Below are 52,404 nucleotides of genomic sequence, written 5' to 3'. Positions count from 1 at the left end.
GAATTAGACCAGTGGAAACCAGGTCAACACAGTGGCACCTTCAGAGGACCTAACCTAGCCTTTGTTACCGCCAAAGCAGCCTTGGAAATCTATTGGCAAGACGACAGTTTGTCAGCCTCCGTTAAACAAAAAGGAAGCAGAATGCAGCTTCGATTGGAACAGATCGCAAAAAATAACCCGGAGGCCGGTTTTTCCGTTAGAGGCAGGGGCATGATTCAGGGCTTAGACTGCAAAGATGGCAACCTAGCTAATCAAATCATCCGGACAGCCTTTGCTAATGGGCTAATCATGGAAACAGCTGGCGCACAGGGGCAGGTGATTCGATGTCTCCCGCCTTTAACAATTTCCGAAGAAGTATTAGAGAAAGGGCTAGACCTGCTCGAAAATAGTGTCAACCAAGTCATCCAGGAGACAGTTTCTAAAAAGTTAGTTGATTTAGGAGCATCTGTTTAATTGCTTATGACTGCTGCATTTGGAAATTCTCCAGAAGTCAAAACCCGGATAGAAAAAATTGAAAACATCTGTGGACGGGATATAGGTAATGGTATAGAGCCCCTTGTGGAGGCTGCCAAGGGGGGGCTGCTTGGTGCAGCTCGCTCCATCGCGGAACATCCATACCCCCATGTGGCTATTATTACAGGCTTTTTTATTCCCCACGGCACTCCTCCAGCGGCGGAAAATGATGGCCCCATCGGTTGCGCTCACCTAGCAGCGGGATTACTTAGAGTTGGAATCCCTGTCCGTCTAGTTACCGATCCTTTATGTCTTAATGCTGTCAAGGTTGCTGCTCGGGCAGCAGGAATACCAGCTCAAGTTCCTTTTGATGTTGTTCCTGTCGATGCAGGGAGTGCAGAAGATCCCTCCGTTTCTTCGATTGTGAATTCATGGCAAAGTGCTGAACCACCAGTTTCCCATGTTATCTCTATTGAAAGAGCAGGCCCGAGTTACGATGATGGTACTGTCCGAAACATAAATGGGGATGATATCACCGCTTATACCGCTCCTTTACATTTTCTATTTACCCTCAGTGAAATCATCTCCATCGGCATTGGTGATTTGGGCAATGAACTTGGTATGGGAACACTCTCTCAAGAGCTAATTGCCAAAACCATCAAGCATGGAGAACGAATCGCCTGTTATATTCCTTGCCATCACCCGATCGTTTGCGGTGTATCAAATTGGGGAGCAATGGGGTTACTCACTGCTATTGCTTTACTCCGACCGGACTTGAAATCTAAGTTAACTGAGGGATTAACCTTAGAGACCGATAAACAGATTTTGACAACTCTGGTTAATGAGGGAGCAGCGATAGATGGAGATACGGGATTGCAAGCTCTCACAATTGAGACTTTACCCTGGGAATATCATGGTAAAGTGTTGACAGAAATTTTAGAAACTGCTGGTTTGACAAAGTCAGTTTGAGAGAGCAGCTCCAATGCTTTCCTCCAAAATATCTAGCCCTTGGGTCAAAGTGTCGGGATCAATCGTTAATGTAGACTGAAGATTAATCACTTCTTTGTTCACTCCCATGGGTTCAAAGATTAAACCCCGCTTGAAAGCTTCATTACTAACTTTTTTAGCCAGCCCCTTTTGTTCACAGGCGATTCCTTGAATCAAACCAAGTCCTCGATGTTCGCCGCCGACTTCTGGATAACGAGTGATCATGTCTTTGAGTCGGCTCTTCATGACCTCACCTTTGTCCGCGATTTCCTGGGCAAAAGTATCTGTCTCCCAGTACTCGTCGAGAGCAGCTGTGGCAGTCACAAAAGCTAGATTATTGCCTCGGAAAGTCCCACTGTGTTCCCCTGGTTTCCAACAGTCTAAATCAGGTCGAATCAGCACTACAGCCATCGGGTTTCCATAGGCGCTTAAAGATTTAGCCAGACAAACTAAATCAGGTTTTAACCCTGCCCGCTCAAAGCTAAAGAAAGGACCAGTTCGACCACATCCCACTTTAATATCATCAACAATTAGCAAAATTTCTCGCTCTTGAGTGATCTGGGCAAGGCGTTGCAGCCAAGGAACACTAGCCACATTAATTCCTCCCTCAGATTGAACAGTTTCTAGGATAACTGCTGCGGGTTTTTCCTGATTTATGCTCAGGTCATCAACCAGTTTTTCTAAGTAATCAAGACTGTCGTCTTTGGTGCCATTTTTATCCTCGAACGGCACCGTTAAGACATTACCGAGGGGAATGCCCGCAGCCTTTTGATAGGTCGGATTAGGTGTAACAGCTAGGGCACCTAAAGTATGACCGTGGTAGCCTTTGGTAAAACAGATCACTGTTTTTCGACCAGTCACTTTACGGGCTAGCTTCAAAGCAGCCTCCGCAGAATTAGTCCCTGTAGGACCGGTAAACATAACTTTATAGTTTAGTCCTCGCGGTATTAAGATTACTTCCTCGAAACGTTCTAGAAACTGCTGCTTGGCAGAGGTGAACATATCCAGGCTGTGGGTGATGGCATCTGACTCAATGTATTCGAGGAGACGCTTTTTGAGCTTGGGGTTATTATGTCCGTAGTTGAGGGCACCAGCACCTGCCAAGAAATCTATATAAGTACGCCCACTCTCATCTATCAAGGTATCTCCCACTGCCTTGGTAAAGACTGTTGGAAACAATCGACAGTAGCTTCGGACTTCTGACTCAAGCTTGGTGAAAATGTTCATATGCTAAACCTGCCTATTGTTATTATTTTCAAGTAGGTGATACAATTATGTGTGGTGTACCAAACGCGAAGCGATTCCATTTTATTCACTTTACTTTACGAACACCGGAACCTATAAAACTATATACTATTTAGGGGGACTATAGCAATCCTAAGTCATTTGTGAAAACCAAAATTATCCTTAAAAATCTTATAAGGCACAACAACTGGTATACCCTGATAAAAGAGCAAGTTGAACAATTCAAATAGGATTGCTATAGTCTAAATTTTGATCAGTATCAGAAACCAACAAGAGCGTGGAATTAACTGGGATTAACTATGCAAAAAAGTAGATTTACCGAAGCTCAGACCGAGGCATTGTTTGATGATCGCGAACGAGACCAACGTTTCCGCAGTTTCTGGGATCCAGAAGGCAGTCTCCACTGGGGTTATTTCGAAAACTTAGCCAAGGCTCGGCCTGAGGACTTTGTGCCAGCCTGCAAGCGCTGGGATGAATATATGCTGGAACAGAGCGGTATTACTGCCGACTCCCGGGTACTAGAAGTTGCTTGTGGAAATGGCAACGCTGCCGTTTGGCTGGCTCAGCAAACGGGATGTGAGGTAGTAGGAATCGATATTAGTAGCAGTTATATCGAGAATGCTCGAGCTAAGGCTAGTAATTTCCCCTCTTTGCGGGTGAGCTTCCAAAAGGAATCAGCCCTTAACCTACCTTTTCCAGATGGCTCCTTTACCCATGCCTGGAGTCAAGGCGCTCTTTACCACATCCACGAGCTTGATAAAGCTCTGGCGGAGGTTCACCGTGTCCTAGGGGTAGGAGGAATCTTCCTGTTTGATGACTTGGTAACACCAATTGAGGAAGTTAGTGAGGCAGCCCGCAAGCACGTTTACAACCGACTGCTGTTTGAGCCGACATTTAGCCCCGAAGTCTATGCAGAAAAACTCACTGAGATCGGATTTAACGTTTTGCAGGTAAAGGACTTGAGCGCACACCTGAACAAGAGTTACGAACTGGTGTCTGAGCTGGCTCGGGAGGGCTATCCAGATTTGAGCGCTGCCTTTAAGAAAACCCAGGAGGCAATTGCCGCTGGTGAGTTAGGCTGGTGCTTTTGTCTGTGTGAAAAGGTTAGCGATCACTAATCCGTAACAAGTTAAGACAGCTACGCCATATATTGAGTGTAGATTGAGTGTATATTAAGTGTAGCTTGAGTGGATGCGATTGACCTTGGCCTTTTGGCCACGCTACGCGAATGGTCACGCTTTGCGATGCTCGGTACGAGCCGCTACGCGATCGCATCCAGAGACTGGGCTATACACCCAATCACTCCTCAGCAGTTTTGGTTAAAAACAATACATCTTACCCCTAACCAGGGCAACCGGCTAAAATAACAAGTGTTGAGATTTGTGTATCCCTGACCGGCATAGGGAAAGCTTATGGCTGCCGCTGTATTAATCCAGAACCTCCAAAAACGCTATGGAGATGTCCAAGCTGTCAAAGACATCTCCTTACAAGTCGAACCGGGTCAAATTTTTGGCTTACTCGGTCCTAATGGTGCCGGTAAAACCACCACCATTCGTTGCCTATGCACTCTCACGGCACCGGACGCTGGAAAAATTGAGGTATCTGGCATTTCAGTACTACACAATCCTAGGGCAGCACGCCGCCGCCTAGGCTATGTAGCCCAAGAAGTTGCCCTAGATAAGGTACTCACTGGTAAAGAACTACTCCAATTGCAAGCTGACCTCTATCACCTCCCCAAAGCAGTTGCCAAAGAACGCATCAATAAACTGCTTGACATTTTGCAGCTCAAGGAGTATGCCAATAAAAAAACGGGCGTTTACTCTGGTGGTCTGCGTCGGCGGCTGGACTTAGCCGCTGGCTTACTCCACCAACCCGATGTTTTAGTACTAGACGAACCCACAGTAGGTCTTGACATTGAGAGCAGATTTGTGGTATGGAAACTGTTGCAAAAGTTGCGAGACTCAGGAACCACATTACTAATCACCAGCCACTACCTCGAAGAAATAGACGCATTAGCTGACCAAGTCGCAATTATTGACAAAGGCTTGATCATAGCTGAGGGGACACCATCTCAGTTAAAGGATAGTGTTGGAGGCGATCGCATTACCCTGCGCATCCGGGAATTCTGCCCCATGGAAGAAGCTAAGGAAGCCAAAGATATGCTTCAGTCCTTGCCCTTTGTGCGAGAGGTGATTATTAACAGCAATCAGGGCAATTCCCTTAACCTTGTGGTTAAACCCCAAAGCGATGCCTTAATGATCATTCAGCAAGCCTTAAAAGACGTTAGTTTACCAACCTTTGGCATTGCTCAGTCGCGACCTAGCCTAGATGATGTTTACCTGGCTGCCACAGGTAAAACCCTGATGGATGCTGAACTGGCTGAGGCTGGGAAACGGGATCCCAAGGCAGAGCGTAAACAAAATATGGCCTAAAGGAGAGATAGGACAGAGCTTAGTGGAAAGTAAATAAAGATTGCTCCAATTATTGTAAGAATCTATTGTAGAAATAAATATGAGTGAAACCTTTACCCCTCCTAAATCCGACCTTAACTGGCAACCAGACCTTACTGCACCAATCCCAGTCAATGATACTCCTGGTGTAAGTGAATTTATCCAAGAAACCCTAGCCCTAACCAAACGCCTGTTTATTCAGCTGCAACGGCGACCTTCTACCTTAATGGCTGGTATTATCCAGCCCCTAATGTGGCTAATCCTATTTGGGGCATTATTCCAAAACGCTCCTCAAGGGATTTTTGGCGAGAGTTTGAGCTATGGCAAATTCCTAGGTGCAGGTGTGATTGTGTTTACCGCCTTTGCTGGAGCACTCAATGCTGGCTTACCGATCATGTTTGACCGGGAATTTGGTTTCCTCAACCGCTTACTCGTAGCTCCGTTAGTATCTCGTTTCTCTATTGTTGCAGCCTCAGCCATATATATAATCGCTCTGAGTTTGTTGCAAACTGTGGCAATTGTCACCGCCAGTGCCTTTTTAGGAGCCGGTTTACCCAACCTAGCTGGTCTGGCTATGATTGCCTTGATTGTATTCTTGCTGGTGGTGGGAGTCACAGCCCTCAGTCTAGGACTAGCATTTGCTCTACCGGGTCACATTGAACTAATTGCAGTCATTTTTGTTACCAACTTACCCCTACTGTTTGCCAGCACAGCCCTTGCTCCTCTGTCCTTCATGCCGAAATGGTTACAGGTAGTAGCCAGTCTTAACCCCCTCAGCTATGCCATTGAACCAATTCGCTATCTCTATCTCCACAATGACTGGTCTTTTGGTAGTCTTGTGATGCAGGCTCCTTGGGCATCTATTACCTTTGGCCAATCCCTATTGGTATTGCTTGGTTTTAGCACAGTCGTATTACTCGCAATTTCTCCACTACTGAGCCGCCGCTTGTAACTATTCACCCTAGAGCCTTAGCCATAGGCCGGTGTTACCCTTGCTAGCCGGGGGCGGGGAGATGGGGAGATGGGGAGATGGGGAGATGGGGAAAACCCGAAAGACCTCACTGCATCCCGACTCCCTACTCCCTACTCCCTACTCCCGCGCAACCCATAAATTTGTACCTCACCCAATTGAAAACTGCTAGAAGCCATTGCCAATAATCTAGTAGTTGAGTTGATAGCTTTTTGTTGATGGTTGATGCTTGACGGTTGACTATTGACAGGGTCGCGTCAACCGTCCAAAATGAACCTGTAACAATTGTGCAGGTTAACTCAGGTTAACTCAGGTTAACTATATATAATTCTATAGCAGTATACCAGCGAGATTTATCCATTGAGGGGGGATTCCTATGACGATCAGCAACCAATCTGTTGTTACTGTAGCTGTATTGAGTGTAGCCCTTGGCATTACTACAGCGTTACTGCACGGGTCCGCTACTGCCCAAAGTATAGGTACTATTCGAGCGGATGAAAATTTTAATAACCCTAACGAGCAAGACACATTTGGGGGGTTTGGAGACAGTGGTTTCAACGCTTTTGATTTAATCCATAATGCCCAATTGGGTACAGTTGATATCGATCAGTTCAATCAGGGACAGTCTCAGAGACTAGACGATGCTGCTTCTGAGTTTCGGCGTTTACAGTTGGAACGGTTGCGCAATCCCCAACTAGCATATCCAGAAAACCAATATCCACAAAACCAACCTACTACATCTGGGGCTAGCGAAAGTTACCGATAATCTTAGAGACTTTGGATCAGGTTTGGATCAGGTTTGATATCAACTCCGGTTAATCCCTTGGTTTACGGGTTATCCCATGGATGGTATAGCAGTTCTCAATACCCAATTGAGAACTGCTATTTTATGATATAAACTTTGGGAAATCAAGCTAAGGAATCACAGGAGATAGACCTTGAGGTAAACGTTTTAGGCATCGGGCAATTATCCCAGCTGTAGTTTAACATTAGATGCAAGATATGATAGATTCCTGTGTGAATCAAGTTTTCTAAATACAGCTTATGCTCTGAGGATAAGTGACGTAATTCTTGGCTTTTTGATGATGGTTCAATCTTGTCTAGGGCTTCGTAATGATTCGGAATTCTGCTGAGGACATAAGCAATTAAATCCTGGCGTATTTTAGACTGAGAAAACACGTCTTGATAGGGAAACTCCGGATACGTTGCTAAGACGTTTTCAATTTCTTGAATCACTATCGGTGTAGTTACGTGAACAAGGGTTTTACCCATCGTTTACACTCCTTTTGCAAACCGATTTATTATGGCGAACTGGTTTTTTAATTAGTAAATAGCTTGTTTTAAGCCCTGTTTGAAGTCAAGGGAAGTATTCTTAACTGCTGATTAATTGCTGCTAACAGTTCCCGACTATCTACAGGTTTGGTTAGATAATCATTGGCTCCAAGTTCCTTAGCGCGAGCATAGCCATCCTCCTTTGACTGACTGGTTAGAAATATAAACGGTGTTTTCGCTGTCTTTAACCTATCTCGTAATATCTGGAGAAGCTCATACCCATCAAGGGATGGTATATTAATTTCACAAATAATTAAATCAGGTCGGACAACTTTAGCTAAATTTAAACCGAGCCAACCATCGTCTGAAGTAAGGACATTAAATCCTTCTAATTCAAGTAAATCGGAGAAATTTGAGCGCAATACTTTATCATTTTCAATTAATAAAATTGTTTTGTTCATCGCTCCAGGCTTTATAAATTCATGATCAAGATTAATCCCCAACTTGCATAATCCGTTCTAGCAAGAGGCGATCGCTAGTTGAGCTACCGAACCATAACTTATCTTTTGCCAGAGTACTGAGAGATAACTGACCATTCGGTTCAATGCTAAAATCTTGACCCAACACTAACCCTTGCTCCTGAAGCTTCTTGATTGCGACAGCCATCGCTACTGCCACTAAGTCAAGTTCGGGCATCAAATAATCGGGATGACGCAATAGCCAGTAACAAGCATCAAGGTTAATCTCTGGTAGTCGATAAACCGCTGCCAGTAAGACTTGCTCAATATAAGTGGGACTGGGTAAAACAGTCAGAAAGTCTTTAAGAGATTTGATAAATGTTGAGTCTTGACTCTGAAATACATCCACAGCTAATCCGATGTATGACTCATAGTCCTGGGCTTGGCTGGTGGTACCCATGTTTCCTTCCTTGGTCAAAAGCAAACTGTTGATACCCAGGACAACTGGTGTGAAGGTTTGTCTCCTCTGGTGCTCTGGGTGGTGAGGATAAGCTAAATCGATCGTAGGACTGATCGTGGGACTCAGGGATAATTGCTCCAAAGGAGTGGCGTTGGAACAATTACTGGAACTGCTACCTTTGTTTGAAAAAATCATACCCATACCCCGAAGTTCAACCCAAGATCGATTTACCTTACCTACAAATACAAATTAGGGCGCAAATGTGAAGATACTGTGATTGGGTAGGCTACCAACTTAGGGGTAATCTGTAAGATCTCAAAGGTGAGTGCTATCGAATCGGGAGCATCCCAATTATGCAAATCTTAACCAGAGGTCGAGGGGGGATATCTCGGGGATACCGAAGATGGGGAAGATTCCGAAGATGGAACTGAGGTGATGTTCCATCATACCAAGTTAATTCATACATCGCACCTTCTTCCCCCTCCTGCTTGGGAATGGTGATATCTTTGAACCCAGGGCAAATGCATCTAAAGTATAGAATCCTTACCATCAAGACAAAGATTTCAAGATTCATACGCAAAACTACGTTATAGTATGAATCTGATATGCAGTAAGCATTTCAAAATAAGATACCTTTACCCTGGGGTCTAAGAAGGCAATGCTCTAACAAAGCTTGGCCATTCGCTACGCGAATGAACACATTCACAGAAGCTTTAGAAGCATAACGGAGCCGCCATGTCTGATCGCGCATGTCAATTGGCTCAAGCAGAATCAGGACGTGTTTGCTGCTTACAAAGCCTCTTTGGGCTATGTTTGGTCTTGATTTTTGTCTAAGTTCCGATAGGAGAAAGAATTTAGGAGAAAATATTCATCAGAACTATGTCTAGTTTAAGAAAAGAAGGATATCTTCATTTGCAGTTGGACGACGGATCAATAAAGCCTAAAAATCCAGATTTTTTGAATTACTGGAATCATTTAGTAACTGATCCCTATATTGAAGGCGATCATAAATTTAGGCAGAGAAGATATTCAAACATAATCTTTCACAGAAATAGTGAGATTGAATATTTGAGATCAACTTATTTTCAGGGAGAGAGATTTAACAGGCTGTTTGGAGGTCAAAGCAGAATTTTTGAAAAGATAGATGACAATTTATTGACTGATCCAATTTTCATTGACTTAATAAATTATGATTTTTGTTTTTTCTTAAAACATGGCCTTATAACTAGTAAGGAATATAATATGGGAATTCACCAAATTAGAACTCTTACTACAGCCCAAAATACTGGGCGAGTAACACCTGAAGGTATCCATAAGGATGGGCATCCTTTTTTCGCAATTCATTTCATAAATAAAAGTCAGATCACAGGAGGAACTACTAAAATATATGACAACAATCTGAAGTTAATAGAAGAAATAAACTTAAGTAATTTTGGAGAGACTATCTTTGTCCTTGATACTCTGGTTTACCATGGAGTAACAGATATAAAACCATTGCCTGGAAGTGATAAAGGGTTTCGAGATGTTTTGATAATAGAATTTTATTAAAGATGGCAATATATACTAATATAAGCTCTTTTGAGTTAGAAAAAATAGCTTCATACTATGGTATTGAAGCGATCAATTCTTTTCCTATTAATGGAGGAAATGCTAATTCAAACTACTGCTTACAGTCTAAAGATGGAAAATACATAGTAACTGTCTTTGAAGAAGCTTCTCTAGAAAAAATATGCACGATGGGGTATCTTCTTCAATATTTAGAAAGATACAAATTCCCCACTTCTCAAGTTCAAACAACTTATTCCGATAAAATAGTAACTCAATGGCATGAAAAACCTGTTCTAGTCAAGAAATGGATTAACGGAACAGTGCCTACTTTATTAAACGAAACTCTCTTAGAACAGGTTGGTCGTGTTATGGCACAACTACATAGAGTTCCTGCTCCTCCTTATTTACCTCAGTCACACGATTATGGACTGGAGCTTTTTTCAACAGTTTTTGGCAAGTCAATTGATCTGTCTTATGAGTCATGGCTCAAGAATCAGTATCAAGATCTCAATTTTTTATTGCCCATTAAGTTACCAATGGGCTTAATTCATGGTGATCTTTTTTATGATAACATTTTATATGAAAAAAATAACTTGAAAGCCTTTATTGACTTTGAGCAATCTTGTTACTATTACCTCTTATTTGACTTGGGAATGGGAATCCTTGGACTATGCCAAAACCAAGAAAAAATTGATATTGTTAAAGCGAAATATTTCATCAAGGGATATGAACAGGTTCGCTCGTTAGAGCCTCTAGAAAAAGAGCTTTTACAGGTATTAATCGGTTATGCGGCAACTGCAACCTCTTTCTGGAGATTTTGGAAGTATAATATTCATTCACCTAATATAGAGTTGAGAAATGAGCATTGGAAGATGGTTAGGATAGCTGAGGATGTAAAAAGATGTAGGCAAGAAGATTTCCTATCAATATTTGATCCGGCTTGATTTCTCCAGAGCTAGGGATGATGCCTGTTCAAGTGTTAAATTAGACCGAATAAAACGGGGGAAATGCTGGAACTCGTCGGATAAAATAAAAGCATGACCGGCATGAGCTCCACTCCTGTCTACCATTAGAACTCTTGCAAAAGTAGCGATCGCTACTTTTCAAGAGATATTATCACCTATCTACATCCCAAATACCCATAGGTAGATCTTTAAGATTGGGTTTATAGCGAGATCTAGGATCTTCATAGCAGCCTAGGAGTTGATTCCAAACAGGGTTATCTGTTTTTTTATGTCTTCTAAAAATATCCCGTGAAGCCAGCCATCTAAAACTATATCCATAAAAAAGAGCTTTCCTTGTAACGCTAGAGATATTTGGGCTTCGAGCATGCCAAACCCTTCGATCGAAAAATACAGCATCTCCTGGGGCAACAAGCATCGGGACTGCTTTTTCAAAATCTGCTTTGGAAAGAGATGATCTTTCCATCTTGTGGCTCCCAGGAATTATCAGAAGATTTCCCCGATTTGGCTTTGATACATCACTGAGCCAGTAAGAAACCTTGACAGAAAACATATGAGTTTTCAATACATTGAGATCCATTTCTATGATGTCACTATCTCGATGCCATTCTAGCTTCTCTATCGGCAATGGTTGTTCACCCGGTAAGTTGACATCTAAATGAGAATGGAATAAGAAAATGTTAGAGCTTAATAGGTTGACAACTTTAGTGATAGTTTTATCCCAATCTAATAGATTAAGAAAGAAATCTTCTTCTTCTACAAAGTCAAACAAGTGAATAGATTGAGATTCTGGCTCTTTCTGTTTGTGCTTTCTCCATAAATCATCGACCTTCTCTAAAGCTAATGTCACTACATCATCAGGTAAGACGCCTTTCAGTATTAAGTATCCATTGTCATCAAAAAAAACTCTTTCTTCTTCTGTTAGCGGGTAATGCTTATTAGTCTTTTCAGTCATTCCTAAAGTCTCAGTTAAATTAATGGACAAAACTACGTGAAAAAATCGTTGTCATTGCTTCTTGAGCTTGACAGTCTAGATTGATACTTGCTTGTGATTTAGAGTTTCGATATCTATCATACAAATAGTCTTGACTCCATTCTTGATGCCGATTGGCTAGCTGTATTATACTATCTGCTATGAATTTAATTTCTTCATCCATCATGACAGGGTGGAGGGAAACTCTAATCCACCCTAATTGTGGGTTGTGCTGCTGGTTATAATTGAACCTATCCTCTTGACTTTCTGGCTTACCTTCTTTTAGAAGACTATACCCGTAGCTTCCGGGTGCTGCACGACTGGCTTTGCACTGTATTGCAAATTTATCGTTGAGCAATCTTGCTCCTATATACGAGTCCAAATTTTCTATATAAAATGAGATAATAGGAAGTCTATATCGATGCTGAGATGCCATAATATGAAGGTTAGGGATTATTTCGAGTTTCTTCCACAGCATATTCAAAAGTATCTGATCTCGTGAGAGTATTTTGTCAACCCCCATCTCTTCTTTCAAGCGAATACACATAGCTGCTCTTATTGTCTGGAGTAATGCCGGAGTTCCGCTGTATTCTAGTCTTTCAATTTCTTTGATAGTTTTGTAATTGTCAAAATGCCTTGGTTGATTTTCTCTAGACTCTCCCCTAAAGAGGAAGTTCACTTGATGATAGAGTTTTCTGTTAAATGCTAAGACACCACAGGAACCAGGTCCTCCCAAGAATTTATGAGATGAGAAAAAAATAGCATCTAAGTGAGTATTCTCTTGAGGAGGGTGCATGTCAATATCAACGTATGGGGCAGAGCAGGAAAAATCAACAAATATGAATCCTCCGGCTTCATGCATGATTTTTGCGATAGAGTTAAATGGTGGACTTATACCAGTAAGATTAGAGCAGGCTGTGACTGACGCCATCTTGAGGGGAAATTCCCTATACTTGTGTAGAAGTTCCTGCAAATGCCCAAGGTCAACTAGCCCAGTACAATCGGGATTAATGACTTCGACTGTTACGTCAGTCTCCATCCAACTATCATGATTGGAATAATGCTCCATATGTGTTACAAATACCACTGGCTTTTTGTTGCTCGGGAGAGATTGCGTGACATTTGTTTTTGGTGTCAATCCCAGCATTGTCTGAAACCTTTTGATTAGCATAGTTGCACCTGATGATGCAGTAATAATAATATCGTCTATACTGGCATTGATATGTTCTGCAATAATTTTTCTGGCTGTATTGTATGCATGTGTCATTGCTGTTCTTGTGTAATTGACTTCGGCTTCAGTATTCGTGATCAGGGGCATTATTTCTTGCTGTATTCTGGCCTCAATAGGCAGGTAATTTCGTCCACTTCCAGCCCAATCTGCATACACTATTTTTTGATAACTGCCATCAGCAGTCGGTATGGTTTTATTGACTCCAGCCATGCCGGTTCTAAACTGTAAAAAGTGTTTTTTCATTCTTTTTTATTAAGAAAATTAATGAGTTAGGTAGTGCCTTGATGCTATCCATATTATAAGCTTTTTTAAAACTCCACTACACAAGGTTGGACTGATTTTTTTTAAAAAATCCTGCGATTCATAATAGCCGGATAGACTTTCTTTAACTCAATAGTTATTTTTTGATAATGATATCCATGGTCAAGCAAAATAGTAATTTTAGTAATGTTGACTGGCTTAGATTTGAATTAATCAATATTGACTGGAGTTTCTAAGGGGGTGACATGAGCCCTAAAAAGCTTAGTATATAAGGCTTTTATGCCAATGACATCATGGAAGATACAGTCGGAAATTAACCCTCGATTCATTGTCTTGATGCAAAGCGCGAGTGGGGTAAACCCCCGCAGGTCGGCGCTGCATCGCTTTCTGGAAGCTCAAACCCTTATAACATAGTCCAAGGTCGCACCTCAGCCATGCAAAGCGCGAGTGGGGTGGCCTCCTTTGACCGCGTTGCATCGCTGTGTTTAATTTGTTGTCCAGATATTGTGGCGCAAGTCAAAGCGATCGCTTTCACGAAAATGAGAGTTATTAACTTTGTTGCAGCAATTAATCACAGGGTAAGCTTAATAAGCAGACTAATTTACCAGCAATTAATCCTAATCAAGTTCCTTATGATTTGCTGCCGGTTTGGGAGTTTTAATAAAACCTAACACTCCGATGAGTCAATCGAGCCAATTAAGAATCCCTTGGATTTCCTCGACCAATTCCATAGGTTTAAACGGCTTGGTAATAACTCCAGTTACCCCCAAATCTAGAAACTGCTTTTGCTCGCTGCTCCTAGCTTTAGCGGTTAGCAAAATTGTTGGGATATCCGCCGTTACTGCATTAGCTTGTAACTGTCGAAAGGTAGCCGGTCCATCCAGCTCGGGCATCATGACATCTAGCAGAATAGCATCAGGCTGATCTGCCTCAGCCTTAGCTAATCCCTCTTTACCAGAAGCAGCTGTCAACACTTCCCACCCTGCTGCTGCTTCTAGAGAAAATTGGATGATTTCTCGAACCCCATCATCATCATCAATCACTAAAATGCGCTTAGTTGTCATGGTGATCACCTTCTGCTGCTGCTGCTGTTTGTTGTGGTAAGGTAAAATAAAAACTGCTGCCTTCACCAACAGTACTCTCAACCCAGATTTTTCCTCCGTGCTGCTCCACTATATTACGGCAAATCGCTAACCCCAAACCCGTCCCTCCTTTTTTACGGGCATCGGAGGCATCAACCTGTTGAAAACGCCCGAATATGCTTTCAAGTTTGTCAGCAGGAATTCCCCTACCTTGGTCTTTAACAGTAAATAAGATAGTGGCACTGTTTGGGTCAAGGGGTGAGGTGGTTTCTAGTTCCTCTGGGTGTTGCAGTTCCACTGTTAACCATAGACTAGAACCTCTGTCTGAAAATTTAATCCCATTGCTAAGTAAATTGGTTATGACTTGAATAATGCGATCGCTATCAGCCTCGAATTCAATCTCAGATTCAATGGCTTGGGGCGAGACTTCCAATTTAATCCCAGCTCGATTAGCCATCACCTGCACCTGATCAACAGCTTTAACCATCAACTCAGCTGCATTCACTGGCTGCTTCGACAAACGGATCTTACCAGATTCCAGACGTTCGAGTTCCAAAATATCGTTAACTAGTCGCACTAAACGCTCAGCACTGTCAGCGGCAATGCCAATCACACGCTGTCCTCGTTCAGACTGAGGTTGAATTAGACCAGTTGATAACAGGTTCAAGGCACCATGAATCGAGGTTAAGGGGGTACGGAGTTCGTGGCTGACCACGGAGGTGAATTCATCTTTCATCCGTTCAATAGCGTAGCGCTCGGTAATATCTTCCCCAATACTCATGGTGCCAATTGCCTCTCCTTGGACATTTTGGAGTAGGGTATTATTCCAAGCAATAATTTTTTCTTGCTTTGACTTAGTTAGAATCGAGTGCTGATAGTGGGATTGAAAGTCTGGATCTAGGATGTCCTGGAAGTATTGCTGTACTGACTGTTGCTGGGAATTGGGTAGGAAGTTTTCAAACCAGTCCTTGCCTAAAACTTCTGCTGCTGTGTACTTAGTCAATTCTAGGAAGAAGGGATTGACATACTCCACCTTACCCTGTCGGTCTAGTCCCACCACCACCAGTCGCACATTTTCGAGAAGGCTGCGCCACCGTCGCTCTGATTCCTGTAAACTAGCAATTAACTGGGTACGTTCTTCTTCAAATCGTTTGCGTGAACTAATATCTCGCTGCAACACTAAGATATAACTAATGTTTCCTTGGGTATCATGAACCACTGAGCAGGAGGAGTCTGTGGTAAGAACAGTGCCATTTTTGCAGACAAACTCAATTTCTTGACGATGGGTTCCCTGCTCCAGTAAAACTGGAAACTCTTGCTGGCAAATGTTTTGGTATCTGGGGGTAAAGAACTCTTCTAACCGATTACCGATCAATTCTGATTCAGAATAACCGGACTGCTGGATAACAGCGGGGTTGACTTGCTCAATCATGCCCTGAGTATCTAAGATATGGATAAAATCTGGGGCAGATTCAAACAACGAGCGGAATCGTTGTTCACTTTCGAGTAAAGCAGCTGTGCGCTGTTGAACCCTAATTTCTAATTCTCGATTGAGTTGTTGCAGTTCAGCTTCTTGCTGTTTACGCTTGGTGATATCCGTAGTGATGCCGTGAAGATGTACAGAGGTGCCATTATCACGGATAACCACATGAGCGCGATCGTTCAGCCAGCGAATTTCTCCATTACTGAGCTGAATTCTATATTCTAAATCCCACGATTCACGACGGTTTTCTTGAACAGCTCGCCATGCCTTCTCAACACGATCACGGTCTTCTGGGACAATAAACTGTCGCCATAGGTTGTCTTGATCGCTGAATAGCTCGAAAGTTGGGCGACCGTAAACTTGCTCGAAGGCTATATTAACATAGCGCAGTATCCCAGAAGGGAGTGATACTGACCACACCACGTCTTGAAGAGAACTCATAATTGCTTCGAGCCTCTCTTGGTTGGACTTTAGCGCCTTTTCATTTTCTTGCAATGCTTCTTCTGTCTGCTTGCGATCGCTAATATCCGTAATTGAGCCAACCACTCGCACTGGATCACCTGCTTCATTCCAAAGTGCTTGTGCCTGGTCAAGAATCCATTTGTAACTGCCGTCGTTGCACCGTAAGCGATACTCTTGAACGTAATAGGAGGTTTTCTGAGCCAAGTGATCCTCCATGGCTTTGATCACCTGGTCTAAATCATCGGGATGGATGTGTGTCCGCCATTGATGGTTATAGTTTCCGATGTCGTAGCTTTCATCATACCCCAGCATTTCCTTACATCGGCTGGAGAAAAAGGTTTCATTGGTTTTGGGGTTCCAGTCCCAAATTCCCTGATTAGCTCCGTGTAGTGCTAATTGCCAGCGTTGCTCACGTTTCCGTAAGGATTGCTCTGTCAAAATACGCTCTTCAATTTGAGATTTTAGCTCCTGGTTGAGCTGCTCAAGTCCAGCCAGACTAGGTGAATTTTGGATTCGAGGTAGAATAAAGTAGAATTTTATGGCAGTGTAGACAGAAACTATAGCTGTAATTGCTTTAATAGAGCCTGATAGCCAGTAAGCTGGATCCCAAACGGTCCATACTTCCATCAGGTGAGTGGTGCCACCGCAAATAATAAACGCCCCAAACAAAATCAAGAGTCCCTTGAAAGGCAGATTCTGCCGCTGCCTGATCAAGTACACTAGCAGTATAGGAATCACATAGTAGACTAGGGTAATGAGAGTATCACTGATCAGGTGTAGCCAGATTACTTTAGGCTGCCCAAGGTAGCAGTTACTTTGGGAAATAAAGGTTTCGGCCAATAAGATATAGTCAAAGAAATTGATCATAATTAGGTTGACAATTGACATGATTGCTGACAGTCAACCGTTAACCATCAACTGTGAATAAAATGTGATCAACTCTACTATGTCCGATCTGCCAATTCTACGTCCACTAACTGACCAGGGTTATTTATTTATCTGACAACATTTGATTTTTCTGTGCTATCATCTTAAGTCTTAGTTGACTGCGCTCAATGCGATTCAACACGCGAGCCAATAGCTCCGGGTCTCTTATTGGCTTTTGTACGTAATCATCTGCCCCTGCCATAAACACTTGCTGCAAAGTTTCAGCATCTTGAACAGCAGAGAGAAACAACACGGGTAACTCACCCCAGCGAGGGTCATTGCGTACCACCTGGCACAGGTCAATACCACTAAACTGCGGCATTTCCACATCCAAAATCAGTAAGTCGGGAGTACACTGCTCTATGGTCTCCCAGAACTGTTGTGGATCGTTTAGCAAAGTCAATTGGAATCCCCAAGGTTCTAGCACAGTGCGTAGCTGATCCAGGATTTGAGGGTCATCGTCAACAATCAATAGCTTTGCCTGTGGTGGACCGGATTGTTGCAACGCTTTAGCGATCGCATCCATCACCTTTTGGGGTGCTACAGGCTTCTGAAGAAAACCCCTTCCCCCCAAACGAGCCACTCTGACTCGTTCAGCAAAACTTTCTTGAGCCGTAAATACTACAACAGGTACAGGGGGCTGAGTTGTTTTCAGTTCTTCTAACAGCTCGAAACCATTTCCCAATGATTCAGGAAAACACAAGTCTAGCAGAACCACATCTGGGCGGTTACCAGCAATTGCCTTTCTCCCTTGAGATATATCACCTGCCACCTCAACCTGCATTTTCCAGGCTGCTAGCTCTGAAGCTAACCCTTGCGCTAGTGTTAAATCATCATCCACAATCAGTAGTCGTGGGGAGTTGGAAATAGGGAATGGGGAGTGGAAAGTGGAGAGTGGTTTACTTTGACTAGGTTTTGGAAGGTTAGGCTCTGTCTCTAGTTGTTCTCCTAGTTCTACCACTAGTTGAGACATATGTGCTATGGTCTCTTTGCTAACTTTTTTCGCAGATTTCAATATCTGCTCAATCTCACGGGATTTGAGAGAAGCTTGATCAAAACCAAAGCTACCGAGGGAACCAGCTAGGGTGTGTGCCTCCCGTAAAGCCTCCTGTTCCAATTTTCCGCAGTCGTCACCATCTCGCCAAGCCGTCACCAACTGCTCCAATACATTGATCCGCTTGATATAGTTTGACTTCTGCTGTTCCCAAATAGCACTTAATCCTGATTGCTTTGGTTCTTGGGATTGAGCCTTAGGGAATGGGGAAACGGAACTATCACTCTTGCTCTTTGATTGTTTGAGGTTAGATGGTGTCTTTTTAGCTACTTTTTTGCCTTTGTTTTTCTCAGTCTTTGTTTGAGCTGAACCTTCCTCAGGGGGTTGTCTGAGCCGATACCCCAAGCCGTAGACAGTTTCAATTAAATCATTTTTGGCTCCAGCTTGCTTGAGTTTCCGCCTTAAACTTTTGATATGAGCTCTAACGGCATTTTCTGTAGGGGGTTCTTCAAAAGACCACAGATTATCTAGCAGGAAACTTTGGCTAAAGATGCGGTGGGGGTTCCGTAAAAACAGCTCTACTAGACCATACTCCTTAGGTGTCAGATGCAAGAGTTCCTGATCGTAGCTGACCTGGCAGTTACTGGGGTCAAGGTGGAGCAATCCCCACTCCAGCACCGGCAGTAGGGGGGTGCTGCTGCGGCGCAGCACTGCTCGAATTCTGGCTAATAATTCAGGTATGTCTAAGGGCTTGACTAAATAATCATCTGCTCCTGCGTCTAAAGCTTCGACTTTGTTAGTGCTGGTGTCTTGGGCAGTGAGCAGTATAATCGGAGTGCGATCGCGTGCGTTTCGCAGCTGCTTGCACAAGTCAATCCCAGTGAGCTTGGGAAGCATCCAATCTAGCAAAATCAAGTCATACTTAAGTATCTCTGCTAGTGCTATCCCCTCATCCCCATCTGTAGCTAGATCAACCTGATAATGTTGACTAGCTAGCGCTGCCGTTACTACTTTGGCAATACCTTCATCGTCTTCTACTAGCAGGATTCTCACAGGGACCTAACAGCTCCAGCACTAAGGGGATGAGTTAGTTTCTAAATTAGATATATAGGGATTAAATAAATAGTGACGACTTCGCCCAAATTCAAAAAAATTTAGACGAAGTTTGATGGTTTTGACTTTGTTTAGCCCATGGCTGCCAAGATATCTTGAGCGTGGGTAGCGGTTTTTACCGTCTCATCAACGTGAGTAATTTTGCCCTCGCCGTTGATAATGTAGGTTACACGCTTGGAGTAACCGCCACCATCTACATCATAAGCCTTGGTAATTGCGCCATCCGTATCCGCTAGCAGGGTGAAAGGCAGACCATACTTTTCCTTAAATTGTTTGTGGGATGCCTCATCATCCATACTGACCCCAAGTACCACCATGTCTTTACCTTGATACTCAGTGTAGTTATCCCGAAAGCTTTGGGCTTCCTTGGTGCACCCTGGAGTATCGTCTTTGGGGTAAAAATAAAGCACTACAGTTTTTCCCGCAAAGTCCGACAGTGAAACGGTATTGCCTTCGTCGTCTTTGACAGTAAATGCTGGTGCATCCATGCCAACTTGAAGAGCCATAACTTTGGTTTCCTATAAAAATATACTGAACTTATGTATAAAGTTTACAGTAATACGACTTACGTAGTAACTTGACTTTTAGGGTGCCTTTTCTGTAAGCACCATTATACATAAGCACGCTTGTTGCCCAGTTTGCCCTAGGTCTTGAGTAAATTCAAAAATTTCTAGAGTAAATTACAATAGGTTGGCCTCTAAAGTCAAAAAAACCTTAATATAGAGATAATCGGCGGTCAGTATAGTTCTGAGATTTAGTAACTGTGGCAAGAACTTCAATTCAGTCTCAAGGTAGCCAGCCTATTCAATATCCTGACCGAACTACTAAGCGTGCAGAGCAAGCAATGCGCTGTTTGCCATTCCGGATGCCTCTATTGGCAGCGATGCGTTCTAGCAGTGTTCCACTCTTATCTATAGTAGGTCTTGAAGGTGTCGAGAAAAACTACACAACGCGCCCTAGGTCTGAATTGGCAGTAGAAAACGATTTAATGTGGTTGATTCAAGTGGGTGTATTACGTCGAGAAGTAGACGGTCAGGGAATTACGGATAGTTTTCGATTGACACCTTTGGGTCGTCAGTTGTTAGAAAAGTGGGAACGGCTTGGAGAAACCTTACCTCCACCCTCATTATCAGATCGACTCGATCATACCTTGAATCGCTGGCTAAGATTGTCGGTTTAAATCAAGTTGGTGACAGGGTGATATCTAAATTTATTGATCATCTAGGCTAGTTCTGACGCCCTAACCCTGAATTATGAAAGCGATTATGGTGGTGGGTACTACATCCCACGCAGGAAAATCCTTGATAACCACAGCTCTATGTCGCCTTCTATCGCGACAAGGCTGGCGTGTCTGTCCCTTTAAGGGTCAGAACATGGCTCTAAATGCCTATGTTACACCCAATGGTGGAGAAATTGGACATGCCCAAGCAGTACAAGCTTGGGCTGCAGGTGTCATTCCCTGTGTGGAAATGAACCCAATTTTACTCAAACCCCAGGGTGACATGACCTCCCAGGTGATTCTTATGGGTAAAGCCGTAGGGAAGGTTAGTGCTGCGGAGTACTACGAAAAGTACTTTGATAAGGGTTGGCAGGTGATTGAAGAATCACTGCGACGTTTAACCAATGAGTTTGATTTAGTCGTGTGTGAGGGAGCTGGTAGCCCAGTAGAAATTAATATCAAGCATCGCGACTTGACCAATATGCGAGTGGCGCGGTACCTCAAAGCTCCCACCTTGCTGGTGGTAGATATTGACCGTGGAGGGTCTTTTGCTCAGGTAATCGGTACTCTCGAACTGCTCGAACCAGAGGAGAGAGCTTTGATTAAAGGTGTCGTGATTAATAAGTTTAGGGGTCAGCGATCGCTGCTCGAACCAGGGATAAAATGGTTAGAAGAACGCACTGGTATTCCTGTAGTTGGAGTTATTCCCTGGATTGATATACTGTTCCCTGCTGAAGACTCCCTTGACTTACTAGATCGCAACACCAGGAACAAGTCCAATAAGGAAGTCACTATCGTAGTCATTCGTTTACCTCGAATTTCTAACTTTACTGATTTTGACCCCCTGGAAGCTGAACCCAGCGTCTTTTTGAAATATCTGTCACCAAATGAAACCTTGGGATATCCAGATGCAGTTATTCTCCCAGGGACAAAAACTACCATTGCGGACATGATGGTACTCCAAAAAAGTGGCATGGCTGAGCAAATTCAAAACTATGCTGCCTCAGGTGGGACAATTTTGGGAATTTGTGGGGGATTTCAAATGCTAGGCAAAAGCCTAGTTGATCCTGATGGCTTAGAAGGTAAACAGGGACGTCATCCAGGATTAGGCTTGTTGCCCTTAAAAACCTTGATTACCACTGGTAAAGTTGCCCGTCAACGGATGGTGACATCAAATTATCCTCAAGTTGGCTTACCGATTACCGGTTACGAAATTCATCAGGGGCGTTCGCGACTGCTTGAGGCGGAGATGGGAGACAATAAATCTGCTTATCGAGCTTTATTCGATGACCATGGTTTGGGCATTGTTGACGTGAATCAATCAATTTGGGGCAGCTATCTCCATGGAATGTTTGACAATAGTCCTTGGCGACGTGCCTGGTTGAATCAACTGCGCTCCAGACGAGGGCTACCTTCTCTCCCTACTGGGGTTGTCAACTATCGGGAACAACGAGAAGCGCTTTTGAATTCACTGGCTGATACTATCGAATCTCATCTTGATTTAACCCCGATTTTAAGGTCTTAGACCGTTAACTATCAGATGAGTTTTTTCACAAGTAAAAAGTAAACTTGAGAATTGAAAATGGAAACTGGAAAATCGTTAAGGGAAATTATAAATTAAAAATTAAACAATTAACTAAAATTAACAATAAAAAACTAACAAATGAAATGACTAATCAAACATGAGTGTAAGCGTTCGCTTTCTACCAGATGATGTGACAATTGAGGCCGAAGTTGGAGAACCTATCCTTCTAGTGGCTGAACGTGCTGGTGTGTTCATTGCCACAGGTTGCCTGATGGGTTCTTGTCATGCCTGTGAGGTAGATATAGAAAATGGACCGACTGTTTGTTCTTGTATCACTGCTGTACCTGCAGGTTATGAACAGCTGACGATTAATCTCTACTCTGACACCAATTGGTAGTCTATTATTGTAAGCATTCAGCGGTCAGCAGTCAGCGGTCAGCTTTGTGACACAGGCTCCAAACCTGGGGCTTTAGTAACATTAAACGAATGTTTAACTGTTTTCTTCAAAAGCTGTTCGGTGTAGCGTTCGCGTAGCCCATTAGCTGATAGCTGAATGCTTAGGTATATTACTACCATGGCAATCGGCTTTCGTCAAGGTCACTAGTTGATTTAACTGTCCACTAACCTTGGCCTTTCGGCCACGCTACGCGAACAACCTACCCTACACCGAATCGCCTTGGCCGAACAACCTTCAACCTTCAACCTTCAACCTTCAAACTTCAACCTTCAAGCAATTTGCCATTGGCTATTTTCTCTGGTAGCTGCTCAATAATGCCACCTCCGAGCACCAGCTCCCCGTCATACAGAACAGCAGCCTGTCCTGGGGTGATGCTGAATTGTGCTTCATAGAACACTAATCTGATCCGATTTCCTTCTAGAGGAATCACATTCACAGGTACAGCAGGTGAGCGATAGCGAACTTGCACAGAAGCTCGAATCGGAACAGTAGGTTGCTGAATCGATACCCAATTGACCCGATGAACCGTACATTCAGCTTGGGTAGCTTGGTGGCGTTCCCCTACAATTACCCGATTCCTGGCTGCATCCAGAGCAATCACATACAAGGGATTGGGAGCAGCTATACCTAGCCCTTTCCGTTGTCCAATGGTGTAGTGGTGAATTCCCTGATGTTGCCCTACCACATTTCCATCCAAGTCCACGATGTCACCTGTGGTTTGGGAAATATACTTGTCCAGGAACTTCTGCATGGAACCGTGGGATTCAATTAAACACAAGTCCTGACTTTCTGGTTTATCAGCAGTCTTGAGATTATACTCAGCAGCCAGGCGTCGCGTTTCCGTTTTCTTAAGTTCTCCCAAAGGAAATAGGGAAGCCGCCAACAGGTCTTGAGTCAAGTCATACAGGAAGTATGACTGGTCTTTTGTCAAGTCTATTGCTCGCCGCAATTGATAGCGATCGCATTCAGCATCATAAGTAATCCGGGCATAGTGACCTGTGGCTATTTTATCAATCCCCAATGTCTGATGGGCATAGCTCAGCATCGGACCAAACTTTACTGCTTTGTTGCACTGAGAACAGGGGAGTGGAGTAATCCCAGATTGGTAACCCGAGACTAAGTAATCCACAATGTTTTCCTGAAAAACATCGCGACTGTCCACAATGTGGTGGGGAATTCCTAATTGTTCACAGATAAACGCTGCATCGACCATTCCCTCAGAGCAGCATTGACCCTTGCCTTTCATTAACCAAAGGGTCAATCCTACAACTTCGTATCCTTTGTGATAGAGGGTGGCGGCAGCTACGGAACTGTCTACCCCGCCAGACAAGCCAACGACAACTTTATTCATCAACTCAACAGATTTCTGCCTTAGGGAGGTATTGCATTGTATAGTATTATTGTAGTCCTCCTGACCCCTAAGTCCGTCTACCTTAAGTCGAGTCAACTACCGCACACTGACCCTAACGGGTACAGTGTGGGCTTGAATAAAGCTTGTTGACCAGACGGCTAGAAAAATCTAGCAGCCGTTAGTGCCAAGAGTTAAAGTTCGTACCTTGGGATGCGTGCCAGTTCCAAGCTCTACAACCGGGTAATTAAACAGGCCATACGGGAAAGCCAGTGTTATTCGGAAAGTACCGAGCACTAACACCGTCGAGGCAAACCTTACCAAGAAATTGAGACGTGCAGTAATGTACACTTTTGTTCTAGATAAAAACCTCAAACCCCTAGACCCCTGCCATCCGGCGCGGGCAAGAAAATTACTCAATACGGGACGCGCTAAGGTGTTCAAGCGTTACCCATTTACGATCGTCCTACTAGACAGGACGGTCAAACATTCACTGACCCATCCCCACCGATGCAAAATTGATCCAGGTTCCAAAACTACGGGTATGGCTGTAGTTCAAGAGCAGACCGGACGGGTGACTAATGCTTTGGAGATAGAACACCGAGGACAGCAAATTAAGAACGCTCTTGACTCTCGTAGACAGTTAAGACGGGGGCGACGCAGTCGAAAACTCCGGTATCGCAAGCGAAGGTTTCTTAACCGGACTCGCTCAGAAGGCTGGCTCCCACCATCCCTTGAAAGTCGGATCGCGAACGTCGAAACCTGGGTTAGTCGGATTCTAAAGGTATGTCCTATCACTGCACTTTCTCAAGAGTTAGTGAGATTCGACATGCAGAAGATGCAGAACCTCGAAATTAGCGGCATTGAGTACCAGCGAGGAGAACTGTTCGGTTTTGAAGTGAAGGAATATTTACTTCAAAAATGGGGCAGAAAATGCGCTTATTGCGGCACTGAGGGAACCCCGCTCGAAATCGAACATATCCGAGCCTTAAGCAAGGGGGGGTCGAACCGAGTGAGCAACCTAACCCTAGCTTGCCGCTCTTGCAATCAAGCCAAGGGCAACAAGCCTGTCGAGGTGTTCCTCAAAAAGAAACCCATGGTATTAAAGCGGGTGTTAGCGAAAGCATTAGTCCCGTTGAAAGATGCAGCAGCGGTTAATACGAGCCGATGGGAATTGTTTAGGAGACTCAAAGCAATCGGATTGCCAGTAGAAATGGGCTCTGGCGGTCAGACTAAATTCAACCGTAAACTCCGGGGTATTGCCAAAACCCACTGGGCGGATGCGGCTTGCGTTGGGGCTTCTACTCCCGAAAGACTATTCCTGAAAGGGGTCAAACCTCTGATCGCCAAAGCCAAAGGTCACGGAAGGCGGCAGCGCTGTCGAACCGATCGCTATGGCTTTCCATTAGGGCACGCTCCCTCACAGAAGTTCTTTATGGGATTTCAAACGGGGGACTTGGTCAAAGCCGACATTCCTAAAGGAAAGTACGCGGGACAGCATACGGGGCGAATCGCAATTCGTTTTAGGCCGAGCTTTAAGTTGAGCACATTAGAAAAGCGATGCAGTCGGCCAAAGGAGGTTTCCCCCACTCGCGACTGCATCAAGAAGAGCTTTGACGTGCATCCGAAATACCTAAAAACCATTCAGCGAGCGGACGGCTATGAATACAGATTTTAAACAATCGACTCGCTACCGCTCGAAAAATTTGTTGGCGGTAATTCCCCGGACGCTAACCCTAACCGGTATAGTCGTCCGCCCCCTTACCGCTATTTTTTGGTGGGCAAAGTGGGATTTCACTCCTATCCTGGAATCATAGAGTATTACGATAACTCTGGGAGTATCAGTGTTCATGGCTGGTTTTGGAAATTTGGTTCAAAAAGCGTTTTATCTAGGCGTCGGTATAGCTGCTGCTGCAGGGGAGAGAGCTGGGGGAACCTTGTCAGAAGTGCGAGGTCAAGCTCAGAAACTGGTAGATGAACTGGTAGAAAAAGGGGAGATGACTACCGAGGAAGCCCGTAAACTGGTTGAAGATTTAGTGCAACAGGGGCAACAGCAATCCTCTCAAGCTAACCCTAATGATCCTAAACCTGAGCCGCGCCGGATTGAGATTATTACTGATGAGGAAGAAGAATCAGCACCACCCGAAGAGCAGGATGTTGACAAACTACGCCAGCAGGTGCAAGCTATGCAAGAAGAATTGCGTCGGCTAAAGCGCTAACTTATAGCACTTATCTAGCACTTATAATTAATTTGTGGACAACAACAGGGGTTGAGCACATGATGGTTTTTGAGTGAATGTTTACCATGGAAGATGATTGGTCTAAAAGTATTTTTGAAACCCTCGAATCAGTGGCTAATATGGTCGATGAGTTCTTCGAGGGTGTCAGTGAGGTGGTTGAGGAGTTTGCCAATGAGATAGACAATGCCCTTGGTGCGGAAATTGACCAGTGTTTGCAAGAGATTGTTGAACCGTTTGTTGAGATTTATTTTGACTTTGAGGTTATGGTCAGTGAAACAGACGAGGATTTTCCTGATTCCGTGACACCATCCTCACAGAAACATCCCGCTTGCATAGGTTGCCGTCATTATCACGGTCAAGCCTACGGTGGAAATTTATTAGTCTGTGCTATGCATCCCTATGGTTGGGACACAGAAGATTGTCCTGACTGGGAATCCCATCCTAGAAATTCCTCAAATCGTTTCTAATCCTAGCAAAACCAATGAGTAATTCCTTTACCCAGGAACAAGCATCACCAGAAGTAGACACACCCGAGATTAAATACGGTGAACAGGAGATTGCCCAAGCAAAACTTATTACTTTTCCCAATCCCCGTATCGGTCGTCCCTATCACATTAACATCACCTTACCGGAGTTTACTTGTAAATGCCCCTTTTCAGGTTATCCGGACTTTGCCACGATTTACATTACCTACGTTCCCAATGAACTGGTGGTAGAACTAAAGGCCCTTAAGTTGTATATCAATACCTACCGCGATCGCTACATCTCCCACGAAGAGAGTATCAACCAAATTTTAGATGACTTCGTAGCCGCCTGTAACCCCGAAGAAGTCACCATCAAGGGGGATTTTAACCCACGGGGTAATGTTCACACCGTTGTAGAAGTGCGACACCAAAAGTAATTGGTACAAACGTAATCGGTAATCTTGAGGATCCAGTTAGCTTGGTCAGTGACCTGACGAGAATGGCTCAATGATCAATTTTGTGCCTTCCTCCCTTCCTGTCCTTTGGATCTTCGCGGTTTTCCTCCAAACAATTCCCATATAAACCGAAACGATATCACTTGGGATCAATTCAGATTGACCCTAGCTGGTGGCAACATAGAACTCTTGAGTTTTTGTTTCAACACTAACCAAAGGAAGACCGGAGCATCAAACAGGTATCGCCGCCACAATCGTCGCGGTTCAGATAATAGCCTGTGTAACCATTCCAATCCTACATCACTCATCCATTCAGGCGACCTTGGTTTAGTGCCTGCTTCAAAATCAAGGGTGGCACCTACTGCCATGAATATTTTGATGTTTGGTAATTGATCTTTGTACTTATGTATCCACTTTTCTTGTTTAGGTGCACCAACTCCCACAGCTAGTACTGTAGCTCCAGAGTTCTTAACCATTTCGATGATTTCTCGGCATTCAGCATCATTCTTCTCAAATCCGAATGATGGGGAGTGCGCAGCGATAACAATTTCTCTGCCAACTCTAGCATTGACATTTTCTTGAGCTTGTTTAGCGACTCCTTCTCGTCCACCTAAGAGAAATATTTTAATAGTCTTATTGTTTCTGTGATAATCATAAAAAGCTGGAAAAAGGTCAGATCCAGAAATTTTCTCCTGTATGGGTGACCCCAAGAACCTCGACGCATAATACACAACTTTACTATCACATAATCTATAATCGGCAATTCGATATGCCTTCATGAATTCAGGGTCTTTTTGTAGCTTGACTAAGTGATCGACATTGGGAGTGAAAATCACCCCGGTATCGAGCCGCTTTAACAGCTCTGACTTGGATATATTATCAATCTCTAAGTTTAGTATTTTCACTATTTCTCTCATGTTTAACCTTTTTACTTTACGATGTCTCTCCTACCTAAGGAATAAGCACTAAAAACAGCCGCCAAGCTTTTCCCAACAATCTTCAGACTTGGAGCCGAACTCAGTCAATTTGCCATTTCCCGATCGGCTACCCAAGTTAGCTTGATACTGTTTCGAGCAAGAAGATTTTATTTGGAAAAGAATAAAATTACATTATCACAGTTTTAGTAATTTGACTATAGTAGCTCTGAAAAATTATTGGTAAATACCCTTAGGTGCCCTTGACCCGTAATTAAATTCGCTCAAGGTGCGCGCCTCCTAGGGCGAGTAAATCGCCCTAGGGTCGCACCTTTCGGCAAAGCCGACGCGGGGCGCGTTCGGGTCCCACCTGTTTTCTAGATAGCTGAACCTATAAATATTCCCTAATTAAACAACAGTAATCCCTTGAGGTAGATTACACCAGGGTTTGATAACAATGATCTCAGTAATTTGACATAAATCTATTTTGGTATTAGCATTAAACTCTAGTTCACTGTGTTAAGAAGCGATGAATTATCCCTCAGGACAGTGTTAGGTAATTCACGAAATATTCAATCTCATTGTCACAGCGTGAACTAGAACGTATCGAGGGGAGAATTGGTTACTAATCATAACGTTATAGATTAGAGTCAACTCTGATTGAATCAATCATGCTGTCTGGGAATGAATTAAGTTTTCCCTCCTCCTAGTAACTCCCAATCTGCTTAGATGCTTATAGCTTAAAAACCTCAAGTCAATTCCTCTCTATAATACTTAGGAAGAATAGCTTTATTTAGGCTTTATTTAGGCTTTATTTATTTGTTATGTATTAGGGATTTACTTTAATTAAAATTACTGGTTTTTATGGTTGCACCAGTCCTCCGTTATGGTTCATTGATGGTTAGTTAATGGTTAATTATACCATTAATATCATAGCCTATGGGCGAGTCCAGCCTAGTATTTTCTCTGAACTTAATAAAATCTTTAAATATTCTTCATCGACTCTACATAAATGAGCTAACAAGGGTAATTTTTCCAGATCACGAGTCGTTGTTTTGATCAGGTAGTATTGATCAGGTCTATGCCTTATTTTAAGAAGATTTTTTACCAGGGAGTAGCTCACCAGTCGAGTCGGAGAACTAGTCGAGCTAACAAATGCCTCAAATCTTTGCTACTTATAGAATGAGACTACATAGTGTGATCGATAGCAGTAGTCTTTACAGAAACTTTATAAAAGCCTACTCTAAGATTCATCGATCCTTCAACCTTCATCTGTGTGAAGCCGACTATCGTTATTTGTAAGGTTAGATGCTGAGCTAAACTAGGCACACTACTTAACCTACCAGAAAATTACCCGCACATCTACCGACCACAACAATGAGAAACCCTGTAATTGCCATTGGCTTGGATGCTGCCGACCCTGCCTTGATAGAGCAATGGATATCTCAAGGACATCTGAAAAACCTGCGTCGCTTACGAGAACAGGGATCTTACGGACGTTTAAAGACATATGAATACTACCGGGCTGAGACTCCCTGGACAACATTCCTTACTGGTTGTTCTCCTGAGCAAACAGGGTACTGGGCACCTCTGAAAATTAAGGAAGGCACTTACGAAGTAGAAGACATTCAAGCCTACGACTTTGCTGAGTATCAACCCTTCTATGGCTTGGGAGATGACTATCGGGTGGCAGTCTTTGATATGCCTCAAGCTCCCCTGTCCAATCAGGTCAATGGGTTGCAAGTCCTTGCTTGGGGAGCTCACTCTCCTCAGACTCCCAGTCATTCCATACCCAAATCCTTGCTACAGGATGTGATTGATAAGCATGGTGAGCATCCTGTCTTACGCAAAGACCATGCCAGTATTATGGATGTGGCAGCACTCAAGGGTCTTCAAGCACAACTGGAGATTGGTATCGCCCGCCGGGGTGCCATTTGTCAAGACTTGTTGCAGCAGATGCCGTGGGATTTCTTCTTAACAATCTTTGGTGAAACCCATACTGCAGGGCATTACTTCTGGCACCTGAGTCAGCCGGATCATCCTCTCTACCCATCTGTAGGTGCTAAATGCCCTGGAGATCCCGTGTTAGAAATTTTTGAAGCTATTGACGAAGCCATTGGTGGCATTTTGAGCAAAGCCCCGGATAATGCCCAGGTCGTAGTATTTGCTGCCCATGGTATGGGGTCTAACGTCATGGATCTACCGAGTATGTTGTTCCTGCCAGAATTTCTCTATCGCTGGAGTTTCCCAGGTAAATATGGCATTGCTCGTGGCAAGTATGGTAAACCCCCAAAACCCCTAGTCAATGATGCCAGGGCGAAAAAGGGTTGGATGGGAAAAGTATGGAGCCTCAAGCATGAATCGAATCCACTCAAAGGTTTTTTGAGACGTCAACTCCCTACCAAACTTTTCAATCCCATCGCACCCTTGTTTGGTTCCACTCCTGCACCGGATCTCATTTCTCCGTTCAAGATGCAGGCAGAATCTGATCCATTCTTCTTCCAGAGTCCATCCTGGTACCAACCGTGCTGGCCTCAGATGAAAGCATTCGCGCTGCCTAGTTATTCGGAAGGATATATCAGGATTAATCTCCAGGGAAGGGAACCTCAGGGTATTGTCGCCCCTGATCAGTACGATGCTGTATGTGAGGAATTGACTCAAAAACTCTACCAGCTTAAAGATGCTCGCACTGGGGAACCAATGGTGAAGGAAATTATCCGCACCCGCCAATCGGCAACTGAAACTGGTCCGAAATTACCTGATGGTGACTTAGTCGTTATCTGGCAAGAAAAATATGCTACTGACGTAGTAGATAGTCCCGATATTGGACGGATTGGTCCAGTTCCCTTTAATCGTACTGGTTCTCACCGCTCTGATGGCTTTTTGGTGATTAAAGGACAAGATATTGAGCCAGGTTCTAGTTTACCAGCTGGTCATTCTCTAGATTTAGCCCCCACTATTCTGAATTTGATGGGAGCGCCCATTCCTGACTATTTTCAGGGTAAGCCCCTCTCGGCAATTAAAGAAACTGTTGTGGTTGGTTAACTTAAACTTAACTATAGCATTTGTATGTATTTGAGATGTAAACCTAGAAGGTCTTTTGTTATTTTCCAATAAAACTCCGGAGCTCTTGCCCCTCTAGCATGCATGCCTCTTGCCTCTTGCCTTTTTCGGCAATACGTGTGTTTACAACCTAGATACAAACGCTATAGTTACTTATATACTTGAATTACTCGCAAAGGGAATTGAGTGTTTTTTGTTAAGTGTTTTTTGTTGAATGTTTTTTGTTGAGTGTTGATCGTCAGTCAACACTCAAACACTGACCCAAACCCCCCTATACTAAGTGTTATCACGTGTTATCACTAAGTGTTATCACTAAGTAATAGCACTAAGTAATAGTTGTGAACCCAGAGATTCTTCAATGTCCATTCTCAAGTTTTGGATAGCAGGGTTAATTACTACCGTAGCAGCAATAGGTTTATCAGTTCCCAGTTGGGCTCTACCACTGTCTCCTGGCGATCGCCTTAGACTCTTTGTGGCTGGCGAAGAAGAAATCCCGGAAGCTGAACGCTTCAGTGCCACCTATGAAGTTAATCTGGATGGTTACATCAAATTCCCCTACCTAGACCCGATACTGGCAGCGGGTCGAGAAGTATCAGAAATCGAGCAAGACCTAGTCAAGGCTTTACTTGAAGGAGGCTTTTTTCAGGCTGATTTCCTCAAAGTCAGCATTCAACTGTTTGAGTGGGCTCCAATTCAGGTAACTGTGGGAGGAGCGGTTTTTGAACCTGGTCGGGTTTTGATTAATGATACGGATTCTAAAGGTCGAGACTTACCGGCATCGATTGCTACTGTCTCAGGAGACTATCCTCCAGAACGCTACCTAACCTTTGCCATTTTAACGGCTGGCGGCATCAAACCAAATGCCAACATTGAACAGGTGCGGTTGGTTAGGGGTGAACAGGAACAGGTAATTGATTTATCTGGTGTCTTCACCGGATCACCAGTGGAGGATATTCCCTTGATTGCTGGAGACCAAATCATTGTTCCTACTCGGGAGTTGCCTCAATATTATCTAGCCAGACCTTCCCAGCTTACTCCCTCAACTATTCCTGTGTTTCTCTCCAATCTGACTAATCCCAATAATGGACGTGACCTTAGAGTCCAGGAAGTTGAATATGGCTCCCGTCTGTCTCAAGCTGTAATTGCTGCTAGTTGTGTCGGAGGCACAGAAACCACAAATGCAGATCGCCGTGCTCTGTTACTGCAAACTGACCGTACTACTGGGGAAACTCTGGCAATAGAACGTTCTGTAGAGGACTTGGTGAAGAAGCCTAATGATGACCAAGTTAATCCAGTGCTGATGCCAAGAGATAGTGTCGCTTGCTATGATTCAACGGTCACTAATGTCAAAAGTGTTTTTGACTTTATTGGGGATATCTTCAATCCCATTCGGATTATTAAAGACATATTTATACCCTAATTCATATTGAGGATAGCTGAAATGTTATAATTAATGTATCTATCACAAGTTATAAGCTCAGGGGATCTGACTCTTCATCAGGGGTGTATTGGCTAAGGGTTTAAGCCATTGCTTGATAGTGGGGTAAAACTCTCTGCCAAGTCTTTCATAATAGAAACTATAAAAAATCATAACTTAAGACTACAACTTAAGACTACAACTTAAAACTACAACTTAAAACTCAAAATGTGGATTTGCCAGGTGAGATGCTCCAATGACTACTAATTATAATACCATAGCCCCATATCCCTATGAAAAATCAAATCTCATGCCTCTACGTTGGCTATTTTACTTGTGTTTAGGGATATCCATTAATGCCGGAATTTGGGGCTTAACATTTTTTTATTTGAAATCAGCTCAGCCAACTTATACCAGTAAATGGGCAGTATCACTTCCTGTCTCAGGCTCATCCACCAGAATTAATATCCCAGAATTAGGGGGAGCGAGTTCAGATGTTAGGTCACCATTTGGCGATCGCTCCCATGACCCGAGGGAAAAGATGAAATTCATTGCGGAAAGTAAGCCGGTGCTTAAGGATGCTGCCAGTATACTGAACATGTCCTCTCAAGAGCTGGGCAAGCCTAGGGTCAAAATTGTTGACAATTCAACTATGATGGCCTTTGAAATCACAGGAGACTCTGCTGAGGAAGCCCAACAGAAAGGTTTTGCTATGCACCAGGCTTTCCAGGAGAGACTTGAACAACTTAGGCAAGAAGAAGTAGGAGACAATCAGCTACCAATTCAAGCTGATTTGGAGGCAGCTAAGAAAAATTTAGCAGATATTCAAAGACGTCTGTCTGAACACAAAGCTAGAACTGGATTGAACTCGAAAGAACAAGTTAACCAGCTATCATCCACTATAGAAAGTTTACGACAACAACAAATCGATTTGTTAGCCCAAGGGCGAGAAGCAAAAGCCAATCTTAGCAACCTCTCAGCTAATCTCAAGTTGTCGTCTGGACAAGCTGCTGATGCTTTTGTACTTAAGGCTGACCAGATATTTCAGCAAACCCTAAGGGAATACAGTCAGGCTACGGCAGCCCTGACGGTTTTGAGTTCCAAATACGGTTCCAAGCATCCATCTGTAGTGGACGAGAAGAGCAAGCAAGAGAGTGCTAAAGCAGCTTTGCTAGAGCGTAGTCAATCTCTGTTAGGTCGCCCCATGTCTTTAGCAATTATTGACCAGCTCAGTGTTAACTCTGGGCCTGAAACTGGTTCTTCCCGGGAAAATTTGCTGCGCCAAATTGTTGAGGTGGAAGCACGGCAACAGGGTGTGGAAGCTAGAGCCTGGGTATTAACCAACCAGATTGCTGAGCTCGAAGCCAAACTCAAACAAATGAGCCAGGATGCTTTGAGGATGGAGATCCTAGAACGCAATATGCGCATTGCGGAAACTATCTATGCTTCAACCTTAACTCAATCAGCCATTGGTCGATTCAACCAATCCCTTTCCTATCCTCAAGTTCAGCTGCTAGCTGAACCCAGCTTACCCCCAGACGCGATAGCACCGAAAAAGTCATCGGCCTTACTTGGTGCAGCAGCTGGTTCATTGTTAATTAGTGCAGGACTATTTTTACTCTGGTTACGTCCCCATTTACAAGGTAAATCACAACCCTCAATGTACGGCAAAGTAGAATCGTTTAATTCTGATGTTCCACCCTTACGTTCTCAACCATCAAATAATAGTTTCACAACATCTAATAGCTTCACATCGCCAATCGGGAACCAAAGAAAAGATTTCTGATGCAACTAATCCACTTGTTATCAAGCTAGACATCATAGCATGGCACCAGTAACCTAAGCCATTAGGCAGGCTTTAATGAAACCCCAAAACTTTGAAGAAAAAGTAGTTTTCTATTATATAATTTCCACCTACTTATTATTTTTTTTAGGCGCACAGTTTGTTTTTGCCCCAGCTCTAGCTTGGCTGCTAACCTTTTATCTAATTAAGAAGCTTTGGCAGCAAACATCAGATACTCCACCGGAAGAAAGGATTCGGATTCCCATTGGAGTCTGGGTCTGGATTGTTTGCATATCAGTCATTGGCCTAGCCTTAGTTGTGGGTCATTTAGATTGGGGTTTTTCAACTGTTAAAACGATAAAATCCTTTATTAACTCCTTTTTGAGAACTTGGGCGCTTCTGGCCTTATTTCCTTTAATTGGTTGCCTCAACATCCGACCACAAATAATCTATAGAGCAATTTCTATCCTTTCCCTACAAACTCTGATCTTGGTGCCAATTACCTATGGGTTAAGTCTAACTGGGTTAGAGATGCCATTGTATACTAGCACCCTAATGGCAAAAATTGGGGGTAACAGTCAACGTTACTACGCCGTAAGTCCTTACGTGATAAAAAGTGGTGAAACACGGCTTTTCTTATTTGCGCCTTGGGCTCCAGCATTGGCATTTGCCTGTAACGTACACTTTTTCCTTAGTAGTAGAGACCCGGACATAAAGTGGCGTTTTATTGGTATGATTGGTTGTGCTGCTGCAATTGTAGGTTCATTGTCCCGGATGGGGATAATCTGCTTAGTGGGTATACCAATACTGGTAACATTTTTGGGAAATATAACCGAACCCGCCATCCAAATTACGGCAGGAATAGGGAGTTTTATTGGTGGTCTATTTGGTCCCCAACTGCTGATGATAGCTAGAAACTTGAAAGACTCTTTTTCCAGTCAAAGATCTGCTTCTTCGCGGGTTAGGTCGGCTTTAGCACGGCTTTCTCACCGTAAGTGGGAAGAAGATGCACCGATTTGGGGTCATGCCATTAAAGTAGGTAAAGGCCCTGATGTTGTCGCTGGTATGCCTATTGGAAGTCACCACACTTGGTATGGTGCTTTATATACTCATGGAATCGTCGGGTTTATTGGAATATTAATTCCTATAGTCTATACTTTTATAGAACTTTTAATTAAAGCTCAAAGGAGTAAAGTTGCCACAACAGCACTAACAATACTATTAATTTGTATCCTGTTTTCCTTTGGGGAAAATCTAGAGGGATTAGCTTACCTCTACTGGCCTGGTTTGGTTGTAGTAGGGATGGGACTAAAATAAAAATGCTCAAGGGGTTTGTCTAGACATTTTGTGGGTAATTACCATGTACTAATTATATACATAAAAAGGATAATCGCCATGGCCACCATATCTGTAATAGTTCCAGTTTATAACGGAGAAAAAACTATATTAGAAACGATCCAATCGATTCAAGCACAAACGTTTTCAGATTTTGAGTTAATTGCCATTAATGACGGCTCCACTGATGGGACATTAGATGTAATCAGTACAGTCAACGATCCTCGATTGAAAGTGTTTTCCTATGAAAATGGCGGATTGCCAGTGGCACGTAATCGTGGCATTCGTCGCTCTAGGGGCGAGTTTATTACGTTTATAGATGCCGATGATTTATGGAAACCCGATAAATTGGAGCTACAGTTAGCAGCACTGCAAAAAAATCCTGAAGCCGGAGTGGCTTACAGTTGGACTGCCTTTATAGATGAGAATAGCAAATTTTTGTTTGCTTGGCAACCACTCTATTGGGAGGGTAATGTTTATCCCCAATTACTAATTCGTAACTTCATATCCAGTGGTTCCAATATCATGGTTAAGCGGAAGTATATTGAAGCAGCTGGAGAATTTGACCCATGCCTGAAATCAGTTGAAGATTGGGATTATTACCTCAGGCTAGCAGCTTTATGTCCTTTTGCACTGGTTCCTAAATACCAAATTCTCTACCGTCGCTCTTCCCAGTCAATGACCTCTAAAGTGGATGTGATGGAGAATGCGAACCTAATTGTAATTGAAAGAGCATTCAAGGCAGCTCCACCAGAACTTAAGTCTCTTAAAAATAAGAGTTTAGCGAATGCCTATCGTTATCTTGCTAAGCAGTGTATAGCTAATGCTTTTGATAATGAAGCAGTAAAGCTAGCTATTAAAAAACTAAGCTATTCCATAAAGCTTTATCCAAAATTTTTGCTAAGCAAGGAAACTATGCGTCTGATTTTAAAACTATTAATAATCAAAATTATGCCTAAAAAACTAGCTGGACATTTAATCCAACTAATCGGCCAGAAAATGCCGATGGTATCTGTTGATAATCGGATGATTTAAGAGCACTAACTACCACTCTAATTTTACAGATATCAATTTCGACAGATATCAATCATCACAAGGATGGCAGGATGGGAGATCCACTGTGAAAATTGTCAAAACAATCGGGAGTCGCATTAAGCAAAAACTAGGTAACCGTAGCACTTTTACTCGCAATCTTGGTTGGATGGGAGTGGCACAGGCATTTATTCGGGTTTCCCGTTTAGCTGCAACGTTTATTTTGCCACGCTTCTTAACTCCCCATGACTTTGGATTAGCTGCACTGGTTCTGACGACCTATGAATATTCACAAACAATAACGCGGATCGGTGTTCATGCTAGAATTATACAGGCGGAAGCCGATGAGCTGGAAGACATTTGTAATAGTGCTTATTGGTTAAATTGGGTACTTTTTGCAAGTCTATTCGTTATGCAGTGCCTTGCTGCTTTTCCAGTTGCGTGGTTTTATAAGGATAACCAACTTATTTTACCCATTTGTCTATTAGCATTTAACTTTTTGATTGCTCCCTTAGGAGCAGTACAGTCAGCACTAATTCAAAGGGATAATCGAATTCAGGTAACGGCTACTGCTCGCGCTCTCAGATATGCCACCGCCAATATTTTAACCGCTGTCTTTGCTGTTCTTCATCTGGGAATGTGGGCGATAATACTTCCCATACTAATAGCTAGCCCTATAGAATTCATTACCTATCTGTTCAAACATCCCTGGCGGAGAACTGGCTCTTTCACAACCAAATACTGGGGTAAGATTTTTCGCTTTGGAATCAATTTCCTGGGGATTGAACTTTTAAAGACTCTCAGGGAAACTCTCGACTATCTTATCATTGGTCGCTTTATAGGAATTGACCTATTAGGTGTTTACTACTTTGCTTACAATGCTGGATTGGGAATTAGCTTGACTATCGTCCAATCCATTACTACTGCTTTATACCCTGCCCTATGTGAAGTCCGGACAAACTTATCGAAATTTAAGCAAACATACTTTAGCAGTCTGAAGACGATTGGGAAAGTGATTGTTGGTTTTGTTGCTTTACAAGCAAGTCTAGTTCCGTTTTATATTCCCATTATGGTTGGGGAAAAAATTCATACGGAAGGCTGGAGTATGGTTGTTCCCATCGTCATTTTAGTTTGCTTATCAGCAATTCCTAGACCCTTTGATATTGCTGGATTTCAGCTTTTAGCAGCCATTGATAAACCGCAAATTGGCTTGCTCTGGAATGTCTTATTTACTATCATCTTTTCCTGTAGTCTACTGATAGCAGTGAAATGGGGAATCATCACGGTCGCTGTATCGGTTTTACTGGTTCATGCCCTTTTAATTCCGTTATTTGTGGTTTGGTCTGCTAGGTATGTCTTTGCTAAACCTCAAACGTCTCCTGTAACCTTAGAGCATACTGTACTCCAATCTCATACTGTACTCCAATCTCAAGATGAGACTGATACTGATCAGTTTTATGTCAGCCAATGGACTTTATCATTAGCCAGTAGTGGGACATTCCCTAACACTCAGGGTTCTGAATTTGGTGATTGTGACTTTAATAACAGTAATAATAGTAATAGCAGTGCTGGGTTAAGCGATCGCTTCGATGATCCCAGAAAACAGCTGAAGTTGATAGCTGAAAGTGTGACGGTTTTAGAAGAAGCGGCAAAGCAGCTAAATATATCTCTAGATAGCTTAGATAAGCCTTCGATTCAACTAATCGATAACTCTACAATGATGGTTTTTGAAATTTCAGGAGTCACCCCTGAGGAAGCGCAACGGAGAGCCTTCGCCATTAATCAGGCGTTTAACAAAAGACTGGAACAACTCAGAAAGCAAGAAATTGCTCAACAAGAAAAGACTATCCCAGTGTATATAAAATCAGCCGAAAACGATCTAGAAAAAGCACAGCAACGCCTAGCTGAAAAAACGGCGAACATAGGATTGCCCTTAAACCAGCTCTTAGAGACAATAGAAACACTACGGCGGAAAAAGATTGAATTACGGCGCAAAAAGATTGAATTGCTGGCTGAGCTAGTACCGACTCAGTCTGATCATAGTCATTCTACCAATCCTCAGATTATGAATCCTGTTCACCATCAGCCTCAAGCTAGCTTATTCCAAGATGATCTACCCTTAGAAATGGATGATATTAAACCACAACTACAAGGTAGTGATGACAAGGCCAGGGATCTAGAGTTTCAGATTTCTCAGCTTGAAGTAAAACTTAGCAAAATGTCCCAAGATGCCTTGACTCTGGAAATTATAGAGCGAGATTTACGGATTGCACAAACCGTCTATTCCTCTGTTTTAAGCCAATGGAAAATTATTAAGTCAGACTCATCTATTATGTATTATCCCCAACTGCAATTGGTAGCGGGTCCCACCTTAGCTACCAGATCACAAATGCAAAATAGTCTAGTACACTTGGGCATAAATTTGTGATCAGTTCCTGGGAAGATGATAGTGGTCAGGAGGTAATTTTTAGTCGTCAGTTGTCAGTTTCAAGTATTTATCTATTTTTTTTGAGAAATTTTCTTTAAAAAAATAAATAAAATTAAAACTAGTTCTATTTAAAACCACTGGTCAAACAATGAAACATGTTTCTGTCATTATTCCCGTCTACGGAGTTGAAAAGTATATTGCAGCAGCGGTGCAGTCTGTTCTCGACCAGACCTATACCAACTTTGAACTGCTCATTATTGACGATGAATCCCCAGACAGTAGTATAAAAATTTGTCAAGAATTCTCGGATCATCGAATTAAGATTATTCATCAAACTAATCGGGGACTTGCTGGAGCGCGCAATACAGGAATTCGCCATGCCGAAGGAGATTATTTAGCGTTTTTAGATGGGGATGACTTATGGTTGCCTCACAAACTGGAAAGACATATTGAACACCTAGAAAAATTGCCAGAGGTAGGGGTTAGTTTTAGCCGTTCTGCATTGATTGATGAATCTGGAAATTTATTGAACACTTATCTAATGCCTAAGTTAAAGGACATTACCCGATCAGATTTATTCCGGTCTAGTCCTATTGGTAATGGTTCAGCTCCCGTAATTCGACGGGAAGTCTTTGAAGCCCTTAAGTATCAAGATAACCTTTACGGCACTACAGAAGATTTTTACTTTGATGAAAACTTTCGCCGCGCTGAAGATATTGAATGTTGGCTACGTATTGCGATTCAGACAGACTGGAAAATTGAGGGAATCCCTGAAGCACTAACCCTATATCGAGTCAATTCAGCCAGTCTTTCAGCGAACTTAGTCAAACAGTTAGATTCCTGGAAACAAGTACTAGAAAAAACTCGCTCCTACGCTCCTGAATTGATTGAGAAGTGGGGAAATTTAGCCCTGGCCTATCGATTGCGAAACTTTGCTCGTAGTGCAGTACGTCTTAAAGATGGACCAATGTCTGTCAAACTAATTAACGCTGCTTTGGCAACTTACTGGCGTCTTCTCTTGGAAGAACCAAGCCGTACCCTTCGGACTTTGGCTGCTGCCTATTTACTTTGGCTGTTGCCTAAGCCCCTATATTCCCACCTCGAAGTTCTGGCTGTTAAAGTAGTGGGAATGATCCAAAGACGTCAGATTTTGCAAGACCAACTTGGACAATAATTGTCTTAGTCATTCACTATAATATCGGTGATAAAATGAAAAAAGTTTCTGTCATTACTCCAGTCTACAACGTTGAGAAGTATATTGCTGCTACAGTACAGTCAGTTTTGGATCAAACTTACCAAAATTTTGAATATTTGCTCATTGATGATGGTTCTCCTGACCACAGTGTAGAGATTTGCCAGGAGTTCCTAGACCCGAGGATCAAAATTATTCGTCAGGAAAATCAGGGAGCTAATGCAGCAAGGAATGAAGGCATCCGCCAAGCCCAGGGAGAGTATATAGCATTTTTAGATGGCGATGACCTATGGTTGCCTCAAAAGCTAGAAAAACATATTGAACATTTGGAAAACAATCCAAATTTGGGGATTAGCTTTAGCTGTTCTGGGTTTATCGATGAAGCAGGAAATCCCCTAGGAATCTATCAACTTCCCAAGCTGAAGGACATCACCATCGGTGACATAATTTGCCGTAATCCTATTAGTAATGGCTCCTGTGCTGTGTTCCGCAAGCAGGTATTTGAAGCCATTAAGTACCAAGAGACTATCAACGGAAAGACCAAAGACTTTTATTGGGATGAAGGATTGCAAGGGTCACAGGATTTGGATTGTTGGTTTCGCATTGCTATCCAAACCAATTGGCACCTGGAAGGCATTGCTGACTCTTTGACTCTATACCGAGTAAATTCCGGTGGTATATCAGCTAACTTGTTCAAAAAACAAAAGTCTTGGGAACAGGTAATTGAGAAGACTCGTTCCTATGCTCCTGAGGTGGTGGTTGAGTGGGAAAACCGTGCCCGTGCTTACCATTTGAGGTATCTAGCTCGTAGGGCAGTTACCTTGAGAGATGGTGCCATGGCTGTCGAATTCTTCAACCAAGCTCTGGGTACCTACTGGCAGATGCTCTGGGAAGAACCACGTCGTACTGTGTTAACTGGGGCTGCAGCCTATTTGCTCTGGGTTATACCTCAGAATCTTTACAAGCATATAGAAGCTGTAGCTTTAAAAACCACAGGGTCTTCACAAAAGCGCCGGATTTCTCAAGCAATCAGAGGTACATGAAATGTCATCTATTAGCAAATAGCTAAAACCCTGCTACCAATGCATGCTGGTTTTGGGGTAATGGGTAATAGGTCTGCCAATGATCCATTCCCCATTACCCATTACCCATTACCCATTACCTATTACCTATTACCTATTACCTATTACCTATTACCTATCTCCAAAGTAAAAAACCTACCCTTGTCAGCCACTCCCCACTCCCGATTCCCGACTCCCCACTCCCCACCCAAATGTAAAAAACCTACCCCTGTGAGCACAGCCCCTCTCCATTCGCGACGGCATCAAGACAGTGAAATTGGATATTTTGTGAGTTGTAGCTAATTGTAAAATTTATGTCTACTAATTGTGAAATTTATGTCTAGTTTTGATAAATTATATCTATCGCTAGACATTTTTTTTTGCTATATTTTTTGATTATGATATACTTCTATAAAGTCTGGTTTTATCGCTTTTATATAAGCTTACAGGGATGGCAGATTGAAATCATGATATTGCTTAATTGCCTACTTTTGACGTTCACTGTCTTATCTAGTTGTCGTATATACTACCAATGCTACCGGAAAATATATTATACAATTAAACAAAAATTATTATACAAAACTTGATAACTATAAAACTATAAAACAAAAACTAATAAAATTTATCTGGGGGGCGACCAGCGCCCCAAAGTACTTGCCAGCTTGAGGTTTAAGCTTACAGTGACTTATCAACTATACATAGACAAAACTATACATAGACAAAAGAAGCATAGTTTGAATTATTGAGAACTCAATCCCTGATTAGTTCGTCCAAGTTTAATAAAAATCGGGTTGATAATTTTGGTAAATTAAGTACCTAAAGCTAGACCAGATAATACTTATAGCTAACCGATCACAACCTCATAAATTTTAGCCTATGAAAACTGTTTCGATAATTATCCCAGTATACGGAGTTGAAAAGTATATTGCTAGCGCAGTACAGTCGGTTATCAACCAGAATTATCAAAACTTTGAACTGCTCATTATTGACGATGAATCCCCAGACAGTAGTATAAAAATTTGTCAAGAATTCTCGGATCATCGACTTAAGATTATTCACCAAACTAATCGGGGACTTGCTGGAGCGCGAAATACAGGAATTCGCCATGCCAAAGGAGATTATTTAGCCTTTTTAGATGGAGACGACTTGTGGTTGCCTCAGAAACTGGAAAGACATATTGAACACTTAGAAAAATTTCCAGAGGTAGGGGTTAGTTTTTGCCGTTCTGCTTTGATTGATGAAGCTGGAAATTTTATGGGTGCCTATCTAATGCCTAAGCTCACTAATATTACTATATCTGATTTGTTTCGAGAGAGTCCGATCGGGAACGGTTCGGCTGCTGTAGTTCGTCGCGAAGTCTTTGACAAAATTAAGTATCAGGATAATCTTTACGGCCCTACAGAAGATTATTACTTTGATGAAAACTTCCGTCGTGCTGAAGATATTGAATGTTGGCTTCGCATCGCTATTCAAACTGACTGGAAAATTGAGGGAATACCTGAAGCACTAACCCTGTATCGAATTAATACACAAGGGTTGTCAGCCAATCTCTTCAAACAGTTCGAGTCCTTGGAACAAATGATTGAAAAGACCCGTTCCTATGCTCCCAAAGTGACCAGCCGATGGGAAAACATTTCTAGGGCTTACCAATTGCGGTACTTGGCTAGGAGTGCGGTTCGTCTTAAAGTAGGTTCAGATGCTGTGACATTTATACATCGCTCATTATCCAATCACTGGCTTATCCTACTAGAACAGCCACAGCGAACAATCTTAACCTTAATAGCCGCTTATATGCTTTGGTTATTACCGAAGTCTTTATATGCTCAAATTGAATTGCTTGTCTCTAAGCTGCTCAAAAATGTTAAAAAACAGCCTCTTGTCCAAAACTAGTACCGCTGGGCGGAATTCAAAATTCAAAATTCAAAATTAAAAAACCTTATAGAGTAATATTATTCTATAAGGGTTTACCTAGTTTGGAATCGTATCTTTATTTACTTTGTGCTTTTCTAGCATGATTAACTAATTTCAAGGTTTGAGTCTACTATGAAAAAAGTATCGGTAATTATTCCAGTCTATAAGGTTGAAAAATATATAGCAGCCACAGTAGAATCTGTGCTCGCCCAAACCTATAAAAATTTTGAGTTGCTACTCATTGATGATGGCTCTCCTGACAACAGTATCCAAATATGTCAACAAATTAACGATCCGAGAATTAAAATTATTCGTCAGGATAATCAAGGAGTCTCAGCCGCTAGAAATACTGGTATTCGCCATGCTCAAGGAGAGTATATCGCTTTCTTAGATGGAGATGATCTATGGGTTCCAGAAAAGCTAGAAAAGCATGTTTTACATCTAGAAACATCACCCCATGTAGGAGTCAGTTTTAGCTATTCTGCGTTCATTGATGAAACAGGAAGTCCGTTAGGAATCTATCAAATAGCCAAAACTAAAGATATAACTACAGATTATATCATGTGTCGTAATCCGATTGGGAATGGTTCAACACCAGTGATTCGGCGAGAAGTGTTTGAAGCAATTCGATACCGAAACGATCAAGCTACGGAGGAGGCTTATTTTGATACTGAATTACACAATATCGAAGACGTGGAATGTTGGCTGCGCATGGCGATTAAAACTGATTGGCAGATGGAAGGTTTGCCAGAGGCGCTAACTTTATATCGTATTCATTCACAAGGGCATTCAGCTAGTATACTCAAGCATATAAACTCTCTAGAAAAGGTGATTGATAAAACACGTGCCTATGCTCCAGAGGTAATTGCTGAATGTGAAAACCCAGCCCGCGCCTATTATTTACGGTTTGGTGCTCGACGTGCCCTCAGCATCAACGAAGGCTTGATGGCAACAGAATTGTTTAATAAGGCTTTAGCGACTTACTGGCGTATTTTGCTAGAGGAACCGCTTCGTACTCTGTTGACGGGGGCTGCTGCTTATTTGCTCCGACTTTTACCTAAAACTATTTACCAGCAAATGGAAGCTGTGGCTTTAAAAACGACAGGAGCTTCACAAAAGCGCCGAATTTATCAGGAGCAAGCTTAGTATTTGATACTAAGTCCGGTTGTGAAAGTAGCTTTTCTTACTGATGGGGAGATGGGGTGATAGGGACATGGGGAGAGGGTTTGAGGTTTTGCACGCCTAAGCCACTGTGTGAACAGGATTTAGTATGATATGGTGCTTTACAAACACTTTGTAAAGCTTTTATAAAAATTTGTATATAAAACTCCTCAACCCTCATTATTTTCTGCGATAAAATAAAAGCTGAGGTTTATACGCAGCTAAAAAATGAATCTACCTTTAACCATAAAAACTAATCTGAAAGAGTTATTGATTGGCACACCGTTTGAGCCTGTGGCAAGAAGTATTGTTGATTTGATCAAGCCTCCTAGCCAAAAGATCCTGACCAGCAGGCAAGATGACACCTATGTCTATCAGATTATGAAGCGGATTTTAGACAAATCCTCAAACTGTATCGATGTGGGTAGCAACATGGGGAGTGTGTTGACAAAAATATGCCAACTGGCTCCCCTCGGTCATCACTATGCTTTCGAGCCGCTCCCCCGGCTGGCTACTAGGCTGCAAAAACGGTTCCCAAAGGTTGATGTTAGGCAAATTGCCTTGAGTGATTTAGAGGGAGAAACCACGTTCTGGCATGTTGTTGATGCCCCAGCACTCAGTGGTCTAAAACAAAGAGACTACAGCTATTGGGGTTATAACAATGCTCAAACAGAATCTATTGCTATCAAAACTCAAAAACTTGATGACATCCTTCAACCTGACTTCAAGGTTAATTTCATTAAGGTAGATGTAGAAGGAGCAGAGTTTCAGGTTTTCAAAGGTGCTATCCGAACCTTAAAAACCCACAAGCCTTACCTAGTCTTTGAATTTGGTCATAGTGGCATGGTTGATTATAAAATAACGCCAGGTATGATGTATGATTTGCTAGTCAACCAGTGTGGTTTGAATATTTTTAAACTTAACAGTTGGCTAAAGGGGTTAGCTCCCCTCAGTGAGCCTGAATTTACGATAATCTGTGAAGAAGACTCTGCTTGGAATTTCTTGGCTACGCCTTAGCGGTAGCTAGAAGACACAGCAGCATTCTGTAAGACTTAGAAAAAACTGGGCAACAAACCCTATAAATCGATATAAATAGTAGGGTGAGTTATTAACGTACTCTATTAGTAGAGTTACTGGGTAAGTCTTGTCCAAGTTGCTGATCTATTTTTTTGATGATTGACTTGCTTGCGATCGCACTCAGGGTGCTTTTAGGCTTATTTATTTTTGCGATTGGGCTAACCCTTGCTAAGTGGATTCCCAATCACCGGATTCGAGCTATTACCCAACCAAACCCTTGGTTTAGGCAAAGGGTTACTCTAGGACTGATGATCCTGACTAGTTTGATGATGCTGGGGTCAATTGTATTAGTCACTGATATCGTTAAGGTAAATTCAGGACAGGCTGAGGTAGTTAGCTCTCGGAAATACCAGAACAACATCCGCCTCGGCACAACTAATGTAGCGATCGGAGGTGGTGGTTATGTCACTGGTGTTTACCTCCATCCACTGGAGAAAGACTTAGTTTATATTCGGACTGATGTGGGTGGCTTCTATCGTTGGGATGAGGCGAAACAACGTTGGATTCCCCTGACAGAACACTTTCCCTTCTCTCAGAGAAACTACTATGGAGGAGAAGCACTGGCTGTTGATCCCAATGATCCCACTATTGTCTATATTGCAGCTGGAAAATATCCCTGGGCTGAACCAGGAGCACTATTTAAATCTACCGATAAAGGACAAACTTGGACAAAGTTGAACCTAGAGCTCAAGATGGGGGCTAACCACAAGAAAAAATGGCTAGGAGAGAGACTAGCTGTTGATCCGTTCAATTCCAATATTATCCTGTTCGGCTCTAGAGAAGATGGACTTTGGAAATCATCGGATGCTGGTGCAACCTGGGAAAACGTGACTTCTTTTGCAGGTAAACCAGATAACAAAATTGGTATTACAGCGATTGTCTTTGATACACAGGTACCGGGCTTAGTGTATGCTTCGCCCTATGGAGATGGCATCTACAAATCTACTGACTCTGGGGTCAGCTGGACTCAGGTAGCTGGTAGCCCAAAAACAGTCAATCGCATGGCTGTGGGAAACAATAAAATCCTCTACGTTACCAGTACCAGTAATCCTGGAGTCCACAAGTATGCCAATGGTGTCTGGAAAACCATGAAACCAGGGGGATCTAATCGGATTTTTGGTCCGGTCAGTGTGAATCCTGCTAATCGTGAGGATATCATAGTTGCCCTAAACCGCACACAAAAAACTAAATTCTACCGTTCGTTGGATGGCGGCGCTACCTGGAAACAGCAGCAGTCTTCTGCTAACAACACTATTCCCTGGTGGCCGAAGAAATTTTTTGCCAATCATATGGCAGGGATGGAATTTGACCCGAAAGTACCGGGAAGAGTGTGGTTTACGGATTGGTATGGTGTATGGCGGACAGATGATCTTAATGCTAATCCCGTTGTTTGGACTAACTATGCCGCCGGACACGAGGAAGTTGTTCCGTTCACTCTGGTTTCACCACCCCGTGGTCCCATACTGGTAAGTGGGGTGGCGGATGTGGATGGTTTCTACCATAACCAAGGATTAGATACTTACCCCTCTCAACGACTTGGTCTGGGGGAACCTGGTAAGTCATTCCAGGATACCTATAGTATTGCTTACTGTGAAACTAAACCCTTACAGATGGTTCGGGTTGGTGGTTACCGCTGGAATTCAACCTATACTGGCGCGACTTCCACTGATGGTGGTCTGACATGGCAAGAGTTTGCCTCATTCCCAGACAATACTATGCCGATGCGGGTGGCTATGTCTGCTACTAACCCCAATTTATTTGTTGTGACAGTTAGTCAAGGTCAGCCGTTGCGCACTAAGGATGGAGGGGTGACCTGGCAAAAGGTGTCAGGATTACCCAATGGTCCCGGTGGTCCATGGAATTGGTCTCAATCTTTAGCGGCAGACCCTGTAGATGGCAACAGGTTTTATTACTATGCCAAAGGCAAAGTCTATCGTTCCAATGATGGTGGCTCATCCTTTCAAGTTGTGAATGATTCACTGCGGAATGAAGGTTGGCATTCCCTGAAAACGGTGCCAGGGGTTAAGGGCGAAATTTGGCTGAGTCTAGACCGCAAGGGTTTCTATCGCTCTACCGATGGCGGTAAGTCATTCCTTAAGCTGCCTTCAGTCACCAGAGCTCACCTATTTGCTTTTGGTAAAGCACCCCAGGGGAGTGACACTCCAGCACTGTATATTTATGGAAATATTGATGGAAATGTTCCCAATCTTGAGAATGGGGTTAGGAATCAAGAAGCTACAGGGACTTCAGGAAGCTCAGCCAAAAGCCGTGCCGAAGAACCAGGAATATTCCAGTCTCTTGACATGGGACGCACATGGACACGGATGGGCGATCGCTCCCGACCAATTGGCAATAGACCTGGTGTGATGGAGGCGAGTAAGCAGGAGTTCGGACTTGTCTTTATTGGTACCAATGGTAGGGGAATATACTACGGATCACAATAGGGTCAATGTAAGCATATGCGCTACGCGCACGCTGCTTGAGGTGCCGTCAGCCGTGAGCTAAAAGCTCACGCTACTTGAGGTGCCGTCAGCTTATTTTTCAAGTAACGTGCACTATGGGCATAAACTGTTCCCGTAGCGTGACCACATGCCTTTAGCTGATAGCTGATAGCTGATAGCTGAATGCTTAGCGGTTAATTTTGATTGATTGTTTAAGATTTTTCTAAAATTTTCCTTGTAATTAGGGTACTCCTTATTGAATAGGGAATACACTAGATTACTGACTTGTTTCGTGTTAATCAGGGAATCAAACTATGGCACTCCTGCAATTTTTAATCATTAGCGCCATTTGTATGGTGTTAATCAAGTTTGTTGCCTCTTGGTTTGGGTATGGCAACATACCGATACTGAATAAATTAGTGACAATTATTCTCAGCGTCTTCGTCACCTTTGAAATTATTCAGCTGGTGCAAGCTATGATTATCAAATTTGGTTGAGGGCTGACGGTTGAGGGAGAGTTGAAGGTTGAAGGTTGAGGGTTTAGGGTTGAAGGTTGAAGGTTGAAGGTTTAGGGTTCAAGGTTGAAGGTTTAGGGTTCAAGGTTGAAGGTTGAAGGTTGAAGGTTGATGGGTGACGGTTGATGGGTGACGGTTGACCTTCAATAAGATGCGATCGCTTAAGTTATTAATAAGTTACTAAAGTTAAACGTTAACTATAGCGTTTATGCTACTTATGAGGTACAGTCAATTTTCTTCCCCCTACTCCCTACTCCCTACTCCCTACTCCCTACTCCCGACTCCCTACTCCCGACTCCCGACTCCCGACTCCCTGTATTACCCAATAGTTTCTAGCAGTGTCTGGAGAATCAAATAGGCTGAGGTAGCACCAGGGTCTTGATGTCCCACACTGCGCTCCCCTAAATAACTGGCTCGTCCCTTCTTGGCCACCAAGGGAATAGTATTTTTCATCCCTTGTTCTGCTGCCTTGACAGCCTGTTGCAAGGCTTCTAGCATACTGTCTCCTTTATCTACAGCTTGTGCGAAGGCATTGGCTGCGGGTGATAGAGCATCTAACATGGTCTTATCTCCCAAGTTGGCTTTGCCTCGCTGGACGACTCCCTCCACTGCTGCTTGGAATAGTTTTACCATATCCTCTTCTGTCAGTTCTTGCTTTCCTGCTACTGCTGCACTTGAGCGCAAGAACAGGGTGCCATAAAGTGGTCCACTGGCACCTCCCACAGTGGAAATTAGAGTCATGCTGACGGTTTTGAGAATACTGCCAATGTCTTTATCTGCCACTTTAGGAAGCTGAGTGATCACCTTTTGAAAGCCACGATTCATATTAATACCGTGGTCAGCATCACCAATAGCAGCATCAAGTTCGGTTAGATAGTCCTTGTTTTGTTCTAGTACAGTAGCTACTGCTTGTAACCACTGTATAATTTGATGTTTAGTTACCATAGTGGCAGAGTTGCTCAGGGGCTCAGGGCGTCAAGGTAGCAATTAGCAATTAGTAATTAGCAATGAGCAATTAGCAATTAGCTAAGCTGTACCATACCAATGCTCCCCGATATGATACCAATCATAGTCCCCAACGCAGGGCTGGTGTCTTGACTGGTGCATCCCAGAATTTAATTAGCTCATCGTTCATTTTGAGTAGGGTAATCGAGCAGCCTTGCATTTCTAGAGACGTAATATAAGGACCAATCAGACTACGCACGATTTCCAGTCCCTTTTGTTCACAGATTTGGGCTAATTTGCGATACACAATGTACAGTTCCGACAAGGGAGTACCACCCATGCTATTTACGAATGCCAGAATGCGATCGCTTTTCTGAAAAGGCGGGTCAGTTATTTCCAACTCTGTCCATTCTGCTTTATCTTCATCCCACTCTCGCACTGTGCGGCTATAGGCAGAATCTTCAATAATCGATAGCGCTAGCATTTCAGTCATCTCATCCGCTGATTTGAGGGACATTCGTTGTCTTCCCGGTTCCCCGTGAATGCCAATCCCAAATTCTATTTCTGCTTCCCCCAAGTCAAACATGGCACTCCCTTTAGCAGGAGGAGTGCAGGATGTCAAGGCCATACCCATGCTGCGTCCATTACTATTAACCTGGCGACAGAGATTAGCCAGTTGTTTGAGGTCATAACCGGCAGCAGCAGCAGCGCCACAGATTTTCTCGGCTAATAATGTTGTCCCTACCCCCCGCCTGCCTTGAGTATAGAGGCTATCTTTAACCGCTACATCATCATCAATTAGGATATTGAGGACTCGGATGCCTTCTGAGATAGCTAATTCGGCAGCTAACTCAAAATTCATGACGTCACCGCTATAGTTTTTGACAATATTAAGAACCCCTGCACCACTGTTGACTATTTTGGCAGCTTCTAGCATTTGGTCGGGGGTGGGAGAGGTAAACACTTCACCGGGACAGGCGGCATCTAACATTCCGGCACCCACAAAGCCCCCGTGCAAGGGTTCATGACCACTACCGCCACCGGAAATAATCGCTACTTTGTTTGATATGGGAGCATCAGCGCGGTAGATCAAGGGGGGGTCAAGATTAATTTTGAGCAGGTCAGGATGGGCTAAAGCCATCCCTTCTAGGCTTTCTCTGACAACATTATCGGGATGGTTGATTAATTTTTTCATGATTGATATCAGTGGTAATGGGTCATGGGTCATGGGTCATGGGTAATTGCCCCAACTTCCCCTTCTACCAATACTGCCATCCGTTACATCCGTTACTCATCCGTTGCCCGATCTTCTATTTGTCACAAGTCTAAAGCTTTGCTTATTCTTACTTCCACAACAAGATAAATAGGCATTGCTTAATGATTCAACGCCCTTTTGTTGAAACCGCAATTTTTTTTGGCTTGGAAATATAGCGCTGCGCTATAGCACTATATTTCAGGAGTGCGATCGCAAAAAAACTATATCGCTAGTTCAGCCATGCCCTGTTCATACAACCTTTAACCAATTATGCCATGGTTCAATCCAAATGGTAGTATAATCCCGATCCCAATTTTGCCAATTATGGTAACACATAAGGAAATTCAACCATGACCATAACCAAAGCAATGTCATCTCAACGATATGCAGAATTTGACCAGGTGTTCCAGTTGTTTGATGCCAATGGTGATGGATTTATCACTCGTCAGGAAATCATCGATGCTCTAGAGGTTTTGGGACAAGGCATTTCCCTTCAAGACCGAACCAATCTTTTCAATCTGCTCAACACAGATGATGTTGTGACCCGGGATGCCTTTATGGAGTGGATGGTAAACCGCCAAGATCTCGATATTAGGGCTGATCTGCGACAGGTGTTTGAACTGATTGATGTTGATGGTAGTGGCAAATTATCGATTGAGGAGTTCACGCAGATTATCCAGTGCTTCAACACTACCGTAACTGATTCAGAAATTGCTACCTTGGTGAGAAAAGCTGATTTAAATGCAGATGGCGAAATTGATTTTGAAGAGTTTATTGCCACTCAGACTTATGAATCGGGTCTGAAGATTTCGATCGCAGGCTTACGCAGTTTTAAAAAGATTTTGCTTCAGTACCAGAAAGTCGCAAAGTTTTCCTCCATTGCCCTGATTGAAGTTGATTCTGAATTAGGAGCGGGAACGCGCGGTCAATCCATGGGAACTGCTGCTTTGAGAGAAGCTGCTATCCAAAAACAGGCGGCACGAATGCATGCCGAGAATGGTGTTTTGAGTCTGGATAGTTTACAAGTACAAACGGAAAATTGGGCAGATGCTCTGGGACACAAACATCAGTACGCCAAGTATATTCACAAGCTATATCAGGTGCTGAGCCGAACCACCGATGTAGTAGCCCAAACCCTACAGGAGGGGCTGTTTCCAGTGGTACTGGGTGGGGATCATTCAACGGCAGCAGGGACAATCGCCGGAATCAAAAAAGCCTTTCCGAATCATCGCTTGGGAGTGGTTTGGATTGATGCCCATGCTGATATTCACTCTCCCTATACTACTCCATCGGGAAATATGCATGGGATGCCTTTGGCGATGGCGACTGCTACTGATAATCTGGCCAAGCAAATCAATGATCTTGACTCAGACACCTTAGAACTGTGGAACCTGTGCCAAAGATTGGGGCTGGCAGATAGCGCGAATTTGAGCATTGAGGATCTGGTGTATGTTGCGGTACGAGATACGGAAGAGGCTGAAGACCACTTGATAGAAACACACCAGATCTTAAACATGACCACTGAGCAAGTTCGTACCTTGGGTGCGGATGTGGTTGCCCAACGGTGTTTAGAGAAGCTAGAGGGGGTGGATCTGATTTACGTTACTTTTGACGTGGACAGTATGGACTCCACAATTTGTATGGGAACGGGAACCCCAGCTCCAAATGGGATTTTTGTCAAGGAAGCCTGTCTGCTCAACGAAACTTTGGTTAAAGATCCACGGGTGTGTTGTTGGGAAATCTGTGAAATTAATCCCCTGCTCGATACCCTCAACACCATGGTGGAAAACTCCCTGGGCATTTTTGAAACCGTAGTGGATGCCATTGCCAATCGC

General features: G+C 43.2%; 48 protein-coding genes. 33 read left to right on the top strand and 15 right to left on the bottom strand.

Features of this window, described 5'->3' with window-relative positions; genetic code table 11:
• Both F6K38_RS11495 and F6K38_RS11490 read left to right on the top strand, forming a co-directional pair.
• On the top strand, positions 1-453 hold a 453-nt coding region (locus F6K38_RS11495; protein ID WP_287356636.1), incomplete at its 5' end, for an aminotransferase class III-fold pyridoxal phosphate-dependent enzyme.
• Positions 454-459: 6 nt separating this feature from the next.
• Positions 460-1,422: a glutamate cyclase domain-containing protein gene (locus F6K38_RS11490; RefSeq protein WP_287356634.1), complete on the top strand. Its 963-nt coding sequence runs from the start codon at positions 460-462 to the stop codon at positions 1,420-1,422.
• On the opposite strand, the gene ectB is transcribed toward F6K38_RS11490, so the two are convergent.
• Complete coding sequence (gene ectB, locus F6K38_RS11485; RefSeq protein ID WP_287295399.1) at positions 1,414-2,667, bottom strand: diaminobutyrate--2-oxoglutarate transaminase; 1,254 nt, start codon at positions 2,665-2,667, stop codon at positions 1,414-1,416. The two genes, F6K38_RS11490 and ectB, sit on opposite strands and share 9 nt — an antisense overlap.
• Before the next feature lie 317 nt (positions 2,668-2,984).
• On the opposite strand from ectB, the gene F6K38_RS11480 reads away from it, so the two are divergent.
• From F6K38_RS11480 to F6K38_RS11460, 5 genes are all read left to right on the top strand, one after another.
• Entirely contained in the window at positions 2,985-3,803 is an 819-nt protein-coding gene (locus F6K38_RS11480) for a class I SAM-dependent methyltransferase (protein WP_287295397.1), read from the top strand.
• A gap of 73 nt (positions 3,804-3,876) precedes the next feature.
• Complete coding sequence (locus F6K38_RS11475; protein WP_287256871.1) at positions 3,877-4,008, top strand: hypothetical protein; 132 nt, start codon at positions 3,877-3,879, stop codon at positions 4,006-4,008.
• Between the two features lie 89 nt (positions 4,009-4,097).
• Positions 4,098-5,117, top strand: coding sequence for an ABC transporter ATP-binding protein (locus tag F6K38_RS11470; RefSeq protein WP_287356632.1), 1,020 nt, complete (start codon positions 4,098-4,100; stop codon positions 5,115-5,117).
• A gap of 79 nt (positions 5,118-5,196) precedes the next feature.
• Complete coding sequence (locus tag F6K38_RS11465) at positions 5,197-6,087, top strand: ABC transporter permease (RefSeq protein ID WP_008179095.1); 891 nt, start codon at positions 5,197-5,199, stop codon at positions 6,085-6,087.
• A gap of 394 nt (positions 6,088-6,481) precedes the next feature.
• The gene (locus tag F6K38_RS11460) at positions 6,482-6,871 is read left to right on the top strand and encodes a hypothetical protein (protein ID WP_008179094.1); all 390 of its coding nucleotides are present in this window, start codon (positions 6,482-6,484) and stop codon (positions 6,869-6,871) included.
• A 143-nt stretch (positions 6,872-7,014) separates the two neighbouring features.
• Here the strand turns inward: F6K38_RS11460 and F6K38_RS11455 are convergent, their stop codons facing one another.
• From F6K38_RS11455 to F6K38_RS11440, 4 genes are all read right to left on the bottom strand, one after another.
• On the bottom strand, positions 7,015-7,377 hold the full coding sequence (locus F6K38_RS11455; protein WP_008179091.1) for a late competence development ComFB family protein: 363 nt from the start codon (positions 7,375-7,377) through the stop codon (positions 7,015-7,017).
• A gap of 68 nt (positions 7,378-7,445) precedes the next feature.
• Positions 7,446-7,880, bottom strand: a complete 435-nt coding sequence (locus F6K38_RS11450; RefSeq protein ID WP_008179089.1) for a response regulator — start codon at positions 7,878-7,880, stop codon at positions 7,446-7,448.
• Positions 7,870-8,490, bottom strand: coding sequence for a RasGAP domain-containing protein (locus F6K38_RS11445; RefSeq protein ID WP_202799145.1), 621 nt, complete (start codon positions 8,488-8,490; stop codon positions 7,870-7,872). The genes F6K38_RS11450 and F6K38_RS11445 overlap by 11 nt, the downstream gene beginning before the upstream one ends.
• A 133-nt stretch (positions 8,491-8,623) precedes the next feature.
• Positions 8,624-8,869, bottom strand: coding sequence for a hypothetical protein (locus tag F6K38_RS11440; protein WP_008179085.1), 246 nt, complete (start codon positions 8,867-8,869; stop codon positions 8,624-8,626).
• Between the two features lie 305 nt (positions 8,870-9,174).
• On the opposite strand from F6K38_RS11440, the gene F6K38_RS11435 reads away from it, so the two are divergent.
• Both F6K38_RS11435 and F6K38_RS11430 read left to right on the top strand, forming a co-directional pair.
• Complete coding sequence (locus F6K38_RS11435; protein WP_008179083.1) at positions 9,175-9,843, top strand: 2OG-Fe dioxygenase family protein; 669 nt, start codon at positions 9,175-9,177, stop codon at positions 9,841-9,843.
• A 2-nt stretch (positions 9,844-9,845) separates the two neighbouring features.
• Positions 9,846-10,787: a homoserine kinase gene (locus F6K38_RS11430; RefSeq protein ID WP_008179082.1), complete on the top strand. Its 942-nt coding sequence runs from the start codon at positions 9,846-9,848 to the stop codon at positions 10,785-10,787.
• A 172-nt stretch (positions 10,788-10,959) separates the two neighbouring features.
• Here the strand turns inward: F6K38_RS11430 and F6K38_RS11425 are convergent, their stop codons facing one another.
• From F6K38_RS11425 to F6K38_RS11400, 6 genes are all read right to left on the bottom strand, one after another.
• On the bottom strand, positions 10,960-11,760 hold the full coding sequence (locus tag F6K38_RS11425; RefSeq protein WP_287356630.1) for a phytanoyl-CoA dioxygenase family protein: 801 nt from the start codon (positions 11,758-11,760) through the stop codon (positions 10,960-10,962).
• 19 nt (positions 11,761-11,779) lie between these two features.
• Positions 11,780-13,252 (bottom strand): aminotransferase class V-fold PLP-dependent enzyme, encoded by a 1,473-nt coding sequence (locus tag F6K38_RS11420; protein WP_287295318.1) that lies wholly within the window; start codon positions 13,250-13,252, stop codon positions 11,780-11,782.
• A gap of 701 nt (positions 13,253-13,953) precedes the next feature.
• A complete protein-coding gene (locus F6K38_RS11415; RefSeq protein ID WP_008179073.1) occupies positions 13,954-14,334 on the bottom strand; it encodes a response regulator in 381 nt (126 codons plus the stop codon).
• Positions 14,324-17,164, bottom strand: a complete 2,841-nt coding sequence (locus F6K38_RS11410) for a PAS domain S-box protein (protein WP_287356628.1) — start codon at positions 17,162-17,164, stop codon at positions 14,324-14,326. Before F6K38_RS11410 ends, F6K38_RS11415 begins: the two co-directional genes overlap by 11 nt.
• A gap of 124 nt (positions 17,165-17,288) precedes the next feature.
• Positions 17,289-19,271: a response regulator gene (locus tag F6K38_RS11405; protein WP_287267069.1), complete on the bottom strand. Its 1,983-nt coding sequence runs from the start codon at positions 19,269-19,271 to the stop codon at positions 17,289-17,291.
• 131 nt (positions 19,272-19,402) lie between these two features.
• A complete protein-coding gene (locus tag F6K38_RS11400; protein ID WP_008179068.1) occupies positions 19,403-19,837 on the bottom strand; it encodes a peroxiredoxin in 435 nt (144 codons plus the stop codon).
• Positions 19,838-20,094: 257 nt separating this feature from the next.
• Here F6K38_RS11400 and F6K38_RS11395 point away from each other — a divergent pair, with 257 nt between their 5' ends.
• The 4 genes from F6K38_RS11395 (at position 20,095) to F6K38_RS11380 (ending at position 22,836) form a co-directional block, all read left to right on the top strand.
• Positions 20,095-20,511 carry an Npun_F0494 family protein gene (locus F6K38_RS11395; protein ID WP_008179066.1) on the top strand — a complete coding sequence of 139 codons (417 nt, stop codon included), beginning with the start codon at positions 20,095-20,097 and terminating at the stop codon, positions 20,509-20,511.
• 73 nt (positions 20,512-20,584) lie between these two features.
• Positions 20,585-22,075: a cobyric acid synthase CobQ gene (cobQ, locus tag F6K38_RS11390; RefSeq protein WP_008179064.1), complete on the top strand. Its 1,491-nt coding sequence runs from the start codon at positions 20,585-20,587 to the stop codon at positions 22,073-22,075.
• 157 nt (positions 22,076-22,232) lie between these two features.
• Entirely contained in the window at positions 22,233-22,472 is a 240-nt protein-coding gene (locus tag F6K38_RS11385) for a 2Fe-2S iron-sulfur cluster-binding protein (RefSeq protein ID WP_008179060.1), read from the top strand.
• Positions 22,473-22,701: 229 nt separating this feature from the next.
• Complete coding sequence (locus tag F6K38_RS11380) at positions 22,702-22,836, top strand: hypothetical protein (RefSeq protein ID WP_267871977.1); 135 nt, start codon at positions 22,702-22,704, stop codon at positions 22,834-22,836.
• Here F6K38_RS11380 and mnmA read toward each other — a convergent pair.
• A complete protein-coding gene (gene mnmA / locus F6K38_RS11375; RefSeq protein ID WP_008179058.1) occupies positions 22,795-23,883 on the bottom strand; it encodes a tRNA 2-thiouridine(34) synthase MnmA in 1,089 nt (362 codons plus the stop codon). The two genes, F6K38_RS11380 and mnmA, sit on opposite strands and share 42 nt — an antisense overlap.
• 340 nt (positions 23,884-24,223) lie before the next feature.
• Here mnmA and iscB point away from each other — a divergent pair, with 340 nt between their 5' ends.
• From iscB to queF, 4 genes are all read left to right on the top strand, one after another.
• A complete protein-coding gene (iscB, locus tag F6K38_RS11370) occupies positions 24,224-25,558 on the top strand; it encodes an RNA-guided endonuclease IscB (RefSeq protein WP_008179056.1) in 1,335 nt (444 codons plus the stop codon).
• A 172-nt stretch (positions 25,559-25,730) separates the two neighbouring features.
• A complete protein-coding gene (locus F6K38_RS11365; protein ID WP_008179054.1) occupies positions 25,731-26,099 on the top strand; it encodes a phasin-related domain-containing protein in 369 nt (122 codons plus the stop codon).
• Between the two features lie 77 nt (positions 26,100-26,176).
• A complete protein-coding gene (locus tag F6K38_RS11360) occupies positions 26,177-26,587 on the top strand; it encodes a hypothetical protein (protein WP_008179052.1) in 411 nt (136 codons plus the stop codon).
• Between the two features lie 14 nt (positions 26,588-26,601).
• On the top strand, positions 26,602-27,021 hold the full coding sequence (queF, locus tag F6K38_RS11355) for a preQ(1) synthase (protein WP_008179051.1): 420 nt from the start codon (positions 26,602-26,604) through the stop codon (positions 27,019-27,021).
• Between the two features lie 167 nt (positions 27,022-27,188).
• On the opposite strand, the gene F6K38_RS11350 is transcribed toward queF, so the two are convergent.
• A complete protein-coding gene (locus F6K38_RS11350) occupies positions 27,189-27,956 on the bottom strand; it encodes a WecB/TagA/CpsF family glycosyltransferase (protein ID WP_008179049.1) in 768 nt (255 codons plus the stop codon).
• Positions 27,957-29,330: 1,374 nt separating this feature from the next.
• Between F6K38_RS11350 and F6K38_RS11345 the strand changes: the two genes are divergently transcribed.
• From F6K38_RS11345 to F6K38_RS11275, 15 genes are all read left to right on the top strand, one after another.
• Positions 29,331-30,998 (top strand): alkaline phosphatase family protein, encoded by a 1,668-nt coding sequence (locus F6K38_RS11345; protein ID WP_008179042.1) that lies wholly within the window; start codon positions 29,331-29,333, stop codon positions 30,996-30,998.
• A gap of 376 nt (positions 30,999-31,374) precedes the next feature.
• On the top strand, positions 31,375-32,436 hold the full coding sequence (locus tag F6K38_RS11340) for a polysaccharide biosynthesis/export family protein (RefSeq protein ID WP_008179040.1): 1,062 nt from the start codon (positions 31,375-31,377) through the stop codon (positions 32,434-32,436).
• Positions 32,437-32,689: 253 nt separating this feature from the next.
• A complete protein-coding gene (locus tag F6K38_RS11335) occupies positions 32,690-34,219 on the top strand; it encodes a GumC family protein (RefSeq protein ID WP_008179036.1) in 1,530 nt (509 codons plus the stop codon).
• Positions 34,220-34,294: 75 nt separating this feature from the next.
• A complete protein-coding gene (locus F6K38_RS11330; RefSeq protein ID WP_008179035.1) occupies positions 34,295-35,533 on the top strand; it encodes a hypothetical protein in 1,239 nt (412 codons plus the stop codon).
• Positions 35,534-35,611: 78 nt separating this feature from the next.
• Positions 35,612-36,586 (top strand): glycosyltransferase, encoded by a 975-nt coding sequence (locus tag F6K38_RS11325; RefSeq protein ID WP_008179032.1) that lies wholly within the window; start codon positions 35,612-35,614, stop codon positions 36,584-36,586.
• 85 nt (positions 36,587-36,671) lie between these two features.
• Positions 36,672-39,011 carry a lipopolysaccharide biosynthesis protein gene (locus tag F6K38_RS11320; protein ID WP_008179030.1) on the top strand — a complete coding sequence of 780 codons (2,340 nt, stop codon included), beginning with the start codon at positions 36,672-36,674 and terminating at the stop codon, positions 39,009-39,011.
• 148 nt (positions 39,012-39,159) lie between these two features.
• Positions 39,160-40,185, top strand: a complete 1,026-nt coding sequence (locus F6K38_RS11315; RefSeq protein ID WP_008179028.1) for a glycosyltransferase family 2 protein — start codon at positions 39,160-39,162, stop codon at positions 40,183-40,185.
• A 35-nt stretch (positions 40,186-40,220) separates the two neighbouring features.
• Complete coding sequence (locus F6K38_RS11310) at positions 40,221-41,246, top strand: glycosyltransferase family 2 protein (RefSeq protein ID WP_008179026.1); 1,026 nt, start codon at positions 40,221-40,223, stop codon at positions 41,244-41,246.
• Positions 41,247-41,285: 39 nt separating this feature from the next.
• Entirely contained in the window at positions 41,286-41,567 is a 282-nt protein-coding gene (locus F6K38_RS11305; protein WP_008179024.1) for a hypothetical protein, read from the top strand.
• Positions 41,568-42,140: 573 nt separating this feature from the next.
• Positions 42,141-43,154 (top strand): glycosyltransferase family 2 protein, encoded by a 1,014-nt coding sequence (locus tag F6K38_RS11300; protein WP_008179022.1) that lies wholly within the window; start codon positions 42,141-42,143, stop codon positions 43,152-43,154.
• Between the two features lie 153 nt (positions 43,155-43,307).
• Positions 43,308-44,321 (top strand): glycosyltransferase family 2 protein, encoded by a 1,014-nt coding sequence (locus F6K38_RS11295; RefSeq protein ID WP_008179020.1) that lies wholly within the window; start codon positions 43,308-43,310, stop codon positions 44,319-44,321.
• Positions 44,322-44,564: 243 nt separating this feature from the next.
• Complete coding sequence (locus F6K38_RS11290; protein ID WP_008179019.1) at positions 44,565-45,353, top strand: FkbM family methyltransferase; 789 nt, start codon at positions 44,565-44,567, stop codon at positions 45,351-45,353.
• 155 nt (positions 45,354-45,508) lie between these two features.
• Positions 45,509-47,857 (top strand): beta propeller repeat protein, encoded by a 2,349-nt coding sequence (locus F6K38_RS11285; RefSeq protein WP_287267065.1) that lies wholly within the window; start codon positions 45,509-45,511, stop codon positions 47,855-47,857.
• Positions 47,858-48,168: 311 nt separating this feature from the next.
• Positions 48,169-48,351, top strand: coding sequence for a hypothetical protein (locus tag F6K38_RS11280; RefSeq protein WP_008179017.1), 183 nt, complete (start codon positions 48,169-48,171; stop codon positions 48,349-48,351).
• 235 nt (positions 48,352-48,586) lie between these two features.
• Positions 48,587-48,727 (top strand): hypothetical protein, encoded by a 141-nt coding sequence (locus tag F6K38_RS11275; RefSeq protein ID WP_287356625.1) that lies wholly within the window; start codon positions 48,587-48,589, stop codon positions 48,725-48,727.
• Here the strand turns inward: F6K38_RS11275 and dhaL are convergent.
• A complete protein-coding gene (gene dhaL, locus F6K38_RS11270; protein WP_287267063.1) occupies positions 48,688-49,314 on the bottom strand; it encodes a dihydroxyacetone kinase subunit DhaL in 627 nt (208 codons plus the stop codon). The two genes, F6K38_RS11275 and dhaL, sit on opposite strands and share 40 nt — an antisense overlap.
• Positions 49,315-49,435: 121 nt before the next feature.
• Positions 49,436-50,509 carry a dihydroxyacetone kinase subunit DhaK gene (dhaK, locus tag F6K38_RS11265; RefSeq protein ID WP_287248861.1) on the bottom strand — a complete coding sequence of 358 codons (1,074 nt, stop codon included), beginning with the start codon at positions 50,507-50,509 and terminating at the stop codon, positions 49,436-49,438.
• A gap of 410 nt (positions 50,510-50,919) precedes the next feature.
• On the opposite strand from dhaK, the gene F6K38_RS11260 reads away from it, so the two are divergent.
• The coding region (locus tag F6K38_RS11260; protein WP_287248863.1) for an arginase family protein at positions 50,920-52,404 on the top strand (1,485 nt) is incomplete at its 3' end.

Source organism: Moorena sp. SIO3B2, assembly GCF_010692525.1.
Lineage (GTDB): Bacteria > Cyanobacteriota > Cyanobacteriia > Cyanobacteriales > Coleofasciculaceae > Moorena > Moorena producens.
Note: the sequence above shows the minus strand (reverse complement) of the source record. Positions and strands in the feature narration are given on the sequence as shown.

Coding starts and splice junctions, on each gene's coding strand:
- F6K38_RS11490 (WP_287356634.1), top strand. CDS start 460: ATGACTGCTGCATTTGGAAATTCTCCAGAAGTCAAAACCCGGATAGAA.
- ectB (WP_287295399.1), bottom strand. CDS start 2,667: ATGAACATTTTCACCAAGCTTGAGTCAGAAGTCCGAAGCTACTGTCGA.
- F6K38_RS11480 (WP_287295397.1), top strand. CDS start 2,985: ATGCAAAAAAGTAGATTTACCGAAGCTCAGACCGAGGCATTGTTTGAT.
- F6K38_RS11475 (WP_287256871.1), top strand. CDS start 3,877: ATGCGATTGACCTTGGCCTTTTGGCCACGCTACGCGAATGGTCACGCT.
- F6K38_RS11470 (WP_287356632.1), top strand. CDS start 4,098: ATGGCTGCCGCTGTATTAATCCAGAACCTCCAAAAACGCTATGGAGAT.
- F6K38_RS11465 (WP_008179095.1), top strand. CDS start 5,197: ATGAGTGAAACCTTTACCCCTCCTAAATCCGACCTTAACTGGCAACCA.
- F6K38_RS11460 (WP_008179094.1), top strand. CDS start 6,482: ATGACGATCAGCAACCAATCTGTTGTTACTGTAGCTGTATTGAGTGTA.
- F6K38_RS11455 (WP_008179091.1), bottom strand. CDS start 7,377: ATGGGTAAAACCCTTGTTCACGTAACTACACCGATAGTGATTCAAGAA.
- F6K38_RS11445 (WP_202799145.1), bottom strand. CDS start 8,490: ATGATTTTTTCAAACAAAGGTAGCAGTTCCAGTAATTGTTCCAACGCC.
- F6K38_RS11440 (WP_008179085.1), bottom strand. CDS start 8,869: ATGAATCTTGAAATCTTTGTCTTGATGGTAAGGATTCTATACTTTAGA.
- F6K38_RS11435 (WP_008179083.1), top strand. CDS start 9,175: ATGTCTAGTTTAAGAAAAGAAGGATATCTTCATTTGCAGTTGGACGAC.
- F6K38_RS11430 (WP_008179082.1), top strand. CDS start 9,846: ATGGCAATATATACTAATATAAGCTCTTTTGAGTTAGAAAAAATAGCT.
- F6K38_RS11425 (WP_287356630.1), bottom strand. CDS start 11,760: ATGACTGAAAAGACTAATAAGCATTACCCGCTAACAGAAGAAGAAAGA.
- F6K38_RS11420 (WP_287295318.1), bottom strand. CDS start 13,252: ATGAAAAAACACTTTTTACAGTTTAGAACCGGCATGGCTGGAGTCAAT.
- F6K38_RS11415 (WP_008179073.1), bottom strand. CDS start 14,334: ATGACAACTAAGCGCATTTTAGTGATTGATGATGATGATGGGGTTCGA.
- F6K38_RS11410 (WP_287356628.1), bottom strand. CDS start 17,164: ATGATCAATTTCTTTGACTATATCTTATTGGCCGAAACCTTTATTTCC.
- F6K38_RS11400 (WP_008179068.1), bottom strand. CDS start 19,837: ATGGCTCTTCAAGTTGGCATGGATGCACCAGCATTTACTGTCAAAGAC.
- cobQ (WP_008179064.1), top strand. CDS start 20,585: ATGAAAGCGATTATGGTGGTGGGTACTACATCCCACGCAGGAAAATCC.
- F6K38_RS11385 (WP_008179060.1), top strand. CDS start 22,233: ATGAGTGTAAGCGTTCGCTTTCTACCAGATGATGTGACAATTGAGGCC.
- mnmA (WP_008179058.1), bottom strand. CDS start 23,883: ATGAATAAAGTTGTCGTTGGCTTGTCTGGCGGGGTAGACAGTTCCGTA.
- iscB (WP_008179056.1), top strand. CDS start 24,224: ATGTACACTTTTGTTCTAGATAAAAACCTCAAACCCCTAGACCCCTGC.
- F6K38_RS11365 (WP_008179054.1), top strand. CDS start 25,731: ATGGCTGGTTTTGGAAATTTGGTTCAAAAAGCGTTTTATCTAGGCGTC.
- F6K38_RS11360 (WP_008179052.1), top strand. CDS start 26,177: ATGTTTACCATGGAAGATGATTGGTCTAAAAGTATTTTTGAAACCCTC.
- queF (WP_008179051.1), top strand. CDS start 26,602: ATGAGTAATTCCTTTACCCAGGAACAAGCATCACCAGAAGTAGACACA.
- F6K38_RS11350 (WP_008179049.1), bottom strand. CDS start 27,956: ATGAGAGAAATAGTGAAAATACTAAACTTAGAGATTGATAATATATCC.
- F6K38_RS11345 (WP_008179042.1), top strand. CDS start 29,331: ATGAGAAACCCTGTAATTGCCATTGGCTTGGATGCTGCCGACCCTGCC.
- F6K38_RS11340 (WP_008179040.1), top strand. CDS start 31,375: ATGTCCATTCTCAAGTTTTGGATAGCAGGGTTAATTACTACCGTAGCA.
- F6K38_RS11335 (WP_008179036.1), top strand. CDS start 32,690: ATGACTACTAATTATAATACCATAGCCCCATATCCCTATGAAAAATCA.
- F6K38_RS11330 (WP_008179035.1), top strand. CDS start 34,295: ATGAAACCCCAAAACTTTGAAGAAAAAGTAGTTTTCTATTATATAATT.
- F6K38_RS11325 (WP_008179032.1), top strand. CDS start 35,612: ATGGCCACCATATCTGTAATAGTTCCAGTTTATAACGGAGAAAAAACT.
- F6K38_RS11315 (WP_008179028.1), top strand. CDS start 39,160: ATGAAACATGTTTCTGTCATTATTCCCGTCTACGGAGTTGAAAAGTAT.
- F6K38_RS11310 (WP_008179026.1), top strand. CDS start 40,221: ATGAAAAAAGTTTCTGTCATTACTCCAGTCTACAACGTTGAGAAGTAT.
- F6K38_RS11305 (WP_008179024.1), top strand. CDS start 41,286: ATGCATGCTGGTTTTGGGGTAATGGGTAATAGGTCTGCCAATGATCCA.
- F6K38_RS11300 (WP_008179022.1), top strand. CDS start 42,141: ATGAAAACTGTTTCGATAATTATCCCAGTATACGGAGTTGAAAAGTAT.
- F6K38_RS11295 (WP_008179020.1), top strand. CDS start 43,308: ATGAAAAAAGTATCGGTAATTATTCCAGTCTATAAGGTTGAAAAATAT.
- F6K38_RS11290 (WP_008179019.1), top strand. CDS start 44,565: ATGAATCTACCTTTAACCATAAAAACTAATCTGAAAGAGTTATTGATT.
- F6K38_RS11285 (WP_287267065.1), top strand. CDS start 45,509: ATGATTGACTTGCTTGCGATCGCACTCAGGGTGCTTTTAGGCTTATTT.
- F6K38_RS11280 (WP_008179017.1), top strand. CDS start 48,169: ATGGCACTCCTGCAATTTTTAATCATTAGCGCCATTTGTATGGTGTTA.
- F6K38_RS11275 (WP_287356625.1), top strand. CDS start 48,587: ATGAGGTACAGTCAATTTTCTTCCCCCTACTCCCTACTCCCTACTCCC.
- dhaL (WP_287267063.1), bottom strand. CDS start 49,314: ATGGTAACTAAACATCAAATTATACAGTGGTTACAAGCAGTAGCTACT.
- dhaK (WP_287248861.1), bottom strand. CDS start 50,509: ATGAAAAAATTAATCAACCATCCCGATAATGTTGTCAGAGAAAGCCTA.